This is a genomic window from Desertivirga xinjiangensis, from assembly GCF_024436435.1.
Lineage (GTDB): Bacteria > Bacteroidota > Bacteroidia > Sphingobacteriales > Sphingobacteriaceae > Desertivirga > Desertivirga xinjiangensis.
In genome coordinates, this window is record NZ_JAFMZP010000004.1 from 519045 (window position 1) to 576715 (window position 57671).

The 57671-nt window shown below is 39.9% G+C and carries 55 protein-coding genes and 1 pseudogene (2 of these 56 cut by a window edge); 27 read left to right on the forward strand and 29 right to left on the reverse strand.

Annotation, left to right across the window (positions count from 1 at the left end):
• Positions 1 to 239, forward strand: the 3' end of a protein-coding gene (locus tag J3P37_RS13315) for a sensor histidine kinase (protein ID WP_256011751.1). It extends 913 nt beyond the left edge of the window; only the last 239 of its 1152 coding nucleotides appear in the window; the start codon falls outside the window, past its left edge; the stop codon is at positions 237 to 239.
• A gap of 25 nt (positions 240 to 264) precedes the next feature.
• On the opposite strand, the gene J3P37_RS13320 is transcribed toward J3P37_RS13315, so the two are convergent.
• From J3P37_RS13320 to J3P37_RS13330, 3 genes are all read right to left on the reverse strand, one after another.
• Positions 265 to 474: an ATP-binding protein gene (locus J3P37_RS13320; protein WP_256011752.1), complete on the reverse strand. Its 210-nt coding sequence runs from the start codon at positions 472 to 474 to the stop codon at positions 265 to 267.
• A gap of 13 nt (positions 475 to 487) precedes the next feature.
• The gene (locus J3P37_RS13325) at positions 488 to 2881 is read right to left on the reverse strand and encodes a glycoside hydrolase family 2 protein (RefSeq protein WP_256011753.1); all 2394 of its coding nucleotides are present in this window, start codon (positions 2879 to 2881) and stop codon (positions 488 to 490) included.
• Between the two features lie 462 nt (positions 2882 to 3343).
• Entirely contained in the window at positions 3344 to 3634 is a 291-nt protein-coding gene (locus J3P37_RS13330) for an RpnC/YadD family protein (protein WP_256011754.1), read from the reverse strand.
• Positions 3635 to 3645: 11 nt separating this feature from the next.
• Between J3P37_RS13330 and J3P37_RS13335 the strand changes: the two genes are divergently transcribed.
• A complete protein-coding gene (locus J3P37_RS13335; RefSeq protein WP_256011755.1) occupies positions 3646 to 3921 on the forward strand; it encodes a DUF4440 domain-containing protein in 276 nt (91 codons plus the stop codon).
• Between the two features lie 179 nt (positions 3922 to 4100).
• Here J3P37_RS13335 and J3P37_RS13340 read toward each other — a convergent pair whose 3' ends face one another.
• Together J3P37_RS13340 and J3P37_RS13345 are read right to left on the reverse strand one after the other, a co-directional pair.
• The gene (locus J3P37_RS13340; RefSeq protein ID WP_256011757.1) at positions 4101 to 5207 is read right to left on the reverse strand and encodes an AAA family ATPase; all 1107 of its coding nucleotides are present in this window, start codon (positions 5205 to 5207) and stop codon (positions 4101 to 4103) included.
• The gene (locus J3P37_RS13345) at positions 5191 to 5901 is read right to left on the reverse strand and encodes an RNA ligase family protein (protein WP_256011759.1); all 711 of its coding nucleotides are present in this window, start codon (positions 5899 to 5901) and stop codon (positions 5191 to 5193) included. The genes J3P37_RS13340 and J3P37_RS13345 overlap by 17 nt, the downstream gene beginning before the upstream one ends.
• A gap of 221 nt (positions 5902 to 6122) precedes the next feature.
• Between J3P37_RS13345 and J3P37_RS13350 the strand changes: the two genes are divergently transcribed.
• Together J3P37_RS13350 and J3P37_RS13355 are read left to right on the forward strand one after the other, a co-directional pair.
• Positions 6123 to 7007 (forward strand): DUF488 domain-containing protein, encoded by an 885-nt coding sequence (locus J3P37_RS13350; protein ID WP_256011760.1) that lies wholly within the window; start codon positions 6123 to 6125, stop codon positions 7005 to 7007.
• Positions 7008 to 7010: 3 nt separating this feature from the next.
• Entirely contained in the window at positions 7011 to 7841 is an 831-nt protein-coding gene (locus J3P37_RS13355) for a DUF8758 domain-containing protein (protein WP_256011761.1), read from the forward strand.
• Here J3P37_RS13355 and J3P37_RS13360 read toward each other — a convergent pair.
• Entirely contained in the window at positions 7827 to 8321 is a 495-nt protein-coding gene (locus J3P37_RS13360; RefSeq protein WP_256011762.1) for a M48 family metalloprotease, read from the reverse strand. The genes J3P37_RS13355 and J3P37_RS13360 overlap by 15 nt on opposite strands.
• Positions 8322 to 8445: 124 nt before the next feature.
• Here J3P37_RS13360 and J3P37_RS13365 point away from each other — a divergent pair, with 124 nt between their 5' ends.
• Positions 8446 to 9102, forward strand: a complete 657-nt coding sequence (locus J3P37_RS13365) for a hypothetical protein (protein WP_256011763.1) — start codon at positions 8446 to 8448, stop codon at positions 9100 to 9102.
• Between the two features lie 751 nt (positions 9103 to 9853).
• On the opposite strand, the gene J3P37_RS13370 is transcribed toward J3P37_RS13365, so the two are convergent.
• The gene (locus J3P37_RS13370; protein ID WP_256011765.1) at positions 9854 to 10648 is read right to left on the reverse strand and encodes an Rpn family recombination-promoting nuclease/putative transposase; all 795 of its coding nucleotides are present in this window, start codon (positions 10646 to 10648) and stop codon (positions 9854 to 9856) included.
• Entirely contained in the window at positions 10620 to 10952 is a 333-nt protein-coding gene (locus J3P37_RS13375) for a DUF1963 domain-containing protein (protein ID WP_256011766.1), read from the reverse strand. The genes J3P37_RS13370 and J3P37_RS13375 overlap by 29 nt, the downstream gene beginning before the upstream one ends.
• 566 nt (positions 10953 to 11518) lie before the next feature.
• Between J3P37_RS13375 and J3P37_RS13380 the strand changes: the two genes are divergently transcribed.
• From J3P37_RS13380 to J3P37_RS13420, 9 genes are all read left to right on the forward strand, one after another.
• Positions 11519 to 12325 carry an SDR family oxidoreductase gene (locus J3P37_RS13380; RefSeq protein WP_256011768.1) on the forward strand — a complete coding sequence of 269 codons (807 nt, stop codon included), beginning with the start codon at positions 11519 to 11521 and terminating at the stop codon, positions 12323 to 12325.
• A 73-nt stretch (positions 12326 to 12398) separates the two neighbouring features.
• Positions 12399 to 13310, forward strand: coding sequence for a helix-turn-helix domain-containing protein (locus J3P37_RS13385; RefSeq protein ID WP_256011769.1), 912 nt, complete (start codon positions 12399 to 12401; stop codon positions 13308 to 13310).
• 132 nt (positions 13311 to 13442) lie between these two features.
• The gene (locus tag J3P37_RS13390; RefSeq protein ID WP_256011771.1) at positions 13443 to 14021 is read left to right on the forward strand and encodes a TetR/AcrR family transcriptional regulator; all 579 of its coding nucleotides are present in this window, start codon (positions 13443 to 13445) and stop codon (positions 14019 to 14021) included.
• A gap of 35 nt (positions 14022 to 14056) precedes the next feature.
• The gene (locus J3P37_RS13395; protein WP_256011772.1) at positions 14057 to 14671 is read left to right on the forward strand and encodes a GyrI-like domain-containing protein; all 615 of its coding nucleotides are present in this window, start codon (positions 14057 to 14059) and stop codon (positions 14669 to 14671) included.
• A 49-nt stretch (positions 14672 to 14720) separates the two neighbouring features.
• Positions 14721 to 15503, forward strand: coding sequence for an SDR family oxidoreductase (locus J3P37_RS13400; RefSeq protein ID WP_256011773.1), 783 nt, complete (start codon positions 14721 to 14723; stop codon positions 15501 to 15503).
• Positions 15504 to 15583: 80 nt separating this feature from the next.
• The gene (locus J3P37_RS13405; RefSeq protein WP_256011774.1) at positions 15584 to 16360 is read left to right on the forward strand and encodes an SDR family oxidoreductase; all 777 of its coding nucleotides are present in this window, start codon (positions 15584 to 15586) and stop codon (positions 16358 to 16360) included.
• Between the two features lie 26 nt (positions 16361 to 16386).
• A complete protein-coding gene (locus J3P37_RS13410; RefSeq protein WP_256011776.1) occupies positions 16387 to 17391 on the forward strand; it encodes a saccharopine dehydrogenase family protein in 1005 nt (334 codons plus the stop codon).
• Positions 17392 to 17495: 104 nt separating this feature from the next.
• Entirely contained in the window at positions 17496 to 18389 is an 894-nt protein-coding gene (locus J3P37_RS13415) for a DNA-3-methyladenine glycosylase I (RefSeq protein ID WP_256011777.1), read from the forward strand.
• 15 nt (positions 18390 to 18404) lie between these two features.
• Positions 18405 to 18728, forward strand: a complete 324-nt coding sequence (locus J3P37_RS13420) for a nucleoside triphosphate pyrophosphohydrolase family protein (protein WP_256011778.1) — start codon at positions 18405 to 18407, stop codon at positions 18726 to 18728.
• Between the two features lie 142 nt (positions 18729 to 18870).
• On the opposite strand, the gene J3P37_RS13425 is transcribed toward J3P37_RS13420, so the two are convergent.
• From J3P37_RS13425 to J3P37_RS13450, 6 genes are all read right to left on the reverse strand, one after another.
• Entirely contained in the window at positions 18871 to 19797 is a 927-nt protein-coding gene (locus J3P37_RS13425; protein WP_256011780.1) for an Rpn family recombination-promoting nuclease/putative transposase, read from the reverse strand.
• Entirely contained in the window at positions 19797 to 20051 is a 255-nt protein-coding gene (locus tag J3P37_RS13430; protein ID WP_256011781.1) for a type IV toxin-antitoxin system AbiEi family antitoxin, read from the reverse strand. Before J3P37_RS13430 ends, J3P37_RS13425 begins: the two co-directional genes overlap by 1 nt.
• Positions 20052 to 20062: 11 nt before the next feature.
• Positions 20063 to 20494 (reverse strand): hypothetical protein, encoded by a 432-nt coding sequence (locus tag J3P37_RS13435; protein WP_256011782.1) that lies wholly within the window; start codon positions 20492 to 20494, stop codon positions 20063 to 20065.
• 2 nt (positions 20495 to 20496) lie between these two features.
• On the reverse strand, positions 20497 to 21066 hold the full coding sequence (locus J3P37_RS13440) for a hypothetical protein (protein WP_256011783.1): 570 nt from the start codon (positions 21064 to 21066) through the stop codon (positions 20497 to 20499).
• A 72-nt stretch (positions 21067 to 21138) separates the two neighbouring features.
• Positions 21139 to 21513: an immunity protein Imm33 domain-containing protein gene (locus tag J3P37_RS13445; RefSeq protein ID WP_256011784.1), complete on the reverse strand. Its 375-nt coding sequence runs from the start codon at positions 21511 to 21513 to the stop codon at positions 21139 to 21141.
• Positions 21510 to 21860: a hypothetical protein gene (locus tag J3P37_RS13450; RefSeq protein WP_256011785.1), complete on the reverse strand. Its 351-nt coding sequence runs from the start codon at positions 21858 to 21860 to the stop codon at positions 21510 to 21512. Before J3P37_RS13450 ends, J3P37_RS13445 begins: the two co-directional genes overlap by 4 nt.
• Before the next feature lie 80 nt (positions 21861 to 21940).
• Between J3P37_RS13450 and J3P37_RS13455 the strand changes: the two genes are divergently transcribed.
• Positions 21941 to 22144: a hypothetical protein gene (locus tag J3P37_RS13455; protein WP_256011786.1), complete on the forward strand. Its 204-nt coding sequence runs from the start codon at positions 21941 to 21943 to the stop codon at positions 22142 to 22144.
• Positions 22145 to 22327: 183 nt separating this feature from the next.
• Here the strand turns inward: J3P37_RS13455 and xth are convergent, their stop codons facing one another.
• From xth to J3P37_RS13470, 3 genes are all read right to left on the reverse strand, one after another.
• Complete coding sequence (gene xth / locus J3P37_RS13460) at positions 22328 to 23146, reverse strand: exodeoxyribonuclease III (RefSeq protein ID WP_256012021.1); 819 nt, start codon at positions 23144 to 23146, stop codon at positions 22328 to 22330.
• 264 nt (positions 23147 to 23410) lie between these two features.
• Positions 23411 to 24025 carry an ATPase gene (locus tag J3P37_RS13465; protein WP_256011787.1) on the reverse strand — a complete coding sequence of 205 codons (615 nt, stop codon included), beginning with the start codon at positions 24023 to 24025 and terminating at the stop codon, positions 23411 to 23413.
• Complete coding sequence (locus J3P37_RS13470) at positions 24022 to 24252, reverse strand: hypothetical protein (protein WP_256011788.1); 231 nt, start codon at positions 24250 to 24252, stop codon at positions 24022 to 24024. Before J3P37_RS13470 ends, J3P37_RS13465 begins: the two co-directional genes overlap by 4 nt.
• Positions 24253 to 24560: 308 nt before the next feature.
• On the opposite strand from J3P37_RS13470, the gene J3P37_RS13475 reads away from it, so the two are divergent.
• On the forward strand, positions 24561 to 24923 hold the full coding sequence (locus J3P37_RS13475) for a hypothetical protein (protein WP_256011789.1): 363 nt from the start codon (positions 24561 to 24563) through the stop codon (positions 24921 to 24923).
• 287 nt (positions 24924 to 25210) lie between these two features.
• Here the strand turns inward: J3P37_RS13475 and J3P37_RS13480 are convergent, their stop codons facing one another.
• Both J3P37_RS13480 and J3P37_RS13485 read right to left on the reverse strand, forming a co-directional pair.
• The gene (locus J3P37_RS13480) at positions 25211 to 27007 is read right to left on the reverse strand and encodes a T9SS type A sorting domain-containing protein (RefSeq protein WP_256011790.1); all 1797 of its coding nucleotides are present in this window, start codon (positions 27005 to 27007) and stop codon (positions 25211 to 25213) included.
• A 189-nt stretch (positions 27008 to 27196) separates the two neighbouring features.
• Positions 27197 to 27499, reverse strand: a complete 303-nt coding sequence (locus J3P37_RS13485) for a hypothetical protein (RefSeq protein WP_256011791.1) — start codon at positions 27497 to 27499, stop codon at positions 27197 to 27199.
• 226 nt (positions 27500 to 27725) lie between these two features.
• Between J3P37_RS13485 and J3P37_RS13490 the strand changes: the two genes are divergently transcribed.
• Together J3P37_RS13490 and J3P37_RS23135 are read left to right on the forward strand one after the other, a co-directional pair.
• Entirely contained in the window at positions 27726 to 28559 is an 834-nt protein-coding gene (locus tag J3P37_RS13490) for a polysaccharide lyase family 7 protein (RefSeq protein WP_256011792.1), read from the forward strand.
• Between the two features lie 542 nt (positions 28560 to 29101).
• Positions 29102 to 29302 (forward strand): annotated as a pseudogene (locus tag J3P37_RS23135) (winged helix-turn-helix domain-containing protein); the annotation flags it as partial.
• Positions 29303 to 29429: 127 nt separating this feature from the next.
• Here J3P37_RS23135 and J3P37_RS13495 read toward each other — a convergent pair.
• The 6 genes from J3P37_RS13495 to J3P37_RS13520 all read right to left on the reverse strand — a co-directional run bounded on the left by J3P37_RS13495 (position 29430) and on the right by J3P37_RS13520 (position 36886).
• Positions 29430 to 29693: a hypothetical protein gene (locus tag J3P37_RS13495; RefSeq protein ID WP_256011793.1), complete on the reverse strand. Its 264-nt coding sequence runs from the start codon at positions 29691 to 29693 to the stop codon at positions 29430 to 29432.
• Between the two features lie 209 nt (positions 29694 to 29902).
• Entirely contained in the window at positions 29903 to 30481 is a 579-nt protein-coding gene (locus tag J3P37_RS13500; RefSeq protein ID WP_256011794.1) for a DUF2971 domain-containing protein, read from the reverse strand.
• 238 nt (positions 30482 to 30719) lie between these two features.
• Positions 30720 to 31355 carry a hypothetical protein gene (locus J3P37_RS13505; RefSeq protein WP_256011795.1) on the reverse strand — a complete coding sequence of 212 codons (636 nt, stop codon included), beginning with the start codon at positions 31353 to 31355 and terminating at the stop codon, positions 30720 to 30722.
• Positions 31356 to 31785: 430 nt separating this feature from the next.
• Entirely contained in the window at positions 31786 to 32646 is an 861-nt protein-coding gene (locus J3P37_RS13510) for a restriction endonuclease (RefSeq protein ID WP_256011796.1), read from the reverse strand.
• 102 nt (positions 32647 to 32748) lie between these two features.
• Positions 32749 to 35268, reverse strand: a complete 2520-nt coding sequence (locus J3P37_RS13515) for a UvrD-helicase domain-containing protein (protein ID WP_256011797.1) — start codon at positions 35266 to 35268, stop codon at positions 32749 to 32751.
• A 667-nt stretch (positions 35269 to 35935) separates the two neighbouring features.
• Positions 35936 to 36886 (reverse strand): Rpn family recombination-promoting nuclease/putative transposase, encoded by a 951-nt coding sequence (locus J3P37_RS13520; RefSeq protein ID WP_256011798.1) that lies wholly within the window; start codon positions 36884 to 36886, stop codon positions 35936 to 35938.
• Between the two features lie 304 nt (positions 36887 to 37190).
• Between J3P37_RS13520 and J3P37_RS13525 the strand changes: the two genes are divergently transcribed.
• From J3P37_RS13525 to J3P37_RS13535, 3 genes are all read left to right on the forward strand, one after another.
• Complete coding sequence (locus tag J3P37_RS13525) at positions 37191 to 37970, forward strand: tetratricopeptide repeat protein (RefSeq protein WP_256011799.1); 780 nt, start codon at positions 37191 to 37193, stop codon at positions 37968 to 37970.
• Positions 37971 to 38295: 325 nt separating this feature from the next.
• Positions 38296 to 39831, forward strand: coding sequence for an AAA family ATPase (locus J3P37_RS13530; protein ID WP_256011800.1), 1536 nt, complete (start codon positions 38296 to 38298; stop codon positions 39829 to 39831).
• The gene (locus J3P37_RS13535; RefSeq protein WP_256011801.1) at positions 39812 to 40477 is read left to right on the forward strand and encodes an HNH endonuclease; all 666 of its coding nucleotides are present in this window, start codon (positions 39812 to 39814) and stop codon (positions 40475 to 40477) included. The genes J3P37_RS13530 and J3P37_RS13535 overlap by 20 nt, the downstream gene beginning before the upstream one ends.
• Positions 40478 to 41138: 661 nt before the next feature.
• On the opposite strand, the gene J3P37_RS13540 is transcribed toward J3P37_RS13535, so the two are convergent.
• The gene (locus J3P37_RS13540; RefSeq protein WP_256011803.1) at positions 41139 to 42035 is read right to left on the reverse strand and encodes an FRG domain-containing protein; all 897 of its coding nucleotides are present in this window, start codon (positions 42033 to 42035) and stop codon (positions 41139 to 41141) included.
• Between the two features lie 348 nt (positions 42036 to 42383).
• On the opposite strand from J3P37_RS13540, the gene J3P37_RS13545 reads away from it, so the two are divergent.
• From J3P37_RS13545 to J3P37_RS13555, 3 genes are read left to right on the forward strand one after another with little or no spacing between them, the layout of a single operon-like run.
• The gene (locus J3P37_RS13545; protein ID WP_256011804.1) at positions 42384 to 42917 is read left to right on the forward strand and encodes a hypothetical protein; all 534 of its coding nucleotides are present in this window, start codon (positions 42384 to 42386) and stop codon (positions 42915 to 42917) included.
• Complete coding sequence (locus J3P37_RS13550; protein WP_256011805.1) at positions 42907 to 43146, forward strand: hypothetical protein; 240 nt, start codon at positions 42907 to 42909, stop codon at positions 43144 to 43146. The genes J3P37_RS13545 and J3P37_RS13550 overlap by 11 nt, the downstream gene beginning before the upstream one ends.
• The gene (locus tag J3P37_RS13555; protein WP_256011806.1) at positions 43128 to 43418 is read left to right on the forward strand and encodes a helix-turn-helix domain-containing protein; all 291 of its coding nucleotides are present in this window, start codon (positions 43128 to 43130) and stop codon (positions 43416 to 43418) included. The genes J3P37_RS13550 and J3P37_RS13555 overlap by 19 nt, the downstream gene beginning before the upstream one ends.
• 328 nt (positions 43419 to 43746) lie before the next feature.
• On the opposite strand, the gene J3P37_RS13560 is transcribed toward J3P37_RS13555, so the two are convergent.
• From J3P37_RS13560 to J3P37_RS13570, 3 genes are all read right to left on the reverse strand, one after another.
• Positions 43747 to 46431, reverse strand: a complete 2685-nt coding sequence (locus J3P37_RS13560) for a DEAD/DEAH box helicase (protein WP_256011807.1) — start codon at positions 46429 to 46431, stop codon at positions 43747 to 43749.
• Positions 46421 to 47410, reverse strand: coding sequence for a Hachiman antiphage defense system protein HamA (locus tag J3P37_RS13565; protein WP_256011808.1), 990 nt, complete (start codon positions 47408 to 47410; stop codon positions 46421 to 46423). Before J3P37_RS13565 ends, J3P37_RS13560 begins: the two co-directional genes overlap by 11 nt.
• A 626-nt stretch (positions 47411 to 48036) precedes the next feature.
• Positions 48037 to 52164, reverse strand: a complete 4128-nt coding sequence (locus tag J3P37_RS13570) for an NACHT domain-containing protein (protein ID WP_256011809.1) — start codon at positions 52162 to 52164, stop codon at positions 48037 to 48039.
• Positions 52165 to 52638: 474 nt separating this feature from the next.
• Between J3P37_RS13570 and J3P37_RS13575 the strand changes: the two genes are divergently transcribed.
• The 3 genes from J3P37_RS13575 to J3P37_RS13585 form a co-directional block, all read left to right on the forward strand.
• Entirely contained in the window at positions 52639 to 54768 is a 2130-nt protein-coding gene (locus J3P37_RS13575) for an ATP-dependent nuclease (RefSeq protein ID WP_256011810.1), read from the forward strand.
• Between the two features lies 1 nt (position 54769).
• Positions 54770 to 56542, forward strand: coding sequence for a UvrD-helicase domain-containing protein (locus J3P37_RS13580; protein ID WP_256011811.1), 1773 nt, complete (start codon positions 54770 to 54772; stop codon positions 56540 to 56542).
• A 120-nt stretch (positions 56543 to 56662) separates the two neighbouring features.
• Positions 56663 to 57671, forward strand: partial view of a hypothetical protein gene (locus J3P37_RS13585; RefSeq protein ID WP_256011812.1) — the 5' portion only. Its footprint extends 68 nt past the window's final position; 1009 of the gene's 1077 nt are visible here — the first part of the coding sequence; its start codon is at positions 56663 to 56665; its stop codon lies off the right edge, out of view.

Below are 57671 nucleotides of genomic sequence, written 5' to 3' on the forward strand. Positions count from 1 at the left end.
AAGATCTGAACGATAGTCTTAAGATTTCAATATCTGATAGAGGTTGCGGGATCTCTCCGGAGCACGTCCCCTATCTATTTGAAAAATATTACCGAGTCAATAAGAGCGGAAATCAGGGTTCTGGGATCGGATTGGGTCTTTATATTTGTGCTGAGATTATAAAAAGTCATAAAGGAGTAATAGGTGTAGAGAGTACCTTGAATGAAGGAACTACATTTTGGTTTACCTTACCTAAATAAATATATTGGTTCACCATTAAAATTACTAAAGTGGCAAACTAAAATAAAACGTTGAACCTTTACCCACCTCACTCTCTACCCAAATCTCTCCGTAATGCCCGCGAATAATTTCTGCACTTAAGTATAAACCTATACCAAATCCAGCAATGTGCTGGGTTTGATTACTCTCCACCCGATAGTACCGATCAAAAACCCTTTGTTTGTCTCCTACAGATAAACCTATCCCGGATACCATGCAGGAAAGGATCTTAGTTCACGCTGATTTTTAAACCACCAGAGTTTAGCCCTTTTGATTTAACTTTTAAGGATACACTTCCTTTTTTATACCCGGATCTGAGTATAACCATCGCCCTGCCGTTAAATAATTTGGGTTGTAGAGAATTGAAACTTTCCATGTCATTTGGTGCGGCGTTACCCGAAGCAACGATCCGACCTGCCTTTCCAGTCAATGAGATGTCAACTTTTCTACCTGACTCCATAACAACTTTACCATTCTGATCTACAAGTTCAATCAGCACATATGAAAGCGACTGCCCATTCGCCGACAGATCTTTGCGGTCGGCCGATAATCTCAACATTCTTTTCGTTCCTGGTGTAGACAGTATAATGGAATCGCCTGCTACACCATTAATATCTTCAACTGCTTTAAGCGTTCCCGGATGATAAGGGATTTTGAAGGTAGTTTTGTAAATACTGTCTGTTTTTTGTTCAGCCAGAAATTTACCATTAAGAAAAAGCTTGATTTTTGGTGCTCTGGAATAGACGTTTACAGAAACCTCTTTATCGATTTGTTCCGGAAAATTCCATTGCAGGGTTTCCTCTGGCCAGCCCCAGAAGCTAACTTTTCTAATCTTTCCTGGTTTGGCCGGCAATTCTACTGCCATAGTAATGTTTCGCTGTTTCCAAACAACATCCCGATAGTAGGACTGAGGCTTTTTAATACCCAGCAAATCAATGTCTCCACACCAGGCATTGTACCATGGCCAATCCTGAAAAAAGTGTAGGTTTTCAGAGGGATCAACTTCAATGGAGCTACCCAGACCTGATTCACCCAAATAGTCCATTGCCGTCCAGATGAAATCCCCTATTACATAAGGTAATTTTTCTACTTTATTCCAATTAGCTGCGGCTTCGGTGGCTACACTTTCAGTGCCTAGCATGATTCGGTTGGGAAATCTGGCGTGATCACGCTCATACAGTGACCACATGTAATTATAGCCAGCTACGTCCAGGGAACGAAACGCATTGTCGATCGGGACTCTGTTCTTGCGTTCTTTATCCCACTGGTTGTTTACCCCAGCGGTGATGGCCCTCGTTGTATCGTATTTTAGCACTTCCTTTCTCAGGTAGGCTGCGATTTCCATACCTCTGTCAGTTAGCCTTTCATAAATTTCATTACCAATACTCCACATAATGACCGACGGTTTATTGCGATCTCTTAGCACCAGCGATCTGATATCTCTTGCACTCCATTCTTTAAAATACTGATGATAATCATCGGGGTTTTTCTTTTTCTCCCATTGATCAAAAGCTTCATTTATTACCAGCATTCCGAGGCGATCGCAGGCTTGCATAAAACTTTCTGACATGGGATTATGTGATCGAACAGCTATGAATCCATTGGCTTTTAGAAGCTCAATCTTTCTTTTTTCAGCCCGGTCATATGCTGCTGCACCGAGCAGGCCATTATCGTGATGGATGCATCCCCCTTTCAGATCCAGAGACTGACCATTGATCTGGAACCCTTTGTCAACGGAAAAAGCAATAGTACGAATGCCAAAAGGTAAGGTAACGATATCCTGAACACCGTTTTTATTGCTCAATGTCAACTTTAAGGTATAAAGGGCCGGACTTGTCACATTCCATAGTTTGGGACTAGTTACCATGAAATCAAAAGCCATTGCTGCGGTATCATTTGCCGCGTAAGGAACAGGTCTGTGTTCCTTACCAACAATTTCTCCTCCGGGACTGATAAGCACTGCATCAACTACCAGATTTTTATCAGACTTCCTTTGGATCACCGTTGTGCTTATGTTCAGCTTTGCTTTGTCTTCATGTATGGAGGTAGTCTGGACAGAACTAAGCCAGTCATCTATATACGAGTGACCAGTCTTGATCAGATAAATGTGCCTGTAAATGCCCGATCCGGCATACCACCTTGAATTTTTTCCTTTATTAACTACTCTTATTGCAATTACATTTTTTTTCCCGGGCGCATTACAATATGGCGTAATGTCAAAGCGGAAGGTGCTGTAACCATACATGTTCTCCCATGCTTTCTTTCCGTTTATCCATATTTCTGATTGGTTGTATATACCCTCAAAATACAATTCATGTCTTTTCCCAGCGTCGGCCGAAGCTATCGTAAATGTTTTTCGATACCATCCTTCCCCTCCCAGTGTCTGGCCTGTTGCAGCTCCACCCGGGCTTTCCTTGCTGAATGGACCTATCGTTTTACCAGGAACTTGATTTTTGAGTGGCTCAATGCTCCAATCGTGAGGAAGATCCACTGAGCGCCAGTAACGGTCATCAAATTCATACGTTTTCGCCTGTTCTGCAACACCCAGATAAAACTTCCACCCACTGTCAAAAAGTTGTTTCCTGTCATCTGCATGCGTAAATGCAGGGATTGACAGCAACATAATAAATAGAAATAGTGTAGAAATAAAAGAAGTTTGAACTGTATGTTTCGTGGGAAGTGATTTAAACATGAAGATTTCTGAATAAACGGTAAAAACAAAAGTACGAATAACTACTAAATACAGTACACAAGATTCACGAGTTGACAAGTTTCACTGGCATCTTACAGACTAGCCAGCCGGGAGGTTAGAAATTCAGAAATATCCAAAGCTGGCGTTCCATAAGTTGACGCTTCCTTTCTTCAATGAAATCTATTTGAGCCAGAGGGTAAAGATACCGGCCGTCTTTATTCTTCGGATAGGGGACTCCCCCTTTGGGAAACAGAATTAATGTCGAAATTTGCTTTTTCTTATAGTAAGGGCTCTTGTGATGGCAATGCTTTTATCGTCACTGTTCTGCGGGCAGTCTTTTCAATATTCGCAAAATGGCCAGGTGTAACTCATCGGATGAGCAGTCCCGGAGTCCTATAACCCTTCTATTTCTTCAGCTGAAAGTTTAGTAAATTTCACGATCTGTGCAACAGGTAATCCATCTCTTTTCATTTCGGCAGCGATTTCAATGGCCTTCTCTAATTCACCTTCTAACTTACCTTCCAACTTACCTTCTTCTCTTTCTTGCTTTTTGATAACTTCTATGATTCCCATGGTGATTTTTCCTCCTGTTATTTGCTGGTTCTCCTGATCAAAAATACGACTAATTTCCTCATTTGTAATGTACCAACGACCATTTTCCTTATTGCAAATAAGCAATGACAAACAATATAGATATGGATAAGATCCTAACAGAACACGACATCCTCGAACAGGAAAATAAACTCTACAGCGCAATCAAACAAGGCGATGTATCCTTGCTTGATGAATTATTGCATGATGATCTTTTGTTCATCCTTCCAGGCGGAGAAGTAAATACTAAAGAGATCGATCTGGATACCTATCGTGGTGGAGCATTGAAGGTTGACGAACTTCTTCCCAAAATTGAAAACCTGAACATCATCGATGATGGCGGTTGTTACTCTGACAATGAAATTGACGGGAAAGTTTGATAATATGCCATTTGAAGGTCACTACCGATACATCCGGTTTTGGAAGAAATTCGATAAAGGCATTAAAGTGGTAGGTGGAAGCGGAATAGCTATCTAACCGGTGATGAGCTGGAAATATTTATACTAACTGAAGGATGCCAAAAGGAGCTGCGAACAACGCAGCTCCCTTAAATTATCCGTCAACTGATAGAATATTCAACCTTGTGCGCCTCCCAGGCTGCGGGAACCTCCAATTTATCAATTAAACGTTCCATAACATTGCCCGGCACCATCGCTTCACGTTTAGTGTTCTGTTGTTTAAGAACTAAATACGGAGCTTCGATATACACTATTCGGACACTTGCGCCATAAGACGTGAAAAGTTCAATCAGCTGAGAACGCATTTGAGCGGTAATGTTTGTCGCGTTCCACACAAAGCCCTTTTTCTTTCTTAGCATAACCTTAGCTTTTTCTTTAGCCTCCTGAATCACTTTGCCATTTGCCTTTTTATCCGTTGGCGAAATCCGTTTTTCCCGACGAATATCATCCAGCGAAATCACCGGAATATCAGTGAATTGCGTCTTTATATAAGTATCTTTTCCGGCTCCCGGCAAACCTGCCAGTAATATCACTTCAGCTTCCGGCTCCTGGTACGGGACATAGTCTGCTGAACTGTTCTCTTTTTGCAAGTAGTACATCCGGGCATGAGCAGACTTGAAATCCCTTCGGGTTCCCCAACAGTTATTATCGCGGCAAAACTCTTCAAAGCAGTCAATTCGGTACAATAAATCATCCTTATCCTGGCAGATCCGACCAAGGGCGTCAGCTTTAGCAAGTAGTGTTAGCCATTCCATATTCACCTCGTAACTTGCCTTAATCAAGGTTTTCAACGGATCTGGTTTTTCAAGCAGCCATAAGGGCAAGCCATGGTAACGCACCAAAGCCACAATCTGCTCTCTTGTCCAAAACGGCGTGGAAACTTCACGGTAAAGGATTTGCCGCGATTTCATTGCCCCTTTCCTTGCATGCCCATGAGCGGTGATGCTGCCATCAGCTTCTGTCACAGTTGTACTGTATTTTTCATTATCGTGAAGCAAAGCAGCAGCCCATAAAATCTCCTGATCCAAGGCTTCCAGTTTCTGATAAGCCGGAAATGCTTCCAGAGCTTCTAAAACCATTCGGGTGTGGATCGCAACATTTCCCTCAGCATGATGACGAGGATCCTGTGGCACCCTTTCCATCCGCTTAACCCAGTCAAAATTTTCACATAGGAAATCCCAGTCTTTATTTTTAGTGATAGTCCACATAATTACCTCCTTCCTGTTTTAAACCCGCTCGCTTCCAGCTTCTGGTCCAATGCTCGTCTGTTTTAACATGACCTTTACGGACGTACTTAAATACATTATTTGAAAACTGATCTACCGGATAGCCCGATCTATTACGACTTACAATTCCTTCTATGGTAGTCGGTTTTTGCGTATGAGTATCAAAAGGCTCGAATGTTCCCCTGCCTGAAGCAAGGTGAAGCACTTCCTGCTCAAATTCCTTTTTATCCGATAAATTTCTGTTCAGCTTCAGTTCCGGTACAGTTGGAAGATCGAGCATGGCCGCGTAAAACTTTGTTTCTTCCCAACTTAACCATTGATCATTTTGCCTTACTGCAAATACATAGAAATGATGATCTATATTTCTGTACTCAATGGAGTGTATCGCATATAAGTTTTCCAGAAAGATCTCCAGCGGGCCCAGATCATTTTTTATTAGTTGCCAGAATCGCCGTAGACTTTCGGTCCAGGGAGAAACTGCAGGTGCCGCATGAGAACGGGCAAACACGCCCAACCTGGAGAGACAATTGTTTTCACCGTCGAGTTTCTCGGTATGCACCAATTCGGGAATGTCATTTAGAAGATCCCAATAATTATGTTGTATCCTGTCGTCGCTGGTAGTGCCCGGCGAAAAAGGATAATGATATGTCCTGCCATATTTTGTTGAAATAGCCATGATTTTAAGATTAAATAAAACAATAAAAGTCACCTCTTCCCCGGAGAGAGGAAGTCATTCTTTAAACAGAATGTATATATGACATTACATGGCTCAAATGATATGAGGGTTTTGAAAGGGGCAAAAGTAAGGAAAAAGATAGAAAGTGGAAGGGATGGATTGCCTGGGTTTGCCAGGTCTAGATCATAAAACTTTTATTTTCTAAGTTGTAACTTTGTTAGATGTTTTATAGAAGGAAGATAATACTCGCCTTACTTGAAGTTTTTGACGGGAAATTAGAAAAACTCCGCTTGCAAAAATTACTGTTTTTACTTAGTAAAAGACAGTTAAAGCCCGATTATGAATTTGTTCCGTATAAATATGGCTGTTATTCCTTTTCAGCAAGTGCCGATTTAACGACAATGGTCGCTAAAGGCTTGCTATCTGATAGTTCTGCAGGTTGGGTTAAATCAGACCCATTGAGTTACATTAAAGGTTTAAAGGAATCGGACAGAAAGCTTGTTCAAGAAATTAAAAAACTTTACGGGAATCTCGACGGCAATGAGTTGATGAAACATACTTACATCAATTTTCCTTTTTACGCGATAAACAGTATTAAAGCTTCCGAGCTTCTTGCGGAAGAACAGCTAAATAAAATTAAACAACTAAAAACACACGTTGGTAAGAATGCTCTTTTTACAATAGGCTATGAAGGGATTTCATTAGAAGAGTATTTAAATAAGCTCGTCAAAAACAATGTCGAACTTCTGGTTGATGTGAGGAAAAATCCATTGAGCATGAAGTATGGCTTTTCTAAATCCCTGCTCAAAAAGTTTTGTGAGAATCTCGGCATAAAATATATTCATTTCCCGGAGGTTGGAATAGCTTCAGACAAAAGACAGGAGTTGAATGATCAAAGCGATTACGACGAGTTGTTTAAAATATATAAGATTGATACCCTTGCAAATACACATGAGGCGCAGATTAAAATATTGCAACTGTTAAAATCTTACAAGAGGATAGCCTTAACATGCTTCGAAGCAAATATATGTCAATGTCACAGAAAGCCACTTGCGGAATCTATTGCTTCATTACCTGATTTCAATTTTGAGTTAATTCATATATAATAAATGGCTCTCACCAAAGTATTAATTGCTGTCAAGACATATCCGACATTATCTACTAAATATGATGAATTAGTTTGTACCGCGGAATTCAGGGAAGATGGTACCTGGATACGCATCTATCCGGTATCGTTCCGGAAGAAGAGCTATGATCAGCAGTATAAAAAATACGATTGGATAGAGCTGGATTTGGTAAAAAATACATCAGACTTTAGGCCAGAAAGCTATCGTCCATATTCGCATGACGCAGAAATAAAGATCCTGGATCATATAGACACAGAGGCCAATTGGACAGAGAGAAAAAAGTTTGTCTTGGGTAAAATATATTATAATCTTACTGAATTAATCGCCGAAGCAAAAGACAAAAACGTCAGAACGTCGTTGGCTGTTTTTAAACCCACCATCGTAAAAGACTTCAAGATAGAAGAGGTGGACAGGGAATGGGATAAAGATAAATTGGCAAAATTGCGGCAGATGAATATTTTTCAAACTGCTGATGAAAGTAAATTCGAAGTCGTCCGAAAGCTGCCATACAAATTTTCATATGTTATCGAAGATAATCAAGGACGGGAAAGTACGATGATGATTGAAGACTGGGAGATTGGTCAGTTGTTTTGGAGATGTCTAGCTAAATACGAGGGGGATGAGAGCAGAGCCTGCGAAGACGTGCGAAAAAAATATATGGAAGATTTTGCAGGTACTAAAGACCTGCATCTATTTTTAGGAACAACGCAAATTCATCACCACGTTTCGCACAATCCATTTATGATTATTGGCACATTCTATCCAAAATTTGAAGAACCTGAGGTGCCTGATTCTCAATTAAGTCTTTTTTAGAAACAGTAAGAGTAATTCCCAGCGTGTTTGGAGCCGTAATATTCTTGTTGAGCACCAAGGGATGCTTAAATAGAAAGTGGCTTCTGCCATTGCCTCTTCTACAACGTCAGAGTACAGCACGATATAATTATCTCCAGCAAAGCGCATCGCGAAGGCATTTAAAACCCCGCCTCTTTGCAGAATATAAACCTCTGGAATATGTTTTAAGCCGAGTAATGAACATTGTTTTGCCACTACGTCATAGACCTCTGGGAACTGTCGTTCAGAGACTTTCACTGCATTTCCCTTCAAAAAGCCGGTTAAAATGCCCGCACTAAAGAACAGGTATAGAATAATTAAGACCACATAAAACATCAGCGGCAAAAATGTGACAGCTGAAGCACTGTTACTAAAACCTACGCTGAGCAGCCAATAAATACCTGCACAACCGACAAGAGCGGCAATTAACTTAAATACAAAGTTATTTTTGTCCGTTAACATTTTGGCGATTGAAGGGTGTAGTCACGTTACAGCCAAGGGGTAATGGGTTTTAATTCGTTCGTAAATCCGAAGAATTTATATATTTTTAGGGTATAATTTCTTACATCAAATTAAAATAATTAGCATGAAAAAATCCTACCTTATCATTTTTGTGGCAGTTTTATCTGCATTTGCTTCCTGTAAAAAGGATGATGAAACTGAAAAAATATCAGACAGTTATTACCCTGTCAGCAAAGGTACTGAACGCACTTATAAACAAAGCAGCGGAGGAAGTTCTTCAATTTATATAGAAACCTTCACCGGTAACACTGTAACTTACAATCAGGAAACCTATTATGAAGCAGTTACCACAACGCCTAACAGCAATGAAATCGCTAAAGCTTACTATTTCGAAGGAAACGGGGTTTATAAATTAAGGGCCACCACATATGTTAACGGAATAGACGTGCAGTTTACTTACCTAAATGAAAGATCAGATGTAGGTAGTACCTGGACATCGAATATCACAGCTTCGGGACAGATAAACGGCGTGCCAGCCCGTATGGTTGGTGAAATTAAAGAAAAAAATATCAGTAAGCAGGTTCTTGGGAAAACGTATGACGATGTAATTCATTCCACCGTTCAATTGCAATACAATACTGGAAATGGATTTGAAACGGCATCAACTTACGAATTTTATACTGCCAGAGGAATTGGTGTAATTGAAGTTGATACAAAGATTGATTATTTCGGGCTGAAACTTGACTCAAAAACTGAGCTGCAAAATTATACTATTAAGTAGTAAGGGATTATATATCCGTGATAGACAAGAAAGCTAGGATACCTGCCTAGCACCGTTAAATCGAACAGTGACATCGTCGAGAGGTTGATGTCATTGTTCAATCAGTACAGGAGACAATATTGGAGGCGACTGTCGGTATCCGTTTCAAGAAGTACAAACTCTTATTTATTAAATCCGGAAGATGGATCCATTCTTAAGAATACCGGCAGTCAGGTAGATATCCTTTTAGAACCTTACAGTGCCCTGTTTTTATATACCCAGTTCGCGATTCGCGAATCGCGAATTGAAAATATTTAAAGGATGTTAATGCTAATTTATATGCCTAACAAAACGTCAACAAATAACCAATGGCAAAACACCATTAATGAGCATACTTTAAATATTTATGCCGAGCAAGAGCTCGATGAATCAACATCTATAATAAGCGGCCAGAGATAGGAAGTTACTCTCTGAACAACGATAACACCAGTTTACACACCCAATTTGAAAATATCTCAGGGTCAGTTGAAATAAGACGCTTAACTTCTAACGAACTATTGTTAGTTCAAGAATGGTCTTATCCTTCTCCCTCCACTGAAGCGATTACGAACTTGCTGTTACTCACAAAGTTCTAATTGTTTATCTAAATAAATAATTTTTTATACCTATCTTTGCTACGGAGGCTTTGTCAGAAATGTCATTGCCTTTTCTTTTTCATACGATTGCGATACTCCATATAGTATACTCTTGATCTTCGCCTACATCTCAAGAATTACAACCCTTCAACTTCTTCAGTTGAAAGGCCGGTAGCTTTTGCTATATCAGCAACTGGGATGTCCAGTTGTTTTAAATTACGTGCAATGGAAAGCTTTTCCCCTTTTGCTTTAGCCTCTGCCTGTTCAGCTCTGGACAAGGCCTCTTTTATTTCCATCGCCGCTTTAGCTCTTTCTTTCTCAACTGCCGTTTCCACCGCAAAATCCAGCTGATTTTGCCTGTCCCATTTGTCTTTTAAACTAGTTTCGTATGCCATGCGTTCCTCCTTTGTTAATGCTGCAACCTCTGCTATTTTAAATAATCTTTTAAATATAGGCCTCTTTATAAACGTGGGGATATCCACAAATTTACTTAAATGCTTAATTACAAACAACCATTGCTCCAAACCGGTTTTGATATCTTCTTTTGCTTTGTCAAAAGCATCCAACTGAATATAGATAAACCCTAGTTTGTGATAAAATTCTTTTCCGGTTTCAATATCCATCAAACTTACCCGGCGGATGTATTGCCCGGGAAGGTTGTCCTCAAAGGAAAATCGGTCCATTACCGCTATCACATACAGCGGGGGCAACTCGTACTTCCATAAGTTGACGCCTCCCTTTGGAGCAAGGTCGCTGATAAAACGGGACGAATAATACAGGCAGCGATCTTTGAAGAATTTCTGATCGGTGCATTGTAATTCTACCAGGAAATAGTTCCCTTGATCGTCTACACAGGAGATCTTTAAAATCACCTTAGCAGTATTCTTATCTTCCCCCTGATGCTCATTCTTGAGAAAATGAAGGTACTTCACTGAAATTTATTTGAGCCAGGGGGTAAAGATACCGGCCGTCTTTATCTCTCGGATAGGGGAACCCCTTTGAGATACAGGGATAATGTCCAAATTTGCTTTGACTTATAGAAAGGGGGCCTTGTGATGGCGATGCTTTTATCGTTACCGTCTTGCGTGCAGTCTTTTCAATATTCGCAAAATGATCTGCAAAAGCGCGGGGCAAAAGAAGGCCAGAAGCGACTTCTACTTCTTCCAATGCGACTAATTCCTCAGACTTGCTTTTAGGTCGGTTATTACGGTTAAATAAATTCTTGAGGAATGACATTTTCTGCAGCTTTTAGATCGGCAATATAAATATTTGGTACTTGAATATTTACCGGACGTTTTGCTTCCTATTGTGACTATCATGTTATATATTACCCTGTGTTTTCGATGTTTTGTTTAACGAGAACTTAAAGCGGGGAAAACCATTGAAAAAGTATTTTTATCTATTAAACTAAAACAATGCCTCGAAAGTTTTGTCTGCTAGTCTGAAAAGCACATTTTCCTCATAGTAGAGTTGTCAGACTAGAAGACTTTGAATCTTCTAGCTATCGGTTCGATTCCGGCATTAGGTATTGTTCTAAATATGCATGCTTAGTGTATAACAGTACTTTAAACATTTTATGGTGATTTTTTTGATAAAAAATTGCCTTCCTCAGCTATTTAAACATTGTTCAAAGTATTCCTGCTGGTGGCTCGGTCTGATAAAGGGGGAAGAGGAGATTAACTTAGAACACTTGTTGCGGCTTCAAGTCCCAAACGCCATTATGGCTTAGTATATTTCGCTTTCGATTAATTCCAGCCTTTCCGCAAAGTACACCTTTGCATAGTTAAACTAAAACAAAGAATATGCAAAAGACAATTTTTATCACTGGGGCCTCATCAGGGCTGGGCAAGGCAACAGCTAAATTATTTCAGGCAAAAGGCTGGAGCGTGATCGCAACCATGCGAAATCCTGAAAAGGAAAACGAATTGAAGGAACTTCCAAATGTAACCTTAGTGAAATTGGATGTTACTGATGCTGCGGCAATTCAAAAAACAGTTTCGACTGTTTTACAATCCCATGCTGTGGATGTTGTGCTAAACAATGCGGGTTACGGTCTGATAGGTCCGTTGGAAGCTTTGAAAGATGAGCAAATTCTATCGCAGGTGCAGACCAATCTGTTTGGTGTGATCAATGTAACCAGAGCATTTCTTCCTTATTTTAGAGAAATGAGAAGTGGAAGTTTTATCAATATTACCAGCACATTTGGATTATTGGGCTATCCTACCTGTTCGATTTATAATGCGACCAAATTTGCTGTAGATGGTTTTTCAGAGGGGCTGGCTTACGAACTGGCACAATTTGGGATCAAAGTTAAAGTGGTGGCGCCGGGCGGAATGCAGACTGATTTTGCGGGAAGGTCTTTACAGGGTGGAATGCACGAAGCGTATTCTCAACTTGTAGCAAAAGTTGGTGAAGGCTATAGCGAGGAGCAGATTGCCAATTATTCAAAAGCCAACGACGTAGCCCAGATTATTTATGACGCAGCCACTGATGACAAAGAACAGCTCAGGTATATAGCAGGCAATGATGCTATCGGTCTATACAGGGAACGCCTGGAATTGACGCCCGAAGGACAATTCGAAAAAATACGTTCGCAATTTATATTTTAGATTCGTTGTTTCTGTCGGAGTTAATACCAATCTGGCAGAAACGACTTCTTTAGGGATTACTTAAATTTTTACTATGAAAAAACAGCCCGTCATATTCAGTTCGCTATCCCAGTTGCATAAGGCAATGGGGCAAGCTGCTCCGTCACATCCGCTGATCAGTATAATGAATTATGGAGATGCAAAGTTTGACCCAAAGGATTTTGAACAGGGTATTATACTAGACTTTTACAAGATATCATTCAAGACAAGCTTTTCCGGAACGCTGAAATATGGTCAGGGTTACTATGATTTTGAATCAGGTGGAATGTCATTCATAGCCCCCGGACAGCTATTGAAAATGCAGGACGAAGAAGCCGATTATAGTGGGATGACACTCCATATCCATCCCGATTTTTTCAGACATTATTCGTTAAATACACAGATCAAACAGTATGGTTTCTTTGGCTACTCAGCAGCCGAGGCTCTTTATCTTTCCGAAAAGGAAAAAGCAACCATTCTGAGTATTTACAGATTTATTCAGGAAGAGCTGAGCGAACGCATTGATAAATTCAGTCAGGATGTAATCATTTCACAAATTGAACTTTTGCTCAATTATTCCAACCGCTTTTATGATCGGCAGTTCCTGACCCGAAAGGCCGTAAATAATGATCTTCTTTCCAAATTGGAAGAACTGTTGGGAAACTATTTTACGAAGGATAAATTACTAGTTAATGGATTGCCTACCGTAAATTCATTGGCAGAAAATCTTAATGTTACGCCACGTTACCTGAGCGATCTGTTGCGGAATCTTATCGGGTTGAATACCCAGCAGTTCATCCACGAAAAAGTAATAGCACAGGCAAAGGAATACTTGGCAAAGGATGAACTGACCATTGCTGAAATTGCCTATCATTTGGGATTTGAACATCCCCAGTCCTTCAATAAACTCTTTAAAAGTAAAACTTCGTTCTCCCCTTCAGACTATAAGAAGAGTTTGCAAAATTAATTTATAAAATTGATCGCTTAGCTTGACAAAGGCATATTCAAAAGGATCAGCATTAGTTTTGGAGAAAATGATCTAAACCAGACAAATTCTGGAATGGATGTTTCAGATAGTTTTTATCTTTGTACCTGAATTATGGCGAGAAATGTTGAATTTGACGAACAGTTGGCAGTTTCCAAAGCAATGGATGTATTTTGGAAGAAAGGCTACAATGGCACCACCATGCGGGATCTGACCGAGGCTATGGGCATCAATAGCAGCAGCCTTTACAATACCATTGGCGACAAGCACGAACTTTTTATCCGCAGCATAAAGCATTATACCGAGACCAGAATGAAGGAAGCCTTAAAGCAACTGGAGCCTATCAAATCTCCACTAAAGGCTATCGAAAAGTTTATCCAATCCTCAGTTTATGTCATTACGAACGAACCCAACAGTTGTTTGGCCATTAAAACTACTTTTGAGGTAGCTGCTACCGACGAGCAGGTGCAAAAAATCATCAAGGCCGATAATGATTTTACCTATAATCTTTTGAACGGTTTGGTGGAAAAAGCAATTCAGAAAGGAGAAATAACGGTGAGCCAGGATTCGGCTATGCTAACGGACTATATCATCAATCATTTTAGTGGCTGGCACGAATTTTTTATAATCCACAAGGACAAAAATCGCATCAAGAATATGGCATCGTTCCTGATAAAACAAATTAACCAATAATTTTTGCCAAAATCTGAAACAAGCGTTTTAAAATTATGAATATACTAGATGAGTACAACGACTATTACGCGGCAAATGAAAAGCCAGAAGTAGTGGAAATAAGCGAAGCAAACTATGTTTCTATTCTTGGTGAAGGTAGTCCCGGAACTTCCCTTTTCTATAAAAAGAAAGCTGCTATTAAGGAATTTGTTGCTGTATTAGAGCGGCATTATGCTGCAATGGATTTGGCATTTTCGAGCAACGTGTTAGAAATATTCTACTGGTTTGATGAGGAAGAAGTGGGATATGTAGATATCGGTAATTTCTATACTACGGTAGATTTAGATCTGCTGAAGTACCGTATTGCAATCCGCATTCCAGACTTTGTAAAAGCTGAAGCCATTGAAGAGTTTGGGCAAACAAGCGATCTCCCTTTCGCAAAGGTCTTTGAACACTTTACGTACACGGCAGGAACTTGTGTACAGCTTTTGCATAAAGGACCTTTTGCCGGAGAATTGCAAACGCTGCCTATACTCCAAAAATTTGCTGCGGAGCATGGATTTAAAAAGTCCGGAATGCACCACGAAATCCACTTAACCCATTTTGAATTGGGACAAAGTCAGGCGCATCTGCAGACTATCTTACGTGACCCGGTAATAAAACAAGACTAAATTTTTTTAAATAAATCTGAAACAAATGTTTCAATAAACACAATCAACAATGGAGAAATCAAATAGAGAATTATCGGGCAAGATAGCCCTGGTTACGGGCGGGACAAAAGGGATTGGAAAAGCCATAGCAGATAAGTTGGCATCCAACGGGGCAACAGTTGTGGTAACGGCACGAAAACCACCCGAAGAAGAAAGCGGACACCATTTTATAGCGGCAGATCTGACCGACGGTAACGCTATAACTGAGCTGACAGGAAAAATAATTGAAAAATACGGAACGTTAGATATCCTGATCAATAATGTGGGCGGTACTGCCTCTCCGGCAGGAGGTTTCCAGATGCTCAGCGACGATGATTGGAACAGAGATATTGAACTCAATCTTTTGGCTTCTATTAGGCTCGATAAGGCTATGGTTCCAAAGATGATCGAAAAGAACTCGGGAGTGGTGATCCATGTTTCCTCATTGAACGGCAAGATACCCTTGTACCAGTCCAATTTCTCTTATGGTGTAATGAAATCGGCTTTAAACGCATACAGTAAAACTCTTGCCAATGAAGTTGCAAAAAACGGTGTTCGGGTAAATGCGGTCTCCCCGGGCATGGTCAAAACAACAGCTATGGAAACTTTTTTGGAAAGCTATGCACAGAGCATTAACAAAACCGTATCAGAAGCTTCACAGCAGCTTATGGATAGCCTAGGCGGTGTGCCGATGAACCGTTTGGCCGAGCCTGAAGAAATTGCCAATATGGTGGCTTTTTTGGTGTCGGATGGTGCCAGTTACATCACGGGAGCCAATATGCTTGTTGATGGGGGTACATTTCCGGCTGTTTAATCACCGGTTAGTTTAAGTGTGGTACAATAATAAGATCGGGAACATTGGTTTTGATGGATCATTCAATTTAAAAAGATAAAATGGAAAAAGAACTTATAGGCAAAGTAGCCTTGGTAACAGGAGGTACAAAAGGCATAGGCAGGGCAATCGCCGAAAGGTTGTCGCAAGCTGGAGCAATTGTCGTCGTAACGGCGAGAAGCCGCCCTATAGAAACGCAAACAAAACATCATTTTATTGCCGCTGATCTTACTATTTCCAGTGAAACCGATAAGGTGGTTAATGAGGTCAATGAAAAATTCGGATCAATTGATATTCTAGTCAATAACATGGGTGGTTCGGCCAGTCCCTCGGGTGGATTTGCAGCACTTACCGATGAACATTGGGAAAATGACCTGCAATTAAACCTTCAATCTGCCGTACGCATAGACAGGGCAATATTGCCGCAAATGGTGGAAAAGAAAAGCGGTGTCATCATTCATATTTCTTCAATCACAGGCACTCTTCCCGTATATCAATCGTTGGGCGGTTATGCCGTAGCCAAAGCTGCCCTCAATAATTACAGCAAAAGTTTGTCGAAAGAATTTAGCCCAAAAGGGATCAGGGTGGCTACGGTCTCTCCGGGAATGGTACAGACAGATACAATGGATGCCTACGTGCAATCACTGGCCGATACATCGGGTTTGAGCATTGAACAGGTAACACAAAATTTGATGGATAGCCTCGGCGGAATACCATTGGGAAGGATGGCTCTGCCGGAGGAAATAGCAGAACTGGTTGTCTTTTTGGTATCTCCAAGAGCATCCTATATCACAGGGGTAAATTATATTATTGACGGAGGATCAAATCCATCTTTATAGTATTTAACCCCTAAATAATTTAGAATATGGACAACAAGAAAAATAAGCTCCTGATTTATGGGGCAACCGGGTATACGGGAAAAATCATTGCAGCCAGAGCAAAGGAGTTAGATATTGATTTTGAGATTGCAGGGCGGGAACCCGATAAAACCCGAAAACTAGCAGAAGAATTAGCGGTTGATTATCACATTTTTGATGTAGATACCGAGTACGCCTGGAAAAAAGCATTAGAGGGTAAAACAGTTTTAATCAATGCGGCTGGGCCATTTAAATTCACTGCTGAACAGGCGATGGAAGCCTGCCTGAAAGCTGGCGTTCACTATCTGGATATCAGTGCGGAGTTGGAGACCTACCTATTGGCGCAATCGCTGGACGGAGAAGCTCGGGAAGCTGGAGTACAGTTGATATCAGGTGCGGGACTTTTCGTAAGCTATGACGCCTTGGTGGTGCACCTTTCAAAACTAGTGGCAGAACCTCAATATCTGAAGGTGGGTTTCCGACATTACGGCGGTTTTTCCAGAGGATCCGTTTTAAGCAGTAAGAACATCGCTGACTTAGGCATATTGATCCGTAGAAATGGTGAAATTATTGATAATCCTGACCCAAAGTCGAAAATATTTTCGTTTGGTCAAGAGGAAGTGGTATGTATGCCAACGCCCCTGGGAGGAATTATCCTGAGTTATAAATCAACGGGAATTCCAAATATTGAAGAGTTTTTTTCTTTGAAACTGCCTGCCAGTGAACTTCCAGATTTAACAGCCGAAAATCTGCCCGATGGACCGACCAGGGAAGAACGGGCAGCGGGGCGAAATGGGATTTCAGCTGAGCTTACCGGCAAAGACGGGAAAGTAGTAAAGGCTTATGTAGATGCCCCTTCGGGATATGACCTTACACCGCTTTCGGTAGTAGCAGTAGCGCACCGCATCTTAAATGGTGACTCTAAAGTGGGCTATCAATCACCGGGTTCGGCTTATGGTGAGGATATCATTAATGATATCCCTGATACTTATTTAATCGACACTACTGCTTAAAAAATCAAAATTAAGAATCGTCAAAATGGCAACGAAACCTTCCGTTTTGACGAACTTAAACCGCATAGTTTGGTTCATCTTCGTATTAACATAAATTAATAACAATGAGTTACTGCAACTATATCCCTATGATGAAGGAACCAAGCCGTAGCCTTCATCAGAATTATCATGACAATCATTACGGATTTCCCATTCACAATGACAATGAACTCTTCGGTCGTTTGATTGTGGAAATAAATCAAGCGGGGCTGAGCTGGGAAACTATCCTTAAAAAAGAAGAAAACTTCCGTAAAGCCTATGATAATTTTGACATTAAGAAAGTTGCAGCCTATAACGAGAAGGACAGTGAACGATTACTGAACGACGCTGGAATTATCCCTAACAAGCTTAAGGTTAATGCAGCGATTGAAAACGCAAAAACCATTTTACTATTGCAAAATGAATATGGCAGTTTTGAAAAATGGCTGGAGCACCATCACCCAAAAACCAAGGGAGAATGGGTAAAACTGTTTAAAAAAACATTCATTTTTACGGGTAGTGAAATCGTAAATGAATTCCTAATGAGCATTGGCTATCTTCCCGGAGCTCATTCGCCATCCTGCCCAGTACATATGGCTATATTAGAAACAAATCCAATGTGGGCTAACAATAGTAATAATATGAATATTGAAACATTTATCGAAAAATGGATTGCAGCCAGCAATGCATTCGATATTGAAAAATATCTTAGCTTTTATCAGCCCGATGCTGTTTTAGATGATCCATCGGTAGGCCGGAAATTTGATGGGCATAAGGGAATTAAGCAATATTTTGATAACTACTTTATCGGATACAATACACTTACCAAGCAGGTAAGGCTTAAGGTGATTGATGAGGAAAATGCGCATCTGGAAGTGCTGTTCACAGGAGATTTTCCCGAAGGTAAAATTGGAGGGACGTTTGCTTTTGAATTCAAGGAAGGCAAAATAGCCTTTGTAAGAGCAGACTTAATTCATTAATAGAAAAATTGAATTATGAGTATAGATAATTTTGACGAAATCATTCGTCGCTCTATGGAAATTAGAAAAAAATACCACGAACTGGAGATAATGCATCATGGAAGCGAGTGGACGTTAGAAGAAGACGCATTAGCCTATCTGACAGACGCCGGCTTGGTGGGACGCAACATTATGTCGCAACAACAACGTTGGCCCAAAGCCGGTTCAGAAGCAGATTTGGAGCATAAACTTGGCGAAAATATTTGGTGGTTGATCGTACTAGCAGAAAGGTCCGGGATCAATATTAAGGATGCGACTAATAACTTTTTAAATGAAACAGATTCTAAGCTAAAATCGTAACCTGTCGTCGCTGGTAGTTACATTACCCAAATGATATGAGGGTTATTATTGTGGTAAAGGTTGGGAAAAGATGGAAAGCATAAGGGCACACGCGGCATGGCCTGCGCCCAGCAAGGGGAATATAGTGTAGTACAACAATTTCTTATAATCGCTCAATGTCTTCAACAGAGAGCCCAGTAGCTTTGGCGATGTCAGCAAGAGAGATGTTCATGTTTTTGAAATTACGGGCGGTGGCAAGGATCTGTTCTTTAGCGGCAGCCTCTGCCTGTTCAGCTCTTTGCCGCTCTTGCTCAGCTTTGGATAAGGCCTCTTTTATTTCCATCGCCGCTTTAGCTCTCTCTTCTTCAATAGTCTTTTCCACAGCTTTCTCAACCGCCGTTTCCACCGCAAAATCAAGCTGATTTTGCCTGTCCCATTTATCTTTCAAACTGGTTTCGTATGCCATGCGTTCCTCCTTTGTCAATGCAGCAACCTTTGCTATTTCAAACAATTTCTTGAATATAGGTTTTCTTACAAACCTGGGAATATCAACAAATTTACTCAAATGCTTAATTACAAACAACCATTGCTCCAGATCGGTTTTAAGATCATCTTCAGCTTTGTCAAAAGCTCCCAGCTGGATGTAGATAAAGCCGAGTTTGTGATAAAATTCCTTACCGGTTTCGTTATCCACCAGACTTACACGACGGATATACTGCCCGGGAAGGTTGTCCTCAAAGGAGAATCGTTCCATCAGCGCGATCAGGTACACTGGGGGCAGCTCATATTTCCATAAGTCAACGGCTCCCTTGGGTGCAATGTCGCTGATAAAGCGGGAAGAATAATACAGGCAGCGGTCTTTGAAGAACCTTTGATCAGTTCGCTGAATCTCTACCAAAAAATAGTTCCCTTTATCATCTACGCAAGAAATATCTAAAATCGCTTTAGCTGTATTTTCATCTTCCCCCTGATGCTCATTCTTGAGGAAAACCAGGTCTGTAATCTTGTGCTTACCAACGAAGATCTCATTCAGGAAAGCTATATCGCGCAGGGCTTCGTTGCGCAGTTGTTTGAAATCTACTTTCAGCATCAGAGCTTGTTTTCTTTAATCAGTTCCTGCGCCTCGTCGATGCAGCGTGGGTCCATGGTGTCGGTCAGGTCAGCGTAAGTCAGCAAGACTGGCGCAAGATGCGTATCGGCCTGGCCGATCGGGCCGTTCCAGAATCGTTGGTACAAGGTGATCTCGCCTTCGGGGTGGGGGATCAGCTGGTTACGTTTCATAAAATCCAGCTTCTCCATGCCCGTATAAATCGTCACTGTTTTTGGGAACAGGTTCTTTCGCATTTTGTAGGCATTTAGCTTATAGCAGAAGTCTTGAAAGTAATAAATTGCCTTTCATTCAAACTGAAGTAGTTCTTATCAAGTTCAATATCATTAATATTTAAAACAATAATTTGTTCAGGTTCCTCCTCCCAATCGCCTTCCCAACAGCAATAGTACTCCACTTCAGACTTTTGCGTTTCGTCTTTCAAGAAGTTCAAAAACGCTTGGGGTGACTGCTTCTGATCTTGCCATTCTGGATCGTGAAAGTACTCTGATTGGAAGTTTAAGCCGCAAGAGCAACTAGTGTCAGAACCAACATAATAAATGAATGGATTTTTGAATTTGGACTTGAGGAAAGGTTTTGCTTCTGGATTAACTTTGTCAAAATACAGAACAGTTTGATCGGGAAAAAATTGATCAATTAATTGCTCCTCCTGTGTTCCTATAAATACTGCGTAACACATTATTATTGTAATTCTATTTTTTTAACGTTGAAGTAACACTCTCGAACAGACTCTTCATCGATTAATCCTTCGTCACAGGAAGTTTGTTTCTTCTTCCGCTGTTCTATCCCTCTTTTATATTCAAGCATCAGATCTTCAACGTTGGATACAGGAGTTATTAAACCAATCCCTACTTTATCTCTATTGACTTTTATCTGATCTATTATTTGATATTGTTTTAGTCCTTCATTGTTAAGATATTGTAAATCCAGAAGATCAAGACATTTCGTATTAATCCAGCCACTTGGTATCTGTCTTCCAAAAATATTCGTTTTGTTAATGAAACACAGGCCAATCCAGATTCCACCTTCATCTTTATCGAAATCCAGGGCGATAGCATTAATAACATTGCTATCTTTTTCAAACCTCAATATCTGTCCGAATTTTACAGGCATTTCATTAAGGTCTATTCCTTTCCAATCAGGCTTCATTTCAGTGGGAATCCCTTCTGTAGTTTCAGAAGTAAGATGATTACATCCAAATTGTGCAACGACAGCTACCATAGCTGCAATGGAAAGAATTCTAAACTTCATCAATGTAAAAAGATCCAGTGATTAAATGTAAGCGTTTACCTTTTAGTAGTAAAGGGTAGAAATCTGAAGATGTTATTCCAAATCATCCGAATGCCAGTCATCCACAGCTTTCCAGGGCTTATCTATATCTTCTCTTTCATACACTGCCCCTTTTTCGCTTTTTAGTGGAATTGAGAGCGTTGGATCTTTATCAAGTAGATACCCTACATTCATGATCGTTATATTTTCAGGATTATTAGCATATTCGTCGTCTTCTAAGCCACTGAACATTCGCCATCCACTATCCTCTTTTTCATCAGCTGTCTCCCTATATAAGAACCTTATAACACCTCCTGGTTCAAGACAATTACTATATTTGAACCAACACAAGTAAATTGTGATAAGGTTTAGGTTAGCCAGCAGTAGAGGTATTGCTGGCTTTTTTATTAATTCTGACTTACCTTTCAAACCCTGATTAATCCTTGCCTTGGAAATTCTGCACCCTGCTTAATTATCTTAAATTTCAAATGGTATACCTGAACTTCATTAGCCTTCATCCATTCTTTAGCTACTTCAACAAGCTTCTTGGATAGCAATTCTGCATTCTTATAGAAGGAATCCCGTTTGAAATAAGAACTATAAGTTATATTAATACAGTCAACGTTGATGATTATCCAATCCTGCTGGATAGTTATTGAATCCGCCTTATAACGGTCATTTATTGTGGTCTTATCGCTGCTGTTAAACCAATTTTTAAGGTGTTGAATAAGGTCGTCTACTACAATCTCAATGTCCATGTCTAAAAAATTTGCCAAAGCAAATATTACTAATATTTTTAGTAATTTAAAATCATTTACTAACTTTGTTATTCAAGTTTACTTTAAGATAAGTGGTTATGTTGTTCAAGGTATTATCCAAAGTTCGGGTTATTGCTACTGGTCAGACAGGATATGTAGCGTTTCCATATCAGGAAGGAGAGAAGATCGTCGTTTCTATTAATAACGGGGGTGACAAGTTATATGATGAAAGTGAGCTGCAGTATGATCTGGGAGCTGAGCAATTGTTTAGGCTAACTACATTTAGAACAGTCCAAAATTAGGAGTATAATATATTTTACGCCGGTTATTCCGGTCATCTTCATAGATCAATACTTTAGTGAAAGGATCTAGAAAACCTAAACGGAGCCCTCTCTAATCTCGATAATTCTTAGAGAAAGCAGTAACACCCTCTATCAGCCGCTGCCGGTATCCCCGCCAGCTTCTTTTTCCTTAATCTTTTTTGCTCAAGCCTGTCGGCTTTTTGCGGAAGCTTTTGCTTTTGGAAGATTTTCATCGGCAAGTTCGATCCATACCGGTGCATGGTCGCTGGCTCCTTTCCAGCCACGAACGTGTTTATCAACCTGCGCAGCCACAAGTCTGCCGGCAATGTTTTTATTAAGAAGGAAGTGATCAAGTCTCAAACCTGCATTCCTGCCATAAGCGTCACGGAGATAGTCCCAAAAAGTGTAGACGTGTTCGTCCGGATAAAGTGACCGGATGGCGTCGGTCCAGCCCTGGTCAACAAGTTCCTTAAAAGCTTCGCGCGCTTCAACTCTGAAAAGTGCGTTTTTAAGATACTTTTCCGGTTTGTAAGTATCCATTTCGGTTGGCATCACGTTATAATCGCCCAGCAATATAACAGGCAGTTCACGGTCAACAAGATCCTGAGCATGAATAGCAAGCCTTTCCATCCAGCGCAGTTTATAATCAAATTTAGGCCCGGGGTAGGGGTTTCCGTTGGGCAGGTAGATACAGCTGATCACAATGCCCCTGATAAAAGCTTCTATATAACGGCTATGTGTGAATTCATCGTCTTCGCCGGGCAGATCGTTGCGAAGTTCCCTGATCTCTGTTTTAGATAAAATGGCCACCCCGTTCCAGCTTTTCTGACCATGCCATATGGCATGATAACCTGCTTCGCTAATAGCACCTTCGGGAAATTTATTGTCTTCCGATTTTAGCTCCTGTAAACAAACAATATCCGGCTTCGCTTCTTTCAGCCAGCGCAGCAGAACTTCAAGACGGCCATTGATCCCGTTGATATTGTAGGTTGCAATTTTCATTTTACTGGCTCCTTCTGCATTTTGAAAATTATCACCTTCATGAAGGAAGTAATTCAATAAAAGGTCATCCTCAATTTCAGAGGGAACCCGAGAGGGCCAGAATCTACATCCAAAAGAATCGAAAAATCGCAGGTCATACCCATGACACGATGAGCGGTGTGGTACTCTATAATAAGTGAGGGATAATCCGATTTAAGAGTCCGGAGCCCTCTTGATGCTAAAAAATCAAGCTATTCTAATTCAATGAGTTCATATAAAATTATTTCAGGGATTTTTCCAGTTCGGACTGGAACGGGCAAATGATAACCATGATGGAGTGCGAACGGCTTGACTGATAACATAGCCGTTCCTGGTCGAGATCAATGGACTGATGTCAGACTTTTCGGCATCGGAGGCTATATTTTGGTAGAAATGGGCTTCGTTAAACTCCCCGAAAAAAGCTTCCAGGTTACGCAGCCCTTCTGTAAAGTTTGCTTGAATGTTGTCCATGCTGACATAGTGGCCGCCTTTGGCTACCCGCAGATCGACGCGTTTTATGGATTCCTGAAGATCGGAAAGGCCAAACCAAAGTAAAACGGTATGGTAGCCCTGTTGTTTGAACTCGGTTACGGTATCCATTACCTGTGACGATCGAAAGTTGGTTTCAAAAGCGCAGTCGCGGCTCTGACGGAGTTGTTGTTTTTTCCAGCTATCGAAAATATGCCCGTTTACAGCATCATACAAAGTACCGCTGTCTGTGGCATCATAAAGGGTCTTGAGTTTGGCAAATTCCTTATCACCATCGAAGATAGGCGTACCTTCAGCCAGCATAGTGGCCGATAATGTACTTTTTCCGGCGCCGTTAGGGCCGGCGAAAACGAACAGTTGCGGAGCGCTCATCGGCTGCTGCGTGTCACAACGCGGGTAGTGCCGGTGATTTTATCGACTTTTACGACTTCGGTGTGGTCGCGGTATTGTAAAATCAGTTGGTCTTTTGAGCGGTCGTCCTGGAAGATGTTGTATAAGCCGGCGTTTAGGTTTTCTTCCTGTACTTCGGCTATGCGGCTACGTAAACGTTCCTGCTGTTCTTCCGGCGGTAATTGAAATATGTGCTTGGACTTGCTCATGTGATACAAATTTACTAAAACTGTGCCATTAAACAAAGGTCCTTTCCTATGGGAAACGGGCCTGATGGGTTAAATAGTTCAAGTAGAGCTGCTTTTGAGCTGTTTCCGTACAGTTTCCTTTGCAGGAGTTTTAAAAATAAAGCGATTTTTGTTCGTTGATTTTTTTTATTTTAAAGATAAAATATTAATATTTCTATCTTTTTCTATATTTGGCATACCGGCCCTTATCCTATTGCTAACCAATCATTACAATACCATAAGATCTTCCGGTTGATGAGTTTTTAAATTACTGTTGACAGTTTATTTTTATGGGATACTTACCCAATCTTATACCGGAGGAGCATAGGGTTCTGAAGGAATATTTTAGAGCCGGTAAAGGTAAAGATGCGTCGAAGATTAAATGGCCTCTTGCCGCGTACTTACTATCAGCGCTATTTGTGATAGCTGCGCTGACTTTTCTCGCACATCCTATTGTCTTTATTGCTTTTGCTAGCTTGTCATGGATTATATCCCCTCCAGGGCACAAATGGCTTGAGCGAAAATTCCGGTTTAAGTTTCTGACAAAAGTAAAACTGATCTTCTGTGCGGCTATGTATATAGCAATCTTACCACTTGCAAAATCGTTCCATCAGCGCGATCAGGTACACCGGGGGCAGCTCATATTTCCATAAGTCAACGGCCCCCTTAGGAGCAAGGTCGCTGATAAAACTGGAAGAATAATACAGCAGCGATCTTTGAAGAACCTTTGATCAGTTCGCTGAATCTCGACAAGGAAATAGTTCCCTTTATCTTCTGCTAGGGGATGACCTACTGGTGTTTTACATCCCCAGCGTCTATGAGTCAATTTGAGCCGTAAAAGCATCAAGAAAGTCAATTAAAGCATCAAAATATTCCGACGGAAATTTCACTGACTCAAAACGAATCAAACCAGCTCTTTTGAGTTTACTTAGGATCTATATTAATACTTAATTACTTTTTTCAAGGTAATTCTGTTTTCACCAATCAACTTAACTAAATACATTCCGGATGGATAGTTTGTAAAATGAATGATTATATTATCTTGGATGGGAATGACATTGTTAGTTTGAAGAATATCACCGTTCAAATTGGATAATTCAAACTTAGTATATTCACCAGGACCAAAAATTATAGTCACTTTATTTGTGGCGGGATTAGGGAAAGAAGTAACAGGCGAAGATGCTTTATTGATATTTGACTTAAACACCCTTGTTCCTAAATCCGTTGATCTTCCATCCGTGTCCATTTGGACAAGTTTGTAATAACTAAGATCATTTAAAGGCATACTGTCGAAAAATGAATAGTTGTTCTGATCTGCTGTGTTTCCTTTACCAATAATAGTTACTAGGTCATGAAAATTCAATCCATCAGCAGATCTTTTGATTTCAAAATGACTGTTTTTTTGTTCGGAAGCACTTGACCACTCCAGTCTGGCACCATTATCCACCCTGGCTATTGAAAAGCTAATTAAATCTACCGGAAGTACAGAAGTGATAACATTAATCACGACTGAACCTGTTTTATTACCACCAGTCCCTGTGTTTCCCTTATCGCTTATTGATACATTTAAGCCAACGTTTTCAGAAGTATTGATAGCTAAATTGCCGGTAGCAATAAACGAATTAATTTGAGCAATTGAACCAGTTAAAGACAAATCATTTGTCCCGGTCCCCAAAACAGTTACTTCGGAGCTTTGGGCCGCATATAACAATCCCGAACTAGTCGAGATTACGACAGTGACAAGTGCATCTCCTGCGTCCACATCTAAAAATAATATTCCAATCAATGTACTTGACTCATTTTTATTGATGCTGATACTTCCCGGTGCCGAAATTGTCGGAGCGTCATTTACAGCGAGAATGTCTACTGGCAAAGAAGTGATATACATGTCATGTTTATCATCTTCAACGGCGATGCGCAAACTAATTCGAGTTGTAGAGTTAGCCAACGGTGTTATTAAAACTTGAGAATTGGCAAAAAATGCATTCAGGTTTTTTAGAGTGCCTGTTAAATTCCACGTGACTCCCTGTTTACTAACAACGACACTCCCTCCCGTTTTAGCAGACAACGACATTCCTATCGAAGGTGTTAAGCTCACCTTCATAACATTATTTCCTATATCAATATCTGAAAATGAAATTCCTGTAATAGCAGTAGTAAGATCCTCCGTAATAACCATTGGTAAGCTGACATCTACATTTATTTCTGGCATGTCATTTTCGTCCCAAACCTTAACAATTTTATTGGCGTTCAGGCTGTTTGAAGTCCCATCATTCACTAAAAAGCTGATGGTTTTATCTTCTTCGGCAGGCGTTTCTGATAAATTAAGGTAAGTAACTGCTCTCAAGGCTGATTGCCACTCCGCCATTGTTGCGGTTGATCCTGCTGAAGTCAAGCTTAGGACGCCTGCTGAATTGGACAACAAAGTTATATTGCCCATAGTTTTTTCATCGTTTTCCCAATCAAGATTATCTTGATCACTTCGAAAATTCTGGGTTATGCTTACAGTGGCTGATGCTAATGCGGTGTTGTCGGGACCGGATAAAATAATACCATTATCAATAATTACAGGAATCGAAGGAGTTCTATCGGCTTCCCAAAAATTTGTCTTCCACTCACTAGTCACTATGGTTGGTGGTTCATTTAAAACAACTGTAGTATTTTTATTTTCAAGCGGACTCTTTGCTAGTACGTGTACTGGTATAAATAGAAGAAGGAAAATATAATTTATTTTCATTGTTAATGTGGATTGTTAAAGCTTTGGAAAGACCTTTCGTAAATATAGAAAATAATTTAATTAGAGGCTTAATTTCGAGCATAGCTCTGGCATGCCAGTCTTGATAAGTCACTGCATCATGAAAGCATAAGGGCACACGCCGCACGGCCTGCCCCGGCAAGTACAATATAGTATAGGACAAAAATTTTCTTACAATCGCTCAATGTCTTCAATAGAGAGCCCAGTAGCTTTGGCGATGTCAGCAAGAGAGATGTTCATGTTTTTGAAATTACGGGCGGTGGCAAGGATCTGTTCTTTAGCGGCAGCCTCTGCCTGTTCAGCTCTTTGCCGCTCTTGCTCAGCTCTGGACAAGGCCTCTTTTATTTCCATCGCCGCTTTAGCTCTTTCTTCTTCAATAGTCTTTTCCACAGCTTTCTCAACCGCCGTTTCCACCGCAAAATCTAGCTGATTTTGCCTGTCCCATTTGTCTTTTAAACTGGTTTCGTATGCCATGCGTTCCTCCTTTGTCAATGCAGCAACCTCTGCTATTTCAAATAAATTCTTGAATATAGGTTTCCTTACAAACCTGGGAATATCAACTTGTGGGTTTTGAAAAATATCTCACTAAGGATTTGCTAATGGATATGAAGTTTGCTTATTCTAAAATATATAGTTAGCTTTAACTATTATTGGTAAACCACAGACCAATTCATCAAGTTATTAACCAAATTAAAATCAAATGAAAACACCAAAAAATGTTCATGGAGCTCTTTTAGGCATGGTATGCCTACTAAATGCATTGACCAGCTGTAAAAAGCAAGACACGATTAATTTACAAAATGGATCAGTGATCAATAATTCTGAAAAGTCAACTACATCTGTCACAAGTACGATAGGGGCTCCAAGCTCAAATGTAAATTTTTCAAATGCCTTAAGTCAATGTAAATTGCAAAGCAGCTATGAGAATTCTGGTACATCTACAACTGATTACAATACAAATGGCTTAGTGAAAAGTGATTATTTTTATTTAAGTAGTACTAATAAAATGGTACTGATATCTCCTTTAGGGGCATCTGAGCGTACTGAGCTTAGACAGAATGCAGATATGAGTTTAAACACATCACAACGAATGCGCTTTGACGCGGTTATAGAAAATATTCCCAGCGGTTCTGGGGTTACAATTGCGCAGGTACATAATGATTATAGTGCTGTCGAAAAGCCATTAATTAGGGTGTATATTTCTGGAACAAGCAGTACTTCTAAGACCATTACTTCTAAAATGAGCAATACTTATGAAAAAGATGATACTTCTTACACTAGCGGATCTGGCTCAGTTAGTTTTTCAAATGGTCAAAGAGTATATGTAAGATTGCAGTTCCAAACATCAGGAAAAAAGATCGCCGTATATGTTGAAAATAAGGATAATGGCCAAGTTTATTCACAAACATATACCGTACCAAGTGCCTGGAATAATGCTGACGGGAATTATTATTTTAAGACTGGGGCTTATAATCAGGGTAGCGATCAGAAAGCTAAATTAAGTTATAACTCACTTTATATTGATCAGCCATAAAATTAGGAGCCCATTTGATAATGTACAGCTATGAGAATAGATTTCTAATATCTAAAAACCCAGTTCTATATTAGAAACTGCGTTTTTGTGACCGAAACGAGAGGTGATGAAAGTTAAGTTAGAATTCAATCGAGAGAGAGTTCGATTTTTAAGTTCAAATCTTCGTGTTTTTTCTGATCGAAGAGCAACGATCGGGAAGACGAGTGATAAATGGGACATGAAGTCAGCGTTTAGGGATTCTGGCTGCAAAATTCGATAAAAAGGTTTTGCTTGTTCTTCTTCCGCTTTGAAGTTATAATGTTTGTTATGTATTAGTTGCTTCACAATTGTGATAAGGTTTAGGTTTGCCAGCAGTAGAGGTACTGTTGGCATTTTCTTTTTTAGAACGGATCTTATGGTTAATCTAACCAGCCTTAATTGTCAGAACTCGAAATAATGTTAATTGTCTTCTACTAAAATAAGTTTACAGTTTTTGAGATAAATTTATTTCAAAAATGAATGAACACATTCAAAACAGAGGGTATTGAGTACTAAAGGACAGAAAAGGGCGAGGAAGACGTAGTGCAGTATCAGATGAGCAAATGACTAGGATTAAGGAATTTGTACTATGGACCGGGCCTTTACTGGCACAATGGATTAAAACGGAATACGGGCTAGAGTGCCAAAAGGCTCAGGTTTACAATCTTTTGGAGAAAGTAGGGATTGTCTTTAAAAAGAAAGCTGGTTTGATATTAAAAGTGTAATTATTTAATGAACTTTCACCAAAAGTGACGAAGAGCCAGTTTGCAGCGGAATATCCAGCTAGGACTTTTCATGCAAAAATCAACTGTCTCATCTTAAAAAAACTTTACAGACACCAGACGTCTCTGCTTAACCTCTTGCCAAAATTTCAGCTTTTATTTGTTCTACTTGTTCGGTTACTTCCTCCAACTCCTTTCTATAGTTGATTTCGTTTTGCGCAATTGAATATCTATCTATTATTTTTGTTCCTTCAAGTAAAAATTTATCAACATCTTCTGAGAAAAAAGCACGCATCTGTTTGTTGATCAAAAGAATTAATTCAGCAAGTAGCAAGATTTCTTGGTTTTTACTAGGGACGTTATACTCCTTAGCTTTATGATTAGCCGAGAACATTGAATGAGACTTGATTCAAATTCCGCCATCTTTTTATTCTTCTCAAAGCAGGTTGTCAGTTACTCCGATCTGATCGATGACACTATAGTGAAATATTTTCACAATGTGCGGTCATACTATATCCCAAAGGATTAATATATTTTCATCTAGCATGGTTTGAGATCTATTTGTTGCTTCGTTTATAGCTGAAAAGAATAGAAACTCTACCATCACATATAGGATTGAGCCTTTATGATTTCTATCGAAGGGTTTATTCTGTCTATAACATCTCTAATAAAGCTATAATCTTGATTACTCATAGCTCGTCCTGTAATAACCTGACGAATTTGCACATCGACATAAAATTTATCACTAACAAACACCCGCTCTTCTTCTTCGTATGCCCAAACGTTTAATTTGTGAGAAAGAATTTCCTTAGGAGTATCATTTTCAATCTGGCCATTAGTAAGATATGCCAATCCTGTATATTGAATTGGTCTAACATCGTATCGCGCTCGATCAATTGTCAAACCAATCGCGACTCCTCTATGACCTTCAGAATAGTGTGACCACATTAGCTCATTGTCGTTTTTCCGTGATAAAGAACACAGCCGTAAGTTACCTTTGTCATCTTTTATTTTTCTTTGTATGCTTTTGTCCAGTTCTCCTCTGTTATAGTAGTACTGTCCCTCCATTGGATCGTTTAATTCCACATACTGAGAAGCATATAAGCGATTTCTTAGTATTATGTCTGTGAAGAATCTAAAATTTTGAACTCCTCTGTATTTAAAAAGTAATTTTTGTTCCATGTTAATTGTGATAATCGATTTCTAATATAGGTTATTAAGGACTAATTCGCTGCCTATTCAAGATACCTTTATCACCCGCATTTTACGGCCAGCGCTGTCTGGATTGACAATTGAAATATCGGCCAGAAATAGGCCACTAACTTCCTTGACCACCTTCTTCAAACAATCTTCGATAAAGCTACGGTTATGCTTAGGGGGTAAGTCGATTGCCATGAATAAAAAATTGTATTCGTCATGCTCATAGCGCGTTGTGTGTTTTGACCATTTCGTTAACCACTAATCCATCAGCAAGCGCCGGGGTCATGATGTATTTTTTGAAATCTCCTATAGCGTTACCGAAATGCAAACAATTTTCTTTGGTTAAGCGCTCAATCGGCGTTTTCTCGAACTCAAAATCATAATTTAGGACTTCCTTACCTTCCGGCACAATTAGTCGTCCATCTTTTTCTTCAAGGTTAATTGGCAGTTCAAAGCCAATCAAATAAGCTTTATTATGCAGCAGCTGATTACGGAGCCTGATCATCTCCTCTATTTTTTTGAATGATGCTGCATCTTCATTCATTTGAAATTCACCGTTAGAAATGATGTGTGGCAGCATGAGTAACTTGTTTTTGAAATTCATGTTTAGATACTGCTCCAGGTAAACTTTATAGCGGCCAACTCCGAATTGCTCGATGCAATAATCAGCAAGCAGGAAATTTATGGAATATTCAAGGGTAGCAGAACATAGAGTAAAAAAGCCGAAATATAGATATTCCGAGGTGGAGCCAGCCCGTACATCTTTATACGCGGCCCGCATCTTTTTGAAGTACTCTTCTGTACCGTTGTATAAATAATAGCTTTTACTACCGGTCAAGTTCAATCTAAGCTTCATGTAAGGTTGATCCATAACTTGTACAATTGAATATTCAAACGTACGACGATTTAGTGGAACTTATCTTTAAGATATATACCTTAAAATGCCTTTCTCTGCGAGTAGATTAAAGTATTTTTCTTTTAATATGCTCCTTAACCCTCAATTAGCTCTCGCATCCTCTTTAATTCATTTGAAATCGGTGAACTTTTGTAATTCCATTCGTGTTTTTCTAGAATTTCTGATTTGATAAATCTGGTTCTGTCTTAAAGAATCTGTTTAATGACAATACTATTGAAGGGGACTTTGAAGAATTTCAACAGCGGGACTACAGTTTTTTTTGTAAGCTGAGAATTTTCTCCCGGAACTCGTTTGGAACAACAAATACATTGCTTTAACCTCTTTTTTCGATGTCGTTGAATTAAAATGATCTTCGTCATAATCTCTCATCTTAGCAGTCTGGCGGTAAATGCCATATCAATCCACTTTTTGATAAGGTAAGTTTCCTCTTGTCAAACAGTTCATTCATGATCATCCATACCTGATCGATCAATGTAAAAGATCTTTTGGAGCTTTCGTCAATTTCTGCAAAGAACCCAGTGATCGCTATTTTTTCGAAGGAGATCTCGCTATCCGATAGTTTCAAGAACAATTTGCGGTTGAGTGGATATTCTATTGTGGTTGTCTTTAAAAGTTCCCCTCTATTTTGTACTTCTTTTGAAAATTCGGTTAGGAATTCACTTAACGAAATGGTGTTTCTGCTAGCATCATGCAATTGTACATCGTGCATGGCGAGCAGTTCATCCTCGTCAGCAACAGTAATCGTCTTGCCTCCAAAATTTATGCTGGTCACAACTCCACGTGAGATGATTGCTTTAATATTAATATCCAGCACTCCAATTTCGAACGTTTTTTTGAAGTCCACATCATTTTCTCCTGCTTCCCAAAGTTCGACAAGCTTTATACCCTTATGCTCTGCATAAGTCAGGGTATCCCTTGTAAATCCTGTTTTACAAACGATTATCCCCTTTTCAATCTCGGCATCTTCCATGACGCACCTAAGTTTCATCACGGTATCATTTGTGACTTTTTCCTTTAAGAACTTGCATTCAATGGCTGTTCGATGTTTTTTTTCGCCATCCGACTGCTCTGTCAGAACATCGATCTGATAACTTATTCCCGATTTGCCCTTAACCTTGCAATTCCTGCCATACCCAATCACCTTAACCCCATATTTTCTGCCAAGCGCTCCGTAGATATATTGTGTAATGGCTTCGTATTCTTCCCAGTTTAATTCATTGCTTTGAGACATAATTTTTGAATTGATAATTCCAGATTATAGCAGGCCATTGAAAGATGGACATTTATTATGGCAATAGGGATTGGTACTATCATAAAGCTAAACATTTGAAACTCAACTAACATTACTTCCTACCATTGGCAACTTGCCCTCACATTGAGGATAATTCGAGCAGCCGTAAAATTCGCTATAGGGCCCGCTTCTTTTCACCAATGCACCCTGGCACTCCGGACACTTTAATCTCCGGGTATTTCCGGCACTTTCTCCCTGCATCAACTCTAAAAGAAATTTGCTGGGACTAACCGCATTGTATAACAGGTAGTTCTTATGTCTGGCCCGGGTGATCGCTACGTAAAACACACGGCGTTCCTCTGCATTTTCAAAATTATCACCTTCATGAAGGAGGTAATTCAATAAAGGGTCATCTGCTATTTCAGAAGGAAACCCGAGCGGGCCGGAGTCTACATCCAAAAGGATAGAATAATCGCAGGTCATTCCCTTAACACGATGAGCGGTATGGTACTCTATAGTAAGTGAAGGATAATCAGATTTGAGAGTCCGGAGCCGTGTTGGTGCATTGTGATGGTAACGGCCAATTAAATAGACCTCGGCATTTTGCTTTAGCCCGTAAATTTCATCCAATAGCATTCGGATCTGCATCTCTTTGGCATCTGTATTACCCATCGTGTCAGAACTGATGAAAGCGAAACTATCTCCAGTTGCTAAACGATCAGACTTCAATACCTTCCGGAGCTGCGCAGGGTTTTTCTGGATAAACTCGCTGGAAACCTTTAGTATCTGGTCATTAAAGCGATAAGTTTTTAGAATAGACGTCTGGCTGGTAAAACCAAAATGCTGTTCAAACTCAGTGATAATTGAAATATCACTGCCGGTGAAGCGAAATATTGATTGCCAGTCATCACCCACAGCATACAGCTTCACATCCGGGTTTTGTTTTCGAAGGCCTTTTAATAATTCATACCTGCCAAGCGACATATCCTGAAACTCATCAACTAAAATGTATTTATAAGCTTTTGTGAATTCACCATTGTTGAAATGAGAGCTTGCCTGATTGATCATATCATTAAAGTCAACCTGAGAAGTTTCAGATAACCGTTGTTGATATTGATAATATATAGGTTTAAATACATCAAGAAAGACAGTCGACCGCTTGTCTGCTCTATCAATCGTTACATTTTCCGGCACTTGCCCGTTTGCCTTCATCAATTGTAAGAATGTATAAATAAGATTAATGAAATCTTCAAAATGGGGTGATTTTCTGACAAGAGCTAAGATTTCTTCCGGGTTACGTTCCTTTAAAACGACACCTTTCTCCAGCAATCTTTTCTTCAAATTAGCAATTAACGTTCCTTCTTTATTTTCAAATGAATGAGTCTTGATAAGCGTAGTGGCGTACTTAGTATGAATCCCTTCCTTCCAGAGTATACCGGCGTGGTAAGTTTCCCTGGCCGTTTTGTATGGATGTTTCGAACTAAACCACCCGGGTACATTGCCATCCCGGTCAATGCCGAGATGCTCATGCCAAATATCATAATCTGTTAGATAGAAATCAGGATGATAGGAGCTGAATTGTGCCTGACGATCTTCCGGTTGCAAGGGGTAGTGTTTTTCATATTCGTAATTTATGCCAAACAGGCAGAAAAAATTGGCGATCTTCAATTCTTCCTTGCTATTTACTGTTATGCCGTCTAATGTTACGTTTTTAAAGCTCTTCTCATGTTTAATAAAATCGTTTCTGGTCTTAAAGTCGAATTCGTCTCGCTCCGGACGATCGAAAAATGCAAGAAAGTTGACGGCTTTCTTCTGAAAACTTCGGTCTGTTAAAAATAATCTGTCAAAAGTTTCCTGTAAAAAGACTTTTGCTTGCTGATCATCGCCATTAAAAGCCAAGTGCAATTCATCGGATGAACAGTGTCTTTTTACCAGGTATCCGAAACTATTAAAAGTTCGGATATCAAGCTGGTCGATATCCGGAATGTTCCTGCAGAATCGCATGCAGCGCTCCTTCATTTCAATTACTGCATTCTTAGTGAAGGAGATGATCAACAGTTCATCCGGTTTAGCCAATCCTTTTTCAAGTAAATATGCCACCTTGCCGGCTATTGTTGTGGTCTTGCCCGTGCCGGCCCCTGCAATCACAAGGTTGTTATCTTCATCCCGGACAATGGCTTCAACCTGATCTCCTGATAAAGGATACTGCTCAAGCGAATTAAACAAGTAGGCGTAAACAGCAGCTTCCTTTTCTACGAACTCGTTGTTGTACTGTCGGCGGATCGAACTCACAGTGTCGAACGTATTCACAAATTGTTTGATGACAGAAATGTAATCGTCCGATGACTCTAAATTATGAAAGCCAGGTGCAATAAGTTTGCGCAGATCCTTAAAAGTCTCTACAAAGGACTGCTCATCGCGAAATGAAAAATATTTTTCGAAGTTCAGGAGTTTATCAATCGCCGCATTTGCATCTCGAAGCCGGTTTCTCAGTGTAAGCAAGTGCTTTACTTTCTTTCGGTTAAGCCAGCCCTCATAAAGAAACCAAATCCCTACTATTGAGATGCAGAATATTACAACTTTAAGAATTGCTGGAATGTTATTTCGATTCTTGCGAGGCATAGAATGACGTAGAGGTTTATACCGAAATAAGTGCGGAATTTGATGTAATGATCAATTATCTGTAGTGGCGGCTAGATGTAATTCTCGGGTGTTTTTCCTTGCTTTCACACAGAATAGCAATGAACTTGATATTTGAATTGTTTATCTGTAAGCACATTTCCGGGTTGACTGAATCTGATATGTCACCCTGTGAATGACAGTAGCAATGCCTGGCAGCATCCTTAAATTCATTGCCGAGATTTAACTCCAAGATATGCCCCTTTAACAGGCTTTCATTAAATGTCTTTTGCATGGTATGGTAATTAGCAATTTACCGTTCCGGGATTGAATTTTAGAACCAATAGCGTTTGGGCGCAGCTATAATTTCTGTAATTGTTTCCCGGTTTTTTTAAACTTTAAGAGCAAATATAGTTGATTGCCTGCATGTTGAATTTTTAGGGGGAACAACAGGCGCTATTTCGGACTCAAACCTAAATTCATTGTCGCCATTTGTCCATTGACATTTACTCACTAATTATGTTGTATCTGTCGTCGCTGGTAGTTACATGACCCAAATGATATGAGGGTTGTTAATGGGGCAAAGGTTGGGAAAAAGATGGAAAGCATAAGGGCACACGCCGCACGGCCTGCCCCGGCAAGTACAATATAGTATAGGACAAAAATTTTCTTACAATCGCTCAATGTCTTCAATAGAGAGCCCAGTAGCTTTGGCGATGTCAGCAAGAGAGATGTTCATGTTTTTGAAATTACGGGCGGTGGCAAGGATCTGTTCTTTAGCGGCAGCCTCTGCCTGTTCAGCTCTTTGCCGCTCTTGCTCAACTCTGGACAAGGCCTCTTTTATTTCCATCGCCGCTTTATCTCTTTCTTTTTCCACAGCTTTCTCAACTGCCGTTTCCACCGCAAAATCAAGCTGATTTTGCCTGTCCCATTTGTCTTTTAAACTAGTTTCGTATAACATGCGTTCCTCCTTTGTTAATGCTGCAACCTCTGCTATTTTAAATATAGGCCTCTTTACAAACCTGGGAATATCAACAAATTTACTCAAATGCTTAATTACAAACAACCATTGCTCCAGATCGGTTTTAAGATCATCTTCGGCTTTGTCAAAAGCCGCCAGCTGGATGTAGATAAAACCAAGCTTATTGTAAAACTCTTTTCCGGTTTCGTTATCCATCAAACTTACCCGGCGGATGTACTGCCCGGGAAGGTTGTCCTCAAAAGAGAACCGGTCCATCACCGCTATCACATACAGTGGGGGCAACTCGTACTTCCATAAGTCGACGCCTCCCTTAGGAGCAAGGTCGCTGATAAAACGGGAAGAATAATACAGGCAGCGATCTTTGAAGAATTTCTGATCGGTGCATTGTAATTCTACCAGGAAATAGTTCCCTTGATCGTCTACACAGGAGATATCTAAAATCACCTTAGCCGTATTCTTATCTTCCCCCTGATGCTCATTCTTGAGAAAGACCACATCTTTAATCTTGTGTTTCCCGATAAAAATATCATTTAGGAAAGCTATCAGAAGAGGTTTATTGGGCTCACATCCGAATAGCCGTTTAAAGCCGAAGTCGGAGGTGGCGTCAATATACTTGCCTGGAGGTATTAACATCGTCATCGTTTTGCGCAGTAAAATACAAGTTGCTGAAATCGATGACCATGACGGCGGTCATAAAAATCATTGTTTTACAACTTACCCTTCAGCATTTACCATCAAGCAAGATTTTGAGGCTGTTTTTAAAGTTTGGGAAAGATCCAATGCTTCTGGTTGTTAATAATTTTATTTTAAAGATAAAATATTAATATTTCCATCTTTTTCTATATTTGGCATACCGGCCCTTATCCTATTGCTAACCAATCATTACAATACCATAAGATCTTCCGGTTGATGAGTTATTAAATTACTGTTGACAGTTAATTTTATGGGATACTTACCCAATCTTATACCTGAGGAGCGTAGGGTTCTGAAGGAATATTTTAGAGCCGGTAAAGGTAAAGATGCGCCGAAGATCAAATGGCCTCTTGCCACGTACTTACTATCAGCGCTATTTTTAATAGCTGCCCTGGCTTCTCTCGTACATCCTATTGTTTTTATTGCTTTTGCTAGCTTGTCATGGATTATATCCCCTCTAGGACACAAATGGCTTGAGCGAAAATTCCGGTTTAAGTTTCTGACAAAAGTAAAACTGACCTTCTGTGCGGCTATGTACATAGCTATCTTACCACTTGCAGCTTATTACAATACGCAGGATGAAAAGGAAGCCAGCCTGTTGAAGATAAAGGAAGCTAAGGAGCTGAAAGAAAAAACTCTTGCTGAAAAGCGTGATAAGCTGAGAAAAGATAGTCTGGATCAGATCCTGAATGAATCCCTGGCGAATAAGCAGTCTTCAGAATCTTCACTCCGGCAACTCGTTTATGCTTACAGACTGGCAAACAGCAGAAGTGATAGCGACCAGATCGACAAGGTCAGTACAGAAATAAAGCTGGAAAAAACGAAACGTCTGGTAGATGCCGGTAAGTTTAAAACGGCCCTACCGGTGATAGCAGAGATCATGGAGGTATCTCCGGATAATTCCGAGCTATACTATTACCGGGGATTGTGCCTAAGCAAAACAGGACAGAAAAGGAATGCGGTTGCTGACCAGTCTAGGGTGATGGAGATGGGCAATGAGAGGGCTTCCAGGTTGTACAACAAAGGTTAATCCAGTAAAAAGGAGAGTTGCCTATTACGTAACCCGGTGCTGCGACCGAACTACTTCCAGTGCGAAAGGTCGCGGAACATGCTCCTGGCACGGAGGGGTCTGTGAATGGAATGACTCCTATCCCTAGGGTTTTCCATGATTAACCTGCTATACTACCTGCCACACTCCCAGGCAGGTCATGCTTTATGCTGTCCTCAAACAAGCTTGAAATGTACCGCATTCGTCGCATTTTCTGCACTAATGAACCGACGATAAGTCTAAATTTTATTGATAAAAATAATATCATTAATTTCATACATTTAAAACCTAAACTTATCATTACCATATGCCTGGATTTAAGCTGGTCAGTTTGATTTTGAAAGATAGTCCCGAATATGATGCGGGCAGCTATCAGTTCCTGACTGCTAAGACAAGTAATAAGCGCACTGCTCAGTTAACCACTTTAATCATCGGGCCCAACGGTACCGGCAAAAGCCGACTGCTAAAGATTATCATTGACATTTTCAATGACTTGTATAACCTTAAAACAGACGGCAATGACAACTTCAAGTTCAACCAGTACTATTTTCTCACTTACCAGCTTAATGAAAGCGAGTATACCGTTGAGAATCTCAAAGGCAGTCTGAAGCTCGAAAAAAAAGGCCAGGAAATCAAAAACATTAGACAGCTTCCGCTTCCTGCAAAAGGAATAGTCGCCGCTTTCAGTTTACATGAGCGATTCACGCCCAAAAAAGCATTCTCAAATAAAAATGCTTATCGCCATAAAACTCGGTATGATAATGACTTTTATGAATATTTGGGCATTAAAACGGAAAGGAATTACACCTTTTCCGGTTCAAATATTAATAAATCAATCGATCTGATTACAGAAGCACTGGCTGATGAAGGGTTTCAGAAAGATCTTGTCCATGTTTTTGAACTTTTGGATCTCAATCCCTTTCTTGTAATTGAATATAAGGCACAAAAGAATAAAGACCTGTTTAGAAAGCTGATTGAGCAGCCGGAAGACCTGATACATATCATCAATAACATCAGCCATCAAAATAGCTTTTCATTTGGTATGCTGACCAAGATAAGAGATGGCGATAAACACTTCCTGCAGATTGTTGCTGACAGCATTAATGATGTTAAAGAGTTCATGAACGATCGGCTTTCTTATCATATCGAACTTACTTTCGATAAAAGCCGAAACATAGAATTCCGGCAGCGGTACAAAAGCCTTTCGTTGCTAAAAAGTCTTGGACTGCTTAATTATGGAGAAATAATAGTCTTTAAAAAGAACAATAGGCCTAGCGTGTTAGCCGATCAATTACTTTTAAGACATATGAGCTCTGGGGAAATTCATATACTGACTTCGATGCTTAGCCTGAGTGCCGTAGTGCAAAACAACTCGCTTGTGATAATCGATGAGCCGGAAATCAGCCTTCACCCGAACTGGCAGATACGTTTTGTCGAGATTATCAACAACATTTTTAAGATGTACAAAGACTGTCACTTCATTATCGCCAGTCATTCCCATTTCTTAGTCTCTGATCTCAATCCCGACTCTTCTTCAATCCTCGTATTAAACAAAGATGAAGACAATAAAATCGTACCAGAGCTCCTGGATTTTGACACTTACGGGTGGTCTGCAGAAAATGTCCTATACAATGTATTTGGCGTCGCAACATCTCGTAATCATTATTTTGAAATGGAATTGAGGCGCATGCTGAAGATAATTTCGTCGAACTCTACCAGCGCAAGCGACAAGGTAACCGTCCGCCGCACTGTCGAGAAGCTAAGCAAGTTCAATATTACCAAGGATGATCCTCTAAGTCTATTGCTAAACGAAGCCAAAAAGTATGCCGCCAAATATCAGTGATAGAATCCATCTTTTTCAGATCATAGGCGAAACTTTCAGCTATACCGTTGCCAAGCAAGGCTTTATTACTTCCCTAAATCCTCTTACATCGGCCGACTGGGACAAAGGCTTAGAAGATACTGGCAGAGCTAGAGGTTTCGTTACAAAGCGTAACGATTTGAAAGCCTATATCAAGCAGCAACTTGAATTGATCCAGCATCCGCATTGCATCTACTGCGGGCTACACAAAAATATCGTGGGAACTTTACAGCGTGAACATATCGCTCCTAAAGACCTCTACCCGGAATTTTTGTTTGAACCCGAAAACTTGGCATTAGCTTGTGCAAGCTGTAACGGCTTTCAGAAAAAGAACAATACAAATACCGTTTCAACATCAAACGTTATTTACAGCAGGTGCCGCTTCACTATCATCCATCCATACCGTGATGATTACCGCAATCACTACGATATGGATATTACAGGAAATGAAATAATTATTAAAGCTAAAAAATACTCCAGGAAAGGAAAAGCAACAATCAAAATGTTCGGGCTTGACGAACCTCATCAGGCGCAAATGCGAGGCGCATCATTAATGCAACGCTATGTCCCGGTCGATGTTGATCTTCAAAAGCTCTTAGACGCTGCGTTAAAAAAGGATTACTACTAGCGAATTCCAGCCTTATTTAATCGCTTAATCAGACTATGCGAATCATACCATAGCTTAACGGTTTATTTAAAATGATTAATTCCTTTGCACGATACTATTACATAATTCAAATTTCACTCAGTTAAAGCGTGCTTCAGCGAGGTCTCACCAATCAAAACTAATTTCTGTATTAAGGGAAGAGAATGTAGGCGCTTTCACAACCTGCATGAAGGAAGAGTAGAAAAGACTATTCTTAAGAAAAAGAGAGCTGTCTACCAGCAGTTTTCTTCTCTCAAAGTAAAACTCAGACGAATACGAGAGACGTAAGGTGAATTTTATGTTATACGATGACGGGTGTAGAATCTTAAATCAAAAAAAAACCAAGTGGTCTAGCCGGCTTGGGTCTTGATCAATAAAGTAAGGGTGCCGTAGCGACCTAGTTTACTTTCGTCTAGCCATCCTTATTGAAGTGGGTTCACCTGCTTTAAACATTGAAGTGCAAGTTTCTCCAGATCAGATGTCTTCATAACCATTCAAAATTTTATAATTATCCCGGAATGTCTGGCGAACAAATAGGACCTTTGTTAGGTTAAGTTAAGTTTGTAAAATGGTTATATGTTGCGGAATATCGTATCAGTGAAGTTTTCGCTTCAATGTGCAAGGTAGTCCAATAGGATCGGCACTATGCCAGGCATTTAGCTTGATTTTCATCATCATTAAGTGGATCTAGCCTACTAATAAGATCATCATACCTTGCATCCAATCTATTAATCATTTCTTCGTTCAGATCCATAGCTTTACCCCTAAGGTCTGGATAAACGGAGAAGTGCGTTAGCCCTGATGCTCTAAGTTCTCTATACGTACAAAGAATGTATTCATTGGGGATGACAATTTTATGAATATGCTGCTCTTGCCAGTAAATTGACTCGAGATCTACCGAGTGCGAACCAAATAATATAAATACACCTTTTTGAGCAGTAATTCTTCTATCGTCAAAACTTGTTTTAATTGCTAGTGGCGAGTACATTTTTTCGAGAAACGGCCTCCAACTTTTGTCTATTTCAATTATTTCGTCCAACCCATGTGCTTCCTCATTGATAGTGAGCGGATTAATGCAATAAACAGCAGCATCATAATCAGCGAGGTCATAATCCATTACAGGCATTTCATTACAGGCCTTATCTGGTGGGTATTTTATCGGCCGCTCTGATAAAGCGAAAAATAATGCTACCTTAGGGTCTCTACTAAAATCCAAAAGTCTAGTGTTTATACCATAATGTTGCATTAGGTAAAGGCATTCCATATCTCCTAAATGCTTGTCAGGATAAGTAAGCTCATATAAGTGTTTGAATTCATTCCGTAACGCCCATTCGTTAGGCATGACTACGTCTCCTCTAGTTAGTTTGAAGTCACGTAATTTTTCAGTCAGTGGCCTAATCCTTTTCTTTAGACGGTGCAAGGATGGTTCTAGTCTAAAATTTGCACTTGAATGTCCCCTAAACCACATTTGGTCCCCGTTCTTTTGAATTTCGAGAATCGTATTTTCATACTCCTTTAAGTTTGTGATACGGTGTTCCATATTTATTGATTATTGATCATGAAAACTCTGTTGATGCTGTCCAGTAATGCACATTACCCACCTTCAACGTTTGGCTCATCGCAGCTCGATGGCTTGACAATTTTACTCTTTTTCTTGGAATTTTTCCTTCAGTTCGATTCTATAAATTATGAACCATTCGGTTTAAAAGCATTGGCAAGCATGATGACCAGGAGCTGTAAAAGCCGAAAACACTCATCCTATTTATAATCGGAGGGTTAGCCCTCCGGACCTGCAGATTTCAAAACTGAAAGTAGGGATGTGGCAGGTATCAACGAGTGGCTTTGATTTCTTAAAAATTTATATACTTTTGTGAAATAAAAGAATATAATGTTTTCCTATAATAAAAGGGCGAGTCGGTTAAAGAAGGAATTGCTAAACGTAGTAATTTCCAAAGATGCTGTGGTTATAAGAGGCAAGGTTCATAAGACAAAAAAACATCCCAACTACACTAGAATTTATAAATCCAAGGGTTCGAGCAAAATTTTTGTATTGCCTAAAGATATTGATTTCGCCTCCTTTGATTGGAATTCAGCTTTTATTGGATATTCAAAAACATTTAAGATATACGAATTAAAGCTAGGCGATCTTCCTTTTTTGGAGATCTCAAAGCTTAAAGCTAGTAATTACAACTTAAAACCTATTCCTCTCTGGATAACTAAAGTTATTGAAGAGATAGAATCATGGATTCAAAAAATAGAAAGTAAGCTCTCATTCCTAAGAGCTATTGACAAACGAGAATTGATACGAAATCAAATTCAAGACGTGTTTAAGAACATGGATGATACGCATGACGGTGCTCTATTATTTAAACCATTAATAATAGAGTTTCAACGGAATAAGTATTTAATTCATGGAAAATAAGAATATAGATAAAGCATTAGAACTTATAGATAATATATTAAAACAACCGCAGAGCAAACAGAGTCAAAAGCTACTAAAAAAACTCAAGGAGCAACTTCATAGTGCCACAAAACCTAGTGGCTACAATAAAAAAAGTTGGATGCAGGTTCTCAAAGAGTTAATTAAATGGGCGATGATTTCTGATAAAATATCTAAAGAACTCATTGATTTATGGACATCGGACGAGTAGTAATATTACTTAGAGAAAAGAAACAGATTAGCCAGTCAGAACTGGCTAATCTAATTGGGATTACGCAGCCATCTTTATCAAATATTGAGTCAGGTAAAAAAAAACCTCATAAGTCAACGATCTCTAAGATCTGTGAGGCAATGGAAATTCCGGAACAATTCCTTTACTTCCTTGCGACTGAACCGGAAGACCTACCTGTGTCAGGAAGAGAAAGGTTCAAACAAGCCGAAAAAGGCTTAAAAAAACTTATTTTATCTACCATAAAGTCCTAGTTAGGTTTCGGTTGCCTTATATAATGATTGTATATAACTTAAGAGCTTTGTGTGATCGGGCATGCGGCATGCCAAGTTGGAAATTCTTTCTAGTAGATAAAGGCACTATGGGTCGTTCGTACTTAAATGCGGCCATGTTCACTGACCTCTGTCACGGTTTGAAGGAATGTTGAAGATGACAGTCTAGGTTTTCTAAACTGAGTCCATAACATGGATTACTAGAAGTAGGTGGTCACAAGATAAAATGCAATATCTTTGGTTTGTTTTTGGCCAACTAAAAGAATTAATTATCAAATAAAGATTCTCACAACGTCATACGTTCGGCCTATTAATCAATTTCAGATTTATTTAGTAAAATAGCTTTTTCTTTTAAGAATCTATTTCGGGAAAGAAATTTATTGTAAGTTGGTTCAATGCCAGGCACGACTTCCCTTTTTTCTAGCCATGACAATACATTCTCATCATTTTTCACACCTCCAGATTTTTTGAACTGCTCAAACACTCTCAAGGCAATAGTTCTTGGCACCCCGCTAGTAATTAAAAGAATTACGGCCGGTTCCTGAGTACCAAGTTCCAATTGAATAGGTAAGGCCAGACTGAGTTTGTATTTTTGCTTTTCCTCTTCTGTTAATACCGATTCCAAAATATTACTGAGCAACTTTAGGAATTTCAACAATGAAAAAGTAATCACTTTGAGATTAATTTTGATGACATCCCGAATCACTTTATTTACAGCAGCAGCATCTGTTGGGTCTATGCGATTTTCTAATGCTATCCTGGGATCTGAAGAAAGGTATTTTATGCGCGTCCTGATTAATTCACCAATACTTTTCCCTTGGATCCAGTTGACCGCATTAATGCAAATAGTGTTTGGATAAATGGTGAAATTGTCTTTTTTCCAAATCTCATCTGTGATCTTAAAAACATCATTGAGCCTGTTGATTAAACTGTCCAGCTGCCAGTAAAAGCTTTTGTTTTTATATTCAAGTCTTTCCGCCTGCTCACGGGTAAATGGCTCGTTAAAATTTGGATTGGGATGTATAACCCAATGCTCGAAACCTTCCTGAATAATTCTTTGGTAAAGTACATTTTGTATAATGGGATCTATGGAAGGATTTTGCCGGAGTACGTTAATTGGAATAGACACTTGCTGAATTGCCTGGTTGAGTGCCTGGACGTATTCAGTAATTTGTGTTGGTATTATCCCCTTTTTTTTTAAAAATATTTCGAGGGAGCCGTCAGCTTTAATTGCTTTAAAGCGCAGGGTCGAAATTATACCCTTTGATTTGTTGTCAGACGCAAGTGGTTGATCAGAGCTCAGGTCTTTTTGGCTAATGTTTTGAATCGACTTAGAACTGCCCGGTACCACTTCTTTATTATATTTCGCATCATAAAATCGTTCAGCCCATTGGATATCGCCGCTTGCTAAGCAGAAAACAGTCCCATATAAACTATTTTTTAAGCGTCCTGCCCTTCCAATCAGGTTCCCAAATTCAAAAGAGCTTAGCTCTTTTTGGTTTTTATCAGGGTGAAGGATAAACAAGTTATCGGCTGGCAAGTTAACCCCTTCAAGTAAGGTGGAGGTACAGAACAGTGTTTTAATTTGACCTTTGTTAAACAATGTCTCTATTTCCTTTCTAACGAACTCGGACAGGTTGCTATGATGGAAAGCGACCCGCTTGAGCAGACATTTGATCAAATAGTACTGAGGGTGAATGTCAGTACGAAGATACTTAATAAGATCAATCATATCCTCTTCTAATTGATCAACGTCTTCATAAGTTTCGCTGAATTCTTTTGCCCAGTTTTCCGCGTAATTTCCTTTGCTTGCATAAACCAGATTACTTTCTTCAGTCTTGATTAGTTTACTAACAATTATGGCTAAAGCCTTGGTATTACTGCTAGAAAATTGCTTTTGTATCCCTGGGATCTCAATTGCATTTTCGATTTCATAATTTGAGCCATGATGGTTACGAAGCACGAGTGAAAGATGATCTGCTTCAATTTTAATGATTGTTTTCAGCTGCAACACAGGAGAAAGCTGAGTGTCAACAGTTTCGTTGGACCTATCGAATAGTCCGGTAAACAATGCTTTTGGATTAGAGATGAAAGGTCCTGCGATTATAATTTTGGTTTTTTTTTGAACTTTGGAGAGTTCTTCATATACAAATTCAAAAAGGGCGCCGCGCTCATCTTCATGCTCGACGTTCTGTATCTCGTCTATAAAAATGAGGTCGGGAAGATCAATTCCTATTTCTGAATTTACAATTTTAACCGCCCTTTCCGGGGTGATGACATAAATAACCTTTTTTAGCTCCTCGGTTTGCTCGGGAATAAAAACATTTTTGATGGTTATTTTACCGATTTCTCTCCGTAGTTCCTCGCTAACCTGATTGATCAGTGCTCTGGATGGCACGATATAAAAAACGCAAAATTGTTGCTGTCCTGATGAGATGGCCTCTTCTATATATCTTTTGAGTATAAACGATTTACCAGAGGAAGTAGGTGCCGATATAGAAATAAATTTTTCGGTCTTTAAGATATGGTATAGACGAAGCTGAAAATCTGTCAACAGAAAAGGCTTGTCATTGATGATGATTAAATTTTCTATTCGCTGATCAATTAGCTCTTGGGTAAGCAAGATGTTTTCATCAAACATGGACACCTGTGCCAGCGGGTTCTCTGAAGGGTTAGTGTATAAGCCAGTCAGGAATTTGGTCGCGGTCAGATTCCCTATCCGAGAGAAAAGAATGTAGACCACTTTCAACAACCTGATATCTTCCTTAAAATTCAGATAGATCAGGATGGCGAAGTCCTGGACACTTTTTTTGTGCATTTCATTTTCACTTTCCGCAAGTATAGAGGCTAACCAGACCGCTTTGCGAAGTTCATAGGGATCGATGGCAATATTCGGAAATGAATTATTTTTTTTGTGTAAAAGTTTAAGGGTTAATGTTTCGGTAACCTTACTTAATAGCGGATTTGAAAATAAGCGGTCTAGTTTACTTTCCATGATCTGGTCTCATGTTATGAATGGCGAAATACATACCGTCCCTAAAATACTTGACATCATTGAAGGGAAAGATGAAAAAGTCAAGATAGATTTTTTTGATATTCTCCTGGTCAGTTATTTTGGTGTTGATTTTGGTTAAGAAAGCCTCTTTTTCCTTCATCATAAAATCCTTTAGGTAAACTTCCAATTGTTCAGGGCTAGCGGCGAGCTGTTCGAAACTGGTGATTTTGGCCGTATTGTACATGATAAGAACCGGATGTACCCAAATTTGTGTAGCATAACTCGCGGTACCCGGGGTAAGCCGGTCAAATATTTCCTCAAAATCATCATCACCTTCTTCGGTAAAGAGGGTATTGTTGGCTACAATAAATTCCATATTCGTGAATTCGGCCTTGGTCTTTGCCGCATGGAAGCGATCGATAGAGGTGAAGGCATCGCCTACCGCATCGCTGAAGCCTTGTTTGATTTTAGATTCGCCGATGAATATCGCTGGCCCCAAGCTACCATCACTCCGCTCATAGTTTCCTAGAAATATGCCATCGCCTCCTTTGACCTGGTCTTTGCCGTTTGATAAACCGCTAATCTTGTGGGCGACCATTTTACACTTTAAAATGCTTTCTGTCAGGGCAAATAGAAGAAGTTCGCCGAATTTTCCATCAGAATCCGGCGCAGTTGCGCCAAAGAAAGCTTTTGCTTTTTCGTTTAACGACACATCCAGTCGTTTATCGGCCAAGTCTTTTCCATATTTTTTAAGCAGTGCTTGGTATTCCCTTTTCTTTGCCCTGCTGCTATTGACATAATCAGAAAGCATAAAGTTGAGTTCCTCTATTATACTCGAGCAGGAGAATTGGTTCCCGATCACTTTTGGCGTGTAGCCTCTTACAGCAATTTTAAGTTTCTTATCCTCGAAATGGGTTATTAGTTGCCGTTCTACCCAATCTTTATCAATCTGTATTTTAGCTTCCCAGTTTATATCCATTTTATTGCAGTAAAGTGAGAGATGGACAAAAAAATGATTTGTGCTGTGAGAAACTCAATTTGGAAATCTGGAAGAAGTTTATGCGGTTTTGAGGGCAAAATATTGAACATGATAAGTATTTAGATGCCTAAATATAATATTATTTGCAAAAAATGTGTCTACCGATTGTTTGACTCATATAATAAAAATACTAACTCTCAATGAACATTAGCTTTTATAAAATATGATTATTTTGTTTATATCTAATTATTTCATTATGAAATCAGCGTGTACATGATGTAAGAAAGATTTACAGATACATCGGACGGTAAAGAAAAAAAATGATAAGATTGACGTTTACGTGGATAAATTGGTTTTGAAAGATGAGTGGGCAGTGATAAAGAGCAATTGTATTTAGCCATTGAATAAAAATTATTAGCGTGTGTCTGACCAGGTAATTTAAGAGAGGGGGCATCCACATTTCAGGGGAGAACCGACCGGGCCGAAATTCGACTGTTTCCTTTCCGAAAATACACCACCTTAAAAAGAATGTACTGAATACGACTAGAGGTATGGATTATGCTAAAAGTGTCTTATACGGCAAAAGTTTTACAGAAAGCGAATGGTTTACTGAATAGACTGAGTTCTCAATTACTGATCTGCTCAAATAATTTTTTGATTTCCCTATTCGATAAGGGAACGATATTGATTTCTCGATATCTCTCCGTCATTTGCTCTGCATGCCAACCAAGGTGACCGGAGTTCTTTGGGTAGCTTGTAGCCAGTTCGTTGGCACATTGATACATCAAACCTGTAACCAACTGAAGATCTTTCTCGCTTTTAGCTGCAAAGCCATTTAATATTTCAAGCAGTAAACCCTTTGGTGAATGATGAAACCTGATCTTATCTGTTTTAGCATCCAGCAAAATAGGCATAAGCGGTTTCAACAGTTGCAATGCCCACTCTGTTTCTACTCCCCAAATCTTAACGTTTCCCTGAATCTCAAAGGGCGCGATCTTTCCAATTTCAAATTTGGAAATCAGGTAGCTAAACCCTTCCTGATTTCCAAGTTGAGACAAATGCCTTGTTGCTTCAATTTTTCGCTCCGGTGAAGTTTCATCCGAATAGAGTGATATCAGTAGCTTTTCAATCACAACTAACGGATGGGTTTCTTGAAGTAGTTTGGCCATAAACATCAGTAGGTAGCCATTTAAGTCCGTTATTTTATCGAAAATCGGTAAAAGATTTGAATGCCGGCCGCCAAGCGTAACATACAATTTCATATAATCATCTATGTCATTGAGCTCAGCTTGTTCATTTACAATAAAGCCTAAAATATAGGGCAGCGCTTCTTTGATGCTTAGTTCGCGGCAAAACTCTAGATGCGTTCCTATGATATCTATATCGGTCAAAACCGTTTGAAGATTGCTTAACACACATTGTTTCAGGAGATACTTACGATCATCAAAATGGTTTAACAATGCATTGGTCACAGATTTTCTTTTATTGTCCGCTGCAAATCGCATTCCACCATAACCCTCTGTATTCACCCGGATAAACTTCAGGAGAATATCCTCATCTGTTGGAAAAAGATTATCCCGCCATATTTTTAGCAATTGTTTGCATTGATACCGTTCGTTGTAAGAGCTGTTTACACTCAATGTATCGAAGGGAAAAAATGTTATCTCTTCGATATAATATTTCTTAAGATGCTCTCTTACCACATCCGGATAATATTCTATGATATAGTTCCGTCTTAGCTGGTCAGCCCGCCATATTTTGAAATATTCCAGATTATCAATAGCGTTTAAACAGACATGCAAAGATACCTCCTTGTCGGAAGATTGTTCTCTGATGAATGAAGTCAGCAAAACGGAATTTACTTTTAATCGTGGATTATCCTCATCGAAACGTTCGTAGAATTCTGATGTATTGATAGTTTCACTACCCGCAATGTGAAAAAGTTGAATGATACCATTTCGGAATTCCTCTCTTGAGCCGATATATAATAAGTCGTTCATTCTTTTCCGTTCCTGCGTTTCGCGATACCTTATATGTGTAGGATTGGGTTCATCTACAAAACCGAAAGCTGTTTCACCTAATTTTTCGAGTTGGTCATAAGCATCACGTTGCTGACTATAAAGGAAGCCATTACAGCAAATGTTGAAACCTTCACGATTCAGAACTCCTTCCTCAACCGCATAAAGAATGTCCGGAAAACAAACCGGCCGAAGCGCACTGCTGAAGGAATACCTTTGCAAACTGTTTTTTTCCGACAGCATTGCGATACGTAATCCTAAGGAGTGAGTTTGCGTGATTTCCAGGAATTCAACCATTTCGTTAGGCTCTCGGTCATAATGATGACGTCCGGTAAAGATCAGGTAAGCAACAACTGGGAAAATAATGGTTCGGTCTGAATGATATATTTCTGCACAGACTCCTGCGAGCGATTTATAAAACGCTTTTGTGACGTCTTTATCATGGCGGAAAAAATTTTGGAATGGCTCACCCTGTACAAGTTGAAGCAAATTTCGGATATGCTGACTGTCACGTGTTGTCAATACGATATCGAGTAATTTCCTTTCGGAGCCAAAGTAGGAAATAGACTTATTATGAGCATAAAGGGCCTGGAAGCCTAAAAGTATCCAGTTATAATGAGCATCAACCAAATTATGAGCCGACAAATATTGATAAAATCCCTGCCGAAACTCATGTGACACATCTAATAATGGATTATTCAGCAATTGATCTAGAAATTGCTCATCTCCCAACTTATAATGTGAAATAGCTTCTAGAAGTAATCGGCCAAGATCAGGGTCATTTATATCTACTAACAGTTGTTTAGCCAAGCTTGCATAACGCTCCGCCTGCGATGCGGATAATGACAGGTAACGAAGTGTCCGGCAAGCGACGATCTTTACTATTACGGCTGTGTCAAGTAGCAGGACGGCTAATAGTTCATCTACAATAGCATCATCATTACCGACAAACGCAGCAAGGTTGGATTCGTCGATTGCGACCAACCTTGCTTGATGCCTATTCGTCCGGCTTATTATTTTTTGTAGCACTTCAAGCCGGAACTGGGGTCTAAATTTACTGCCTTCGCTTAACGCCAAAAGTTCGATATTATCGGCCTCAATAAGTGCCACCAGTTGTTGGCGGTCTTCATGGTCTTCCCGCAACAAGGATAAATAGGTTGCGAGCGTTTGTATCCACTTCCGGCTTATCTTCCGTATTTTGTCACCGAGTGTAACTAACTCTATAACCTCTGTGGCCTCTAGCTTCAGTAGAGCAAGGGCGGCCAGTTGTTCCTGGAAAAGAGCATTAATGAATGACCATTGCCCATCACGTATATTAAGGATAGAGCTGTGGGTGAGAACGTCTATTTCCTCTTGGGAAAACACTTCCTGAAGCAACTCATCCTGACAGGAATTAAGCCCTTTGATTTGCAGCAGTAGGGCCAGTTTTTGTAAAGCGTCGCGGTATTTTACTTTATGTTTATCAAAACTAAGGCCCGAACGTAATTTTCGGGTTGCCGAGACACTCAGTGATTCATCTACAAACCGGGTGGCAATAGCGATCCTGTTATTGGGCATTTCTTGCGTAGGGTCATTAAACCATTTCACCAGTTGGTGTAAATAAAACGGCGTTCCCAATAAGTTGGCTATTCCTAAGCCATTCATTTTAGAATAAAATGCTGCGGCATTATTAAAGTCGCCCAGTTGCTCTTCCAGGTAATCGAAGATTTGTCGCATGTGCAGTTCAAGCAACTCATAAAATTGGAAACCGGGCAGCTCCGCGTTAAGGTTTTGATAATTATAAAACATTTTGCGGCAGGAAAACGCAACACGCACAGCCGGATGATTTCTTCCGAAATCACGGATATGACCGACTACCGTATTGAACTGCGCGGCGGGCACTTCGTCAAGTCCATCAATCAGTATGACGAGATCTTTTACGGGCACGCTCATCCAGCTTTCAAAATGATCACTTAAAAGTTGTCCGATAGGTATTACTGAACAAAATTTCAGGTCTAAAAGAAGCGGGACAATGGGAAGGTCAAGCTGGCTAAGCTCCCATGCGGTTTGCCGCATCAGACTGCTCTTTCCCTCATAGGCCTCTGCAATTAAGCAAATCTCCCTTTGCGCTGATTGTCCGATGATCAATGATGTCAATGTCAGAACGGATCTTTCTTTTTCTGCGAAATGCCAGGCCTCTGTATCACCTGTTTCGGTGACTGGTTGAATATGACGGGCCATGAAGCCCGAGACAGGCTTAAGTAACGGTGGATTGAGAGCTGGTTGAAAGCAATGTGCTTTCGCTTCTGCTAGCCCAAAATATTTCTCGGTAAGGCGATAATGCGAAATCAGAGCGTCTTCTAAGCGTGAACGGTCCCAAATATCAAATGCAATTGCATGATTTTCCCGCAATTCTCGTTTTTGGATTGTAATCCAGGATTGAATATCCGGCTTTTGAAGGTCGGCACTAGTTGTTATGATAAAGCTTTCGGATGTTTCCGCATATTCTCCCGACAGAAACAAAGGAACTATAATTTTTAGTTTAGAAAAAGTTAAGTTAGTGTGTTTACACTGAATGCAGACGTGTTTGCCGCTTTCCTGCCGAAAAGACAACAAGTCTATACCTGATTGAAAATGCCCCTGCCGCAAGAATTCTTCCGCCGCAAGGTCGCCCGTTCGTTTATGGTATAAAAAAAGACTGATCTTTTGAAAATCCTGCCAATCAACCTTAGACCAAGTAAGTCCGCTTTCATTCATTTCGTAAAGATAGCGGATTTCGATTGGCTCTTGTTTACCGCCTGTTGGAGGTCTTAGATATTTACTGATTGGGGTTGGGCATATGGGCAGCAGAAAGTTATCGCAAAGGTAAGCCGTTGCGGCAGGTAAGACCGAGCCCTTTAGGTTTGGGCTAGAAAATCTCTGCACCTCCGCCTAGCCCCGGGATGTATTTTCTTAGCCACAGAGTCTCGCCTCGCCAAGCCCACCCTTTTTTTTGCCTCTACCAAAAGCCAAACGAGACGTGTGCAGAATGGGTACAAAACTTAAAACACAATTCCATTCGATTAAAACTTTAGCTAAATGAGGTTACGAAAATCTTATTACAGTGAGAAAGCCTAGATAGAGTGGTGGTAGTATTCTCTGTAAACGACAAAGAATAAGCAATAAAAATTGACTAGAAGCGTGTTGAAGTTTGAATAAAAATCTTAAATTCGTCATACTTGCCTTCACAATATGTACATCTCTCAAATAAACATTAAAAACTATCGAGGCTTCAAGGAAAATATTATACTTTTTGAGCCTGGAATCAATATCGTAATTGGTCACAATAACGCCGGGAAGACGAATTTGCTTCGGGCACTGCAAATAGTTTTTGACAGAGCGCAACAGCGGTTGTCCATTGACGATTTCAATGCATCAATTACAGACTTCTCCCAGCCACCAAAAGTAGAGATAAGCGTTACAATCAAAGAAACGGTTGCAGCTGCTGGTGCCAATAACATAGGCGAAGATCTTGAAGATAAAAACGTCGTGTATAACTGGTTGGTGAACGAGCAACAGCCATATGAGGCAAGGTTGACCTACCAGTTTTATCTTCCGTTTAAACACCATAGCGAGTATATCAAGGAAATTAGTTCCTTTATAAAAGAGGATGGTACGTATGAGACTGAACAGTGCTTCAACCTAATCGATAAAAAGTTTCTAAAGAAATATATCGCAGCTGTATTCGGCGGTGATCCGCAAAATGAAGAAAAGGCGGGGAGTGATAATTTGGAACGCTTCGACTTTCAATTTCTTGACGCAATCCGTGATGCAGAACGTCAAATGTTTTATGGTAACAACACTTTACTCAGGGATGTACTTAACTACTTTTTAGACTACGACCTTACGGAAGGTAAGGACTTTGAAGTGTTAACTCCTGAGAACAAGCAATCTTTGCGGGATAGAGAGCAAGAATTTACAAATAAAGCCCGCGAACTTTTAGGGCATTTAATAAGTAGGATATCTAAAAATGAAATTCTATCGTATGCAAAGGCAACAGGTGCTGATAAAGGCGGTAATCCGAATTTCGATGCAAATATTTCCGAGCAGCAACTGCTATTTGCGCTTCGCCTAATCGTTGAAAAATTAGGATTTAAACTGCCAATAAAAAACAATGGATTGGGCTATAATAACCTGTTGTTTATCTCTTTGATTATGGCCCGCATGCAAATGGAGCGAAGCAGCTTCATGGGGGATAATGCAAAGATCTTCCCGATTCTTGCTATTGAAGAACCAGAAGCCCACTTGCACCCCTCTATGCAATACAAGTTTCTCAGGTTTTTAGATGAGAACATCCATACACAAAAACAGGCAAGACAGGCTTTTATAACAACACATTCTACACAAATAACTGCGGCGGTAAACTTAGATTCTATAGTTTGCCTTTATGAAGATTTTGAAGGATATCAAAGAGTAAGTTATCCTGGGCGTGTTTTTTCAGATTCCAATGCGGATAAGGATTCCAAAGCATACGTGCGTCGTTTCCTAGACGCTACAAAATCAAATATGCTTTTTGCAGACCGGGTAGTTTTTGTTGAAGGATTGGCAGAGCAATTGTTGTTGCCATGCTTTGCGGCTTACCTAAAAGCCGAGGATCTGCTGATTAATGCACACACCGCAATAGTGAGTGTTGATGGTACCTCATTTAAACATTTTTTAAAATTGTTTGCGTTTCAGGATGCACCAGATAATTATTGCCTACGCCGGAAGGTTGTTTGTATCACTGACGCTGATCCATCTCATAGAGAACGAGAAAATGACGAGGAGGAGGAAGATCACCGTCGCCATTGGAAATCATGCTATCCATTCCAGTTAGACACTGAACCGGATAAATATCATTATTCACCGATGGCCTCTCACGCTCAGGCACTGTTAGCCTTTGCTGCAAACTATCCTCATATGAGGATTTCGACGCCTTCACAAGGTATTGGAAAAACCTTGGAATATGAACTCGCTCATCACAACCCCGATTGTGGGTTATTATTAACCGATAGCTTTCCTACTAAAGGTAAAAATAAAAAGGCGGCTATCAGTCAACTTATGCAGGCAATAAAAGATGCTAAGGAATTTGAAGAGCTATCAAGCATGTGTCAGCATCAAGATATAATAAACTGGCTAGCCTTGAGTAAATGGGAAAGCGAACCCAAGAAGAAAGCTCTTCTGGCGGCTTGTTATCATCGCGCGATTGAAGCTTCAAAAGGGGAACATGCCTTTTTGCTGGAACAACAATTACGGAGAAATCTATTGGCCCAGGGAGATACGAGAGTTGACTTCAAAGTACCACCCTATATAGCCGAATCTATCACTTTCATTACCCAATAAAATGATAGACATCAACCAATTACCTAATATTGATCAGTTACCTTCTATTGAGACCCGGTTCAGAGCGTTTGCCGGACCTGGTGCCGGCAAAACTACTTGGCTAATCAAGCATGTTAAAAATGTACTTAAAGATTCGAAGAAATTAGGTGTAACCCGACGTATTGCTTGCATAACATATACCAACGTTGCAGCTGAACAGTTATTAAGCCGAATGGATTGCGACAAGTCGCAAATCGAGGTATGCACCATTCACAGCTTTCTCTATAACAATGTGATAAAACCCTTCGCCCATCTAATTAAAACTGACGACCATGGCGATAACCTATTCAACGTTGCTGAAATGCAAGGGCATGAGGAACACATTCCACATGCAGACCGAATCCGTCGTTGGCTGTCAACCATCGAGCAAAGAAACGGCAAACGGCAAAATTATTATGGATATTTAAACGGTAGGGATAGCAAAGCCAACCTAGTTAAATACTTAGGAGGCCTGGATTACAAGTTTGATAATGAAGGCAATATTGTGTTGTATAGCAAGAAACATGTTAATGTTGCAGTACCCAGTTCTAACAGAGAATTATGGATTTATAAGAAAAAATATTGGTCAGATGGCGTGATGCACCATGAAGACGTTTTGTATTTCGCAAATTATATAATCAGAAAGTCTCCCCGTGTTCTTGATTTCATACGGAACCGGTTTCCGTACGTATTTATTGACGAATTTCAAGATACGACTGTATTACAAACAAGCATTGTGCGGAAGATTGCAGATGGAGATATGACAATTGGTATCATCGGCGATCTTGCCCAGTCAATTTACAAGTTTGCTGGCGCTGTCCGAACAGACTTTGAAAACCTTCAATTGATAGGAATGGGCTCCTACAAGCTTGAACAAAATTTCAGGTCGAGCCAATCCATCATTGACTACCTTAATACCTTACGAATCGATATCCAACAGCGCGGGTATGAAGATACCCCTGCTGGCAACCCCATCACTTTGTTGGTAGGTTCTCACAGCCAGTCTTATCGTTGGGTACTGGACAACATTAGCCCAGACGCCATAGCTCTAGCTTCTGAACACCGTGATGTCGAAAGCATCAGGACTGCTGTTGCAGTAGAAGGAGAGCATCAGGTGAAAAAGATGTTTGCGGAAGATTCTAATTCTAAAAGGGCCAGGTACATCCACCTTCTTTTGACAGGTTATCGTTGGCTCGAGCGAAAAAACAATAAACAGGCTGTGAAAGTAGTAAGTCAACAGTTGAAGGCTCTTAATCCCAATGCTAGTAAATTTGCCATTCAGAAAGCAAGCATCTGGATATTGGAGGAACTTAAAAAAGAGGCATCTAAAAGACTGACTGTTCACGATTTCTATTTACTAATAATTGACCATTTAGAGAAAAAATTTCAGTTCAAATCTCACGCTCGGTTTGGACCAGGAGGCGCTCAAACATTTTACAGGGGTTGCAGTGTCGATAAAATGCTCCCTTTTGTAAAAGTAGATACGCAATCCGATGAAAAGATTAGGACTATCCATAGTGCTAAAGGCACGGAGTTTAATCATGTGCTAGTTTGCATGCAGTCTTCGGGTGATATTGAACGCTACATCCTTGATGCCAAAGCAAAATTGGAGGCTCCGAGCGATGAAGGACGTGTTTATTATGTTGGCTTCAGCAGAGCTAAGGCCAATTTAATTATTGGAGTGCCTGAATTAAAGGATAAGCTTATTTCTGCCCTTTATAGACAAGGCATAAACGTTGTGCGATTACAGAATTAGAGCTGAATGAGAAGTTTTTATATCACAAAAGAGACGTTTACATAACTTGGTTTTTAATGTTATATATTAATCGACGTCTGCCAGTCCTTGCATTACTAATTATGTTTGCAATAATACTTAATGGAAAGATTACGATTTGACATTCCCGGTTTCGATTTAAAAATTAAACTGAACTCCTCGGAGACTTGCAGTCCAGAAAAAATTTCTGGTTTCGAGCATACCATCAATAATTTGATAGGCGAACTGGTAACAGAAGAATTCGAGGTGTCTGCGACAGTTAAAGAGTTAAACACCTTTTCCATTAGTATTTCCGCAGTTCACAATCGAGGTATTAGAGCATACCAAATCTCTTTTGACGTTGGACTATTTAAATGGATTTATGATAGCCTTTATGTCGTTTTATCAAACAACGATATATTTTCCGGATTCGGTAGTTCATCTGGGCGCTTTTCTATTCCAACACTAGATGTGCCGGACTGGAACAGTCTTGATTTAGCTATGGCTAACAATGAGGAAGTACTTTTTGATGCCGACAGGCTGACCTTGCATGGCTATCTCTATACCTTATGTTTAAGCTTCATTATTCGTCATGAAGTTCGCCACATAGCAAATGGGCATGTTGATTATTTGCACAACGAATTAAATCCTTTGTTTTACGAAAACTCAAGAAATGGACTTAGTACAATGGATAATCAAACGCTTGAAATGGACGTCGATTCCTGCGTCTTTGTAGGAATTCTCCACGGAATGTTGAATGATTCTTCTCAAAAGGAACGTATACCGGAAGAGCTTCGGGATGAAATGGGAGTATTTATGTCTGCGCTATTCTGTATTCAGTTTCTTTTCTATTGTCTACCTTCCAGAAAAGCGACCAGCATTGCAGAGGCAGAGGCAAACTCACATCCCAATGCCTACCTTAGATATTTTTTTTCTTTCACAGCAGGATTGTCGTACATAGAAGAAAACTGGCCAAATCATTTAGATGCGTTTGGGAACCTGCATAAGGAGAACTTCTGGCAGTTTATTAATAGTGTATTCGAAAATGATTCAGTCCAACTTGAAAAAATAAGGCTGGACTACGATTGGTCCAACTCGCAAGAGGGATTCGATTATATGAATAGAATATGGG

Bases quoted from the DNA above. Each gene is read 5' to 3' on its own strand.
- J3P37_RS13530 (WP_256011800.1), top strand. From the start codon at position 38,296: ATGCCTGGATTTAAGCTGGTCAGTTTGATTTTGAAAGATAGTCCCGAA.
- J3P37_RS13320 (WP_256011752.1), bottom strand. From the start codon at position 474: ATGGTATCCGGGATAGGTTTATCTGTAGGAGACAAACAAAGGGTTTTT.
- J3P37_RS13455 (WP_256011786.1), top strand. From the start codon at position 21,941: ATGTTGTTCAAGGTATTATCCAAAGTTCGGGTTATTGCTACTGGTCAG.
- J3P37_RS13360 (WP_256011762.1), bottom strand. From the start codon at position 8,321: ATGTTAACGGACAAAAATAACTTTGTATTTAAGTTAATTGCCGCTCTT.
- J3P37_RS13520 (WP_256011798.1), bottom strand. From the start codon at position 36,886: ATGACGATGTTAATACCTCCAGGCAAGTATATTGACGCCACCTCCGAC.
- J3P37_RS13565 (WP_256011808.1), bottom strand. From the start codon at position 47,410: ATGGATATAAACTGGGAAGCTAAAATACAGATTGATAAAGATTGGGTA.
- J3P37_RS13375 (WP_256011766.1), bottom strand. From the start codon at position 10,952: ATGTCATTCCTCAAGAATTTATTTAACCGTAATAACCGACCTAAAAGC.
- J3P37_RS13365 (WP_256011763.1), top strand. From the start codon at position 8,446: ATGAAAAAATCCTACCTTATCATTTTTGTGGCAGTTTTATCTGCATTT.
- J3P37_RS13515 (WP_256011797.1), bottom strand. From the start codon at position 35,268: ATGCCTCGCAAGAATCGAAATAACATTCCAGCAATTCTTAAAGTTGTA.
- J3P37_RS13385 (WP_256011769.1), top strand. From the start codon at position 12,399: ATGAAAAAACAGCCCGTCATATTCAGTTCGCTATCCCAGTTGCATAAG.
- J3P37_RS13395 (WP_256011772.1), top strand. From the start codon at position 14,057: ATGAATATACTAGATGAGTACAACGACTATTACGCGGCAAATGAAAAG.
- J3P37_RS13480 (WP_256011790.1), bottom strand. From the start codon at position 27,007: ATGAAAATAAATTATATTTTCCTTCTTCTATTTATACCAGTACACGTA.
- J3P37_RS13340 (WP_256011757.1), bottom strand. From the start codon at position 5,207: ATGTGGACTATCACTAAAAATAAAGACTGGGATTTCCTATGTGAAAAT.
- J3P37_RS13325 (WP_256011753.1), bottom strand. From the start codon at position 2,881: ATGTTGCTGTCAATCCCTGCATTTACGCATGCAGATGACAGGAAACAA.
- J3P37_RS13410 (WP_256011776.1), top strand. From the start codon at position 16,387: ATGGACAACAAGAAAAATAAGCTCCTGATTTATGGGGCAACCGGGTAT.
- J3P37_RS13350 (WP_256011760.1), top strand. From the start codon at position 6,123: ATGTTTTATAGAAGGAAGATAATACTCGCCTTACTTGAAGTTTTTGAC.
- J3P37_RS13510 (WP_256011796.1), bottom strand. From the start codon at position 32,646: ATGTCTCAAAGCAATGAATTAAACTGGGAAGAATACGAAGCCATTACA.
- J3P37_RS13560 (WP_256011807.1), bottom strand. From the start codon at position 46,431: ATGGAAAGTAAACTAGACCGCTTATTTTCAAATCCGCTATTAAGTAAG.
- J3P37_RS13430 (WP_256011781.1), bottom strand. From the start codon at position 20,051: ATGCGAAAGAACCTGTTCCCAAAAACAGTGACGATTTATACGGGCATG.
- J3P37_RS13485 (WP_256011791.1), bottom strand. From the start codon at position 27,499: ATGGCATACGAAACCAGTTTAAAAGACAAATGGGACAGGCAAAATCAG.
- J3P37_RS13470 (WP_256011788.1), bottom strand. From the start codon at position 24,252: ATGAGCAAGTCCAAGCACATATTTCAATTACCGCCGGAAGAACAGCAG.
- J3P37_RS13435 (WP_256011782.1), bottom strand. From the start codon at position 20,494: ATGTGTTACGCAGTATTTATAGGAACACAGGAGGAGCAATTAATTGAT.
- J3P37_RS13490 (WP_256011792.1), top strand. From the start codon at position 27,726: ATGAAAACACCAAAAAATGTTCATGGAGCTCTTTTAGGCATGGTATGC.
- J3P37_RS13540 (WP_256011803.1), bottom strand. From the start codon at position 42,035: ATGGAACACCGTATCACAAACTTAAAGGAGTATGAAAATACGATTCTC.
- J3P37_RS13500 (WP_256011794.1), bottom strand. From the start codon at position 30,481: ATGGAACAAAAATTACTTTTTAAATACAGAGGAGTTCAAAATTTTAGA.
- J3P37_RS13355 (WP_256011761.1), top strand. From the start codon at position 7,011: ATGGCTCTCACCAAAGTATTAATTGCTGTCAAGACATATCCGACATTA.
- J3P37_RS13535 (WP_256011801.1), top strand. From the start codon at position 39,812: ATGCCGCCAAATATCAGTGATAGAATCCATCTTTTTCAGATCATAGGC.
- J3P37_RS13495 (WP_256011793.1), bottom strand. From the start codon at position 29,693: ATGTTCTCGGCTAATCATAAAGCTAAGGAGTATAACGTCCCTAGTAAA.
- J3P37_RS13440 (WP_256011783.1), bottom strand. From the start codon at position 21,066: ATGAAGTTTAGAATTCTTTCCATTGCAGCTATGGTAGCTGTCGTTGCA.
- J3P37_RS13380 (WP_256011768.1), top strand. From the start codon at position 11,519: ATGCAAAAGACAATTTTTATCACTGGGGCCTCATCAGGGCTGGGCAAG.
- J3P37_RS13550 (WP_256011805.1), top strand. From the start codon at position 42,907: ATGGAAAATAAGAATATAGATAAAGCATTAGAACTTATAGATAATATA.
- J3P37_RS13420 (WP_256011778.1), top strand. From the start codon at position 18,405: ATGAGTATAGATAATTTTGACGAAATCATTCGTCGCTCTATGGAAATT.
- J3P37_RS13505 (WP_256011795.1), bottom strand. From the start codon at position 31,355: ATGAAGCTTAGATTGAACTTGACCGGTAGTAAAAGCTATTATTTATAC.
- J3P37_RS13415 (WP_256011777.1), top strand. From the start codon at position 17,496: ATGAGTTACTGCAACTATATCCCTATGATGAAGGAACCAAGCCGTAGC.
- J3P37_RS13390 (WP_256011771.1), top strand. From the start codon at position 13,443: ATGGCGAGAAATGTTGAATTTGACGAACAGTTGGCAGTTTCCAAAGCA.
- J3P37_RS13545 (WP_256011804.1), top strand. From the start codon at position 42,384: ATGTTTTCCTATAATAAAAGGGCGAGTCGGTTAAAGAAGGAATTGCTA.
- J3P37_RS13465 (WP_256011787.1), bottom strand. From the start codon at position 24,025: ATGAGCGCTCCGCAACTGTTCGTTTTCGCCGGCCCTAACGGCGCCGGA.
- J3P37_RS13555 (WP_256011806.1), top strand. From the start codon at position 43,128: ATGGACATCGGACGAGTAGTAATATTACTTAGAGAAAAGAAACAGATT.
- J3P37_RS13425 (WP_256011780.1), bottom strand. From the start codon at position 19,797: ATGCTGAAAGTAGATTTCAAACAACTGCGCAACGAAGCCCTGCGCGAT.
- J3P37_RS13575 (WP_256011810.1), top strand. From the start codon at position 52,639: ATGTACATCTCTCAAATAAACATTAAAAACTATCGAGGCTTCAAGGAA.
- J3P37_RS13570 (WP_256011809.1), bottom strand. From the start codon at position 52,164: ATGAATGAAAGCGGACTTACTTGGTCTAAGGTTGATTGGCAGGATTTT.
- J3P37_RS13400 (WP_256011773.1), top strand. From the start codon at position 14,721: ATGGAGAAATCAAATAGAGAATTATCGGGCAAGATAGCCCTGGTTACG.
- J3P37_RS13525 (WP_256011799.1), top strand. From the start codon at position 37,191: ATGGGATACTTACCCAATCTTATACCTGAGGAGCGTAGGGTTCTGAAG.
- J3P37_RS13405 (WP_256011774.1), top strand. From the start codon at position 15,584: ATGGAAAAAGAACTTATAGGCAAAGTAGCCTTGGTAACAGGAGGTACA.
- J3P37_RS13475 (WP_256011789.1), top strand. From the start codon at position 24,561: ATGGGATACTTACCCAATCTTATACCGGAGGAGCATAGGGTTCTGAAG.
- J3P37_RS13335 (WP_256011755.1), top strand. From the start codon at position 3,646: ATGGATAAGATCCTAACAGAACACGACATCCTCGAACAGGAAAATAAA.
- J3P37_RS13345 (WP_256011759.1), bottom strand. From the start codon at position 5,901: ATGGCTATTTCAACAAAATATGGCAGGACATATCATTATCCTTTTTCG.
- J3P37_RS13580 (WP_256011811.1), top strand. From the start codon at position 54,770: ATGATAGACATCAACCAATTACCTAATATTGATCAGTTACCTTCTATT.
- xth (WP_256012021.1), bottom strand. From the start codon at position 23,146: ATGAAAATTGCAACCTACAATATCAACGGGATCAATGGCCGTCTTGAA.